The 55,637-nt window shown below is 69.9% G+C and carries 49 protein-coding genes (1 of these 49 running past the window's edge); 21 read left to right on the top strand and 28 right to left on the bottom strand.

Annotated elements, in window-relative coordinates:
- The 4 genes from aroE to H8N03_RS24010 form a co-directional block, all read right to left on the bottom strand.
- Window positions 1–542: the 5' portion of a shikimate dehydrogenase gene (gene aroE / locus H8N03_RS24025; protein ID WP_187078854.1), read on the bottom strand. 271 nt of this gene lie to the left of the window's left edge; only the first 542 of its 813 coding nucleotides appear in the window; it begins with the start codon at window positions 540–542; the stop codon falls past the left edge of the window.
- A 31-nt stretch (window positions 543–573) separates the two neighbouring features.
- A complete protein-coding gene (locus H8N03_RS24020; RefSeq protein ID WP_187078853.1) occupies window positions 574–1,422 on the bottom strand; it encodes an energy transducer TonB in 849 nt (282 codons plus the stop codon).
- An 8-nt stretch (window positions 1,423–1,430) separates the two neighbouring features.
- The gene (locus H8N03_RS24015) at window positions 1,431–3,491 is read right to left on the bottom strand and encodes a ribonuclease catalytic domain-containing protein (protein WP_187078774.1); all 2,061 of its coding nucleotides are present in this window, start codon (window positions 3,489–3,491) and stop codon (window positions 1,431–1,433) included.
- Window positions 3,492–3,639: 148 nt separating this feature from the next.
- The gene (locus H8N03_RS24010) at window positions 3,640–4,233 is read right to left on the bottom strand and encodes a YqiA/YcfP family alpha/beta fold hydrolase (RefSeq protein ID WP_187078773.1); all 594 of its coding nucleotides are present in this window, start codon (window positions 4,231–4,233) and stop codon (window positions 3,640–3,642) included.
- A gap of 79 nt (window positions 4,234–4,312) precedes the next feature.
- Here H8N03_RS24010 and H8N03_RS24005 point away from each other — a divergent pair, with 79 nt between their 5' ends.
- Entirely contained in the window at window positions 4,313–6,046 is a 1,734-nt protein-coding gene (locus H8N03_RS24005) for an ATP-binding response regulator (protein ID WP_187078772.1), read from the top strand.
- On the opposite strand, the gene H8N03_RS24000 is transcribed toward H8N03_RS24005, so the two are convergent.
- Entirely contained in the window at window positions 6,043–6,717 is a 675-nt protein-coding gene (locus H8N03_RS24000) for a response regulator (protein WP_187078771.1), read from the bottom strand. The two genes, H8N03_RS24005 and H8N03_RS24000, sit on opposite strands and share 4 nt — an antisense overlap.
- A 73-nt stretch (window positions 6,718–6,790) precedes the next feature.
- On the opposite strand from H8N03_RS24000, the gene rodA reads away from it, so the two are divergent.
- On the top strand, window positions 6,791–7,945 hold the full coding sequence (rodA, locus tag H8N03_RS23995) for a rod shape-determining protein RodA (RefSeq protein ID WP_187078770.1): 1,155 nt from the start codon (window positions 6,791–6,793) through the stop codon (window positions 7,943–7,945).
- 107 nt (window positions 7,946–8,052) lie between these two features.
- The gene (locus tag H8N03_RS23990) at window positions 8,053–8,673 is read left to right on the top strand and encodes a response regulator (RefSeq protein WP_187078769.1); all 621 of its coding nucleotides are present in this window, start codon (window positions 8,053–8,055) and stop codon (window positions 8,671–8,673) included.
- A 34-nt stretch (window positions 8,674–8,707) separates the two neighbouring features.
- On the opposite strand, the gene H8N03_RS23985 is transcribed toward H8N03_RS23990, so the two are convergent.
- Genes H8N03_RS23985 through H8N03_RS23975 form a run of 3 tightly spaced genes read right to left on the bottom strand, consistent with a single transcriptional unit; the run spans window position 8,708 to window position 15,861 of the window.
- Window positions 8,708–10,189 (bottom strand): alkaline phosphatase D family protein, encoded by a 1,482-nt coding sequence (locus tag H8N03_RS23985; RefSeq protein ID WP_187078768.1) that lies wholly within the window; start codon window positions 10,187–10,189, stop codon window positions 8,708–8,710.
- Window positions 10,190–10,196: 7 nt separating this feature from the next.
- A complete protein-coding gene (locus tag H8N03_RS23980; protein ID WP_187078767.1) occupies window positions 10,197–14,108 on the bottom strand; it encodes a GMC oxidoreductase in 3,912 nt (1,303 codons plus the stop codon).
- Window positions 14,086–15,861: an ATP-binding response regulator gene (locus tag H8N03_RS23975; protein ID WP_187078766.1), complete on the bottom strand. Its 1,776-nt coding sequence runs from the start codon at window positions 15,859–15,861 to the stop codon at window positions 14,086–14,088. The genes H8N03_RS23980 and H8N03_RS23975 overlap by 23 nt, the downstream gene beginning before the upstream one ends.
- A gap of 133 nt (window positions 15,862–15,994) precedes the next feature.
- On the opposite strand from H8N03_RS23975, the gene H8N03_RS23970 reads away from it, so the two are divergent.
- The 6 genes from H8N03_RS23970 (at window position 15,995) to H8N03_RS23945 (ending at window position 23,720) form a co-directional block, all read left to right on the top strand.
- Window positions 15,995–16,915: an NAD(P)-dependent oxidoreductase gene (locus H8N03_RS23970; RefSeq protein ID WP_187078765.1), complete on the top strand. Its 921-nt coding sequence runs from the start codon at window positions 15,995–15,997 to the stop codon at window positions 16,913–16,915.
- Entirely contained in the window at window positions 16,912–18,972 is a 2,061-nt protein-coding gene (locus tag H8N03_RS23965; protein ID WP_187078764.1) for a protein kinase domain-containing protein, read from the top strand. Before H8N03_RS23970 ends, H8N03_RS23965 begins: the two co-directional genes overlap by 4 nt.
- 45 nt (window positions 18,973–19,017) lie before the next feature.
- Window positions 19,018–20,478, top strand: a complete 1,461-nt coding sequence (tldD, locus tag H8N03_RS23960) for a metalloprotease TldD (protein ID WP_187078763.1) — start codon at window positions 19,018–19,020, stop codon at window positions 20,476–20,478.
- Between the two features lie 198 nt (window positions 20,479–20,676).
- Window positions 20,677–21,231, top strand: a complete 555-nt coding sequence (locus H8N03_RS23955) for a hypothetical protein (RefSeq protein WP_187078762.1) — start codon at window positions 20,677–20,679, stop codon at window positions 21,229–21,231.
- A gap of 236 nt (window positions 21,232–21,467) precedes the next feature.
- Window positions 21,468–22,592 carry a 3-deoxy-7-phosphoheptulonate synthase gene (locus H8N03_RS23950; RefSeq protein WP_187078761.1) on the top strand — a complete coding sequence of 375 codons (1,125 nt, stop codon included), beginning with the start codon at window positions 21,468–21,470 and terminating at the stop codon, window positions 22,590–22,592.
- A gap of 93 nt (window positions 22,593–22,685) precedes the next feature.
- Window positions 22,686–23,720 carry a hypothetical protein gene (locus tag H8N03_RS23945; protein ID WP_187078760.1) on the top strand — a complete coding sequence of 345 codons (1,035 nt, stop codon included), beginning with the start codon at window positions 22,686–22,688 and terminating at the stop codon, window positions 23,718–23,720.
- Between the two features lie 268 nt (window positions 23,721–23,988).
- Here H8N03_RS23945 and mpl read toward each other — a convergent pair whose 3' ends face one another.
- Together mpl and H8N03_RS23935 are read right to left on the bottom strand one after the other, a co-directional pair.
- Window positions 23,989–25,368 carry a UDP-N-acetylmuramate:L-alanyl-gamma-D-glutamyl-meso-diaminopimelate ligase gene (mpl, locus tag H8N03_RS23940; RefSeq protein ID WP_187078759.1) on the bottom strand — a complete coding sequence of 460 codons (1,380 nt, stop codon included), beginning with the start codon at window positions 25,366–25,368 and terminating at the stop codon, window positions 23,989–23,991.
- Between the two features lie 146 nt (window positions 25,369–25,514).
- A complete protein-coding gene (locus tag H8N03_RS23935; protein ID WP_187078758.1) occupies window positions 25,515–27,143 on the bottom strand; it encodes a long-chain fatty acid--CoA ligase in 1,629 nt (542 codons plus the stop codon).
- A gap of 72 nt (window positions 27,144–27,215) precedes the next feature.
- Between H8N03_RS23935 and H8N03_RS23930 the strand changes: the two genes are divergently transcribed.
- The 7 genes from H8N03_RS23930 (at window position 27,216) to H8N03_RS23900 (ending at window position 33,304) form a co-directional block, all read left to right on the top strand.
- Entirely contained in the window at window positions 27,216–27,812 is a 597-nt protein-coding gene (locus tag H8N03_RS23930; RefSeq protein ID WP_187078757.1) for a hypothetical protein, read from the top strand.
- Entirely contained in the window at window positions 27,805–28,365 is a 561-nt protein-coding gene (locus H8N03_RS23925; protein ID WP_187078756.1) for a TlpA family protein disulfide reductase, read from the top strand. Before H8N03_RS23930 ends, H8N03_RS23925 begins: the two co-directional genes overlap by 8 nt.
- 138 nt (window positions 28,366–28,503) lie before the next feature.
- On the top strand, window positions 28,504–28,968 hold the full coding sequence (gene accB / locus H8N03_RS23920; protein ID WP_187078755.1) for an acetyl-CoA carboxylase biotin carboxyl carrier protein: 465 nt from the start codon (window positions 28,504–28,506) through the stop codon (window positions 28,966–28,968).
- A gap of 3 nt (window positions 28,969–28,971) precedes the next feature.
- Window positions 28,972–30,321 (top strand): acetyl-CoA carboxylase biotin carboxylase subunit, encoded by a 1,350-nt coding sequence (accC, locus tag H8N03_RS23915; RefSeq protein ID WP_187078754.1) that lies wholly within the window; start codon window positions 28,972–28,974, stop codon window positions 30,319–30,321.
- A gap of 7 nt (window positions 30,322–30,328) precedes the next feature.
- Window positions 30,329–31,210, top strand: a complete 882-nt coding sequence (gene prmA, locus H8N03_RS23910) for a 50S ribosomal protein L11 methyltransferase (protein WP_187078753.1) — start codon at window positions 30,329–30,331, stop codon at window positions 31,208–31,210.
- 83 nt (window positions 31,211–31,293) lie between these two features.
- A complete protein-coding gene (locus tag H8N03_RS23905) occupies window positions 31,294–32,394 on the top strand; it encodes a DUF3426 domain-containing protein (protein ID WP_187078752.1) in 1,101 nt (366 codons plus the stop codon).
- Window positions 32,395–32,410: 16 nt separating this feature from the next.
- Complete coding sequence (locus tag H8N03_RS23900; protein ID WP_187078751.1) at window positions 32,411–33,304, top strand: carbohydrate kinase family protein; 894 nt, start codon at window positions 32,411–32,413, stop codon at window positions 33,302–33,304.
- Between the two features lie 97 nt (window positions 33,305–33,401).
- Here H8N03_RS23900 and H8N03_RS23895 read toward each other — a convergent pair whose 3' ends face one another.
- From H8N03_RS23895 to H8N03_RS23870, 6 genes are all read right to left on the bottom strand, one after another.
- The gene (locus H8N03_RS23895) at window positions 33,402–34,169 is read right to left on the bottom strand and encodes an SDR family oxidoreductase (RefSeq protein WP_187078750.1); all 768 of its coding nucleotides are present in this window, start codon (window positions 34,167–34,169) and stop codon (window positions 33,402–33,404) included.
- A 76-nt stretch (window positions 34,170–34,245) separates the two neighbouring features.
- Window positions 34,246–35,184 (bottom strand): branched-chain amino acid ABC transporter permease, encoded by a 939-nt coding sequence (locus H8N03_RS23890; RefSeq protein WP_255428381.1) that lies wholly within the window; start codon window positions 35,182–35,184, stop codon window positions 34,246–34,248.
- Between the two features lie 85 nt (window positions 35,185–35,269).
- Window positions 35,270–36,154, bottom strand: coding sequence for a branched-chain amino acid ABC transporter permease (locus H8N03_RS23885; RefSeq protein ID WP_187078748.1), 885 nt, complete (start codon window positions 36,152–36,154; stop codon window positions 35,270–35,272).
- 80 nt (window positions 36,155–36,234) lie between these two features.
- Entirely contained in the window at window positions 36,235–37,437 is a 1,203-nt protein-coding gene (locus H8N03_RS23880; protein WP_187078747.1) for an ABC transporter substrate-binding protein, read from the bottom strand.
- Window positions 37,438–37,469: 32 nt separating this feature from the next.
- Window positions 37,470–38,177 (bottom strand): ABC transporter ATP-binding protein, encoded by a 708-nt coding sequence (locus H8N03_RS23875; protein ID WP_187078746.1) that lies wholly within the window; start codon window positions 38,175–38,177, stop codon window positions 37,470–37,472.
- Window positions 38,178–38,179: 2 nt separating this feature from the next.
- Entirely contained in the window at window positions 38,180–38,953 is a 774-nt protein-coding gene (locus H8N03_RS23870; RefSeq protein WP_187078745.1) for an ABC transporter ATP-binding protein, read from the bottom strand.
- Between the two features lie 214 nt (window positions 38,954–39,167).
- Between H8N03_RS23870 and H8N03_RS23865 the strand changes: the two genes are divergently transcribed.
- Window positions 39,168–39,965 carry a crotonase/enoyl-CoA hydratase family protein gene (locus H8N03_RS23865; RefSeq protein ID WP_187078744.1) on the top strand — a complete coding sequence of 266 codons (798 nt, stop codon included), beginning with the start codon at window positions 39,168–39,170 and terminating at the stop codon, window positions 39,963–39,965.
- 168 nt (window positions 39,966–40,133) lie between these two features.
- Here the strand turns inward: H8N03_RS23865 and selD are convergent, their stop codons facing one another.
- Window positions 40,134–41,192, bottom strand: a complete 1,059-nt coding sequence (gene selD / locus H8N03_RS23860) for a selenide, water dikinase SelD (RefSeq protein ID WP_187078743.1) — start codon at window positions 41,190–41,192, stop codon at window positions 40,134–40,136.
- Window positions 41,189–42,187, bottom strand: coding sequence for a selenoneine biosynthesis selenosugar synthase SenB (gene senB / locus H8N03_RS23855; protein WP_187078742.1), 999 nt, complete (start codon window positions 42,185–42,187; stop codon window positions 41,189–41,191). The genes selD and senB overlap by 4 nt, the downstream gene beginning before the upstream one ends.
- Between senB and senA the strand changes: the two genes are divergently transcribed.
- Window positions 42,172–43,413: a selenoneine synthase SenA gene (gene senA, locus H8N03_RS23850; protein WP_187078741.1), complete on the top strand. Its 1,242-nt coding sequence runs from the start codon at window positions 42,172–42,174 to the stop codon at window positions 43,411–43,413. The genes senB and senA overlap by 16 nt on opposite strands.
- A 158-nt stretch (window positions 43,414–43,571) precedes the next feature.
- Here the strand turns inward: senA and H8N03_RS23845 are convergent, their stop codons facing one another.
- The 6 genes from H8N03_RS23845 to H8N03_RS23820 form a co-directional block, all read right to left on the bottom strand.
- On the bottom strand, window positions 43,572–44,780 hold the full coding sequence (locus tag H8N03_RS23845; RefSeq protein WP_187078740.1) for an ABC transporter substrate-binding protein: 1,209 nt from the start codon (window positions 44,778–44,780) through the stop codon (window positions 43,572–43,574).
- 34 nt (window positions 44,781–44,814) lie between these two features.
- On the bottom strand, window positions 44,815–45,864 hold the full coding sequence (locus H8N03_RS23840; protein ID WP_187078739.1) for a branched-chain amino acid ABC transporter permease: 1,050 nt from the start codon (window positions 45,862–45,864) through the stop codon (window positions 44,815–44,817).
- A gap of 2 nt (window positions 45,865–45,866) precedes the next feature.
- Window positions 45,867–46,739, bottom strand: coding sequence for a branched-chain amino acid ABC transporter permease (locus H8N03_RS23835; RefSeq protein ID WP_187078738.1), 873 nt, complete (start codon window positions 46,737–46,739; stop codon window positions 45,867–45,869).
- 4 nt (window positions 46,740–46,743) lie between these two features.
- Window positions 46,744–47,460 (bottom strand): ABC transporter ATP-binding protein, encoded by a 717-nt coding sequence (locus H8N03_RS23830; protein WP_187078737.1) that lies wholly within the window; start codon window positions 47,458–47,460, stop codon window positions 46,744–46,746.
- Window positions 47,460–48,242: an ABC transporter ATP-binding protein gene (locus H8N03_RS23825; RefSeq protein ID WP_187078736.1), complete on the bottom strand. Its 783-nt coding sequence runs from the start codon at window positions 48,240–48,242 to the stop codon at window positions 47,460–47,462. The genes H8N03_RS23830 and H8N03_RS23825 overlap by 1 nt, the downstream gene beginning before the upstream one ends.
- Window positions 48,243–48,422: 180 nt before the next feature.
- Window positions 48,423–49,610, bottom strand: coding sequence for a c-type cytochrome (locus tag H8N03_RS23820; RefSeq protein ID WP_222623138.1), 1,188 nt, complete (start codon window positions 49,608–49,610; stop codon window positions 48,423–48,425).
- 172 nt (window positions 49,611–49,782) lie between these two features.
- Between H8N03_RS23820 and H8N03_RS23815 the strand changes: the two genes are divergently transcribed.
- Window positions 49,783–50,175, top strand: coding sequence for a hypothetical protein (locus H8N03_RS23815; protein ID WP_187078734.1), 393 nt, complete (start codon window positions 49,783–49,785; stop codon window positions 50,173–50,175).
- An 87-nt stretch (window positions 50,176–50,262) separates the two neighbouring features.
- On the opposite strand, the gene flhD is transcribed toward H8N03_RS23815, so the two are convergent.
- The 4 genes from flhD to H8N03_RS23795 form a co-directional block, all read right to left on the bottom strand.
- Window positions 50,263–50,583, bottom strand: coding sequence for a flagellar transcriptional regulator FlhD (flhD, locus tag H8N03_RS23810; RefSeq protein WP_187078733.1), 321 nt, complete (start codon window positions 50,581–50,583; stop codon window positions 50,263–50,265).
- Between the two features lie 142 nt (window positions 50,584–50,725).
- Window positions 50,726–51,274 (bottom strand): flagellar transcriptional regulator FlhC, encoded by a 549-nt coding sequence (gene flhC / locus H8N03_RS23805; RefSeq protein ID WP_187078732.1) that lies wholly within the window; start codon window positions 51,272–51,274, stop codon window positions 50,726–50,728.
- An 87-nt stretch (window positions 51,275–51,361) separates the two neighbouring features.
- On the bottom strand, window positions 51,362–51,838 hold the full coding sequence (locus tag H8N03_RS23800) for a cache domain-containing protein (protein ID WP_187078731.1): 477 nt from the start codon (window positions 51,836–51,838) through the stop codon (window positions 51,362–51,364).
- A 125-nt stretch (window positions 51,839–51,963) separates the two neighbouring features.
- Complete coding sequence (locus tag H8N03_RS23795) at window positions 51,964–52,821, bottom strand: LysR substrate-binding domain-containing protein (protein WP_187078730.1); 858 nt, start codon at window positions 52,819–52,821, stop codon at window positions 51,964–51,966.
- Between the two features lie 106 nt (window positions 52,822–52,927).
- On the opposite strand from H8N03_RS23795, the gene H8N03_RS23790 reads away from it, so the two are divergent.
- Both H8N03_RS23790 and H8N03_RS23785 read left to right on the top strand, forming a co-directional pair.
- Entirely contained in the window at window positions 52,928–53,902 is a 975-nt protein-coding gene (locus H8N03_RS23790) for a Bug family tripartite tricarboxylate transporter substrate binding protein (RefSeq protein WP_187078729.1), read from the top strand.
- 10 nt (window positions 53,903–53,912) lie between these two features.
- Complete coding sequence (locus tag H8N03_RS23785; protein WP_187078728.1) at window positions 53,913–55,460, top strand: UxaA family hydrolase; 1,548 nt, start codon at window positions 53,913–53,915, stop codon at window positions 55,458–55,460.
- Window positions 55,461–55,637: the final 177 nt, after the last annotated feature.

Here is a 55,637-nt window from a genome sequence, read left to right as displayed (position 1 = left end):
TCGAAGGTGCCCGGCACGGCGTCGAGCCCGGCCGCCGAGAGCTCGACCCCCATGGACGCAGCGAGGGAGGCATGGCGCTCCACCAGCGCGCGCGCCTTGCCGAAGGTGCGGTTGGCCACCACCACGCGACGCGGCCGCGCTTCCAGCACCGGGCCCAGCACGCCGGCGGCGGCGCCGCCTGCCCCGAGCAGCAGCACGTCGCGGCCCGCGAGGGGCACGCCCGCATTGCGTTCCACGTCGGCCACGAAGCCGATGCCGTCGGTGTTGTCGCCCAGGATCCCGCCGTCGCGGAAGGTGAGGATGTTGCAGGCCTCGGCGAGTTCGGCGCGGGCGCTGCGCGCCGTCACCAGCGACGCCGCCTGGAACTTGAAGGGCACGGTGATGTTGCAGCCCTTGCCGCCTTCGGCGATGAAGGCGCGCACGGCCTGCGGGAATTCGTCCAGCCCGATCAGGCGCTTGCCGTACTCCACCGGCTCGCCGGTGAGCTGCGCGAAGCGCGCATGGATCCACGGCGACTTGCTGTGGTCCACGGGATTCCCCATGACGCAATAACGGTCCACGGCAGCGATTGTCTCAGCGGCTGGTGAGCGTGGTTTCCAGCACCTGCTCGCGCGTGAACTTGAAGCGCGAGACCACCACGATCTGGTCGGCGCGGCTGCGCATGGCGCTGTTGAAGCTGCCGAACGGCCCGGCCGAGCGCGCGATGCTCGCGGCGCGGCGGTCCAGCGTGCGGTTGCCCGAGGTTTCCACCACCTCGGTGTCCAGCACGCGGCCGTCGTGGTTCACGGTGACGATCATGGTCAGCTCGCCGTAGAGCTTCTTGCCGGCGAGCTCGGGGAAGTGCGTCGTGCCCCGGTCCTCGATCCTGCGCCGCAGCGAGTCGTAGTAGACGGCGTAGACCTCTTCGCGCGTCGACGGGCTGATGTAGCGCTTCTTGGGCCGCGCGTTTTCCTCGTTGATGCGCTTCTCGATCTCGGCGAGCAGCTTCATCAGGTGGCGGCGCTTCTCCTCGCGGGCCGCGGCCTCGGGGTTGGTGCGCGCCTCCTTCGGGTCCGAGGGCGGCATGGCGGCCAGCGTGCGCTTGATCGTCGCCAGCATCAGCATCTGCTGCTCCTGCATCGCGTCGATCTTCTTCTGCGCGTCCTCGGCGGCGTCGCCGAAGCTCGTGAGCGCCGAGGGCGGCAGGGGCGAGGTGGCGCGGCCCTTCTCGGCCTCGCCGCCGCCATTCAGGGACCGCTGGGCGATGGCCTGCGCCTTGTCGACCTTCTCGCTGCTGTGCGCGTTGACCAGCACCACCTCCAGCGGGGTGTCCTGGAAGACGCGGTTGAATCCCTCCGGGTCGACGATGCGCACGAAGAGGACGGCGGCATGCGCGGCAAGGGACAGGCCCAGCGCGATCTGCAGGGTACTCAGGGACTTCAGGTTCACGGTCAGGTATTCGCCGCCGCCGGTGCCGCTCCGGCCTCCTCTTCGGGAGTGTCGGTGACATCCACGGCGATCGCAATCGGGCCGGCGACGGTTTCCTCGTCGGTGTCGTCCTCCGCCGACACTGCGGCCTCCGCGGCGCTGTCCAGGCGCTCGGTGACGGTGCCGGTCACGTCCAGCGTGATCAGGTCGATCTCGCCCAGGCGCACGCGCACGCGCGCGCCGCGGGGCAGGTCCGCGCCCAGCACCGGCAGCACCAGCGGCACCGCGTCGGCACGCGCCAGGCCTTCCTTGAACACGGTCGCTTCCAGCTCGCGCACGCCCTGCTGCTGCAGGTACTTGAGCGTCCAGTAGCGCTCCATCGTCGCCTGGTGGCCGTTGTAGGCGGAATAGGCGGCGTCGAAGGCGGAAATGATCGAGAACAGCTCCGCGTCCTTCGGCTTGAACGGCGCCGCCAGCGCCGCGGTGCGCCCGTGGCGCGCGGCGGCGATGATCTGCCACTGGTTCACGAGGTCCGTGTAGCGGCGCAGGGGCGAGGTGCTCCAGGCGTAGCTCTTCACCCCGATGCCCGCGTGCGGCAGCGCCTTGGTCCCCATGCGCACCTTGACTCCGGGCGCGAGGCTGGCCTGGCTGCGGTAGATGGCGGGCACGCCGATCTCGGCGAGCCACTGGCCCCAGGTGCTGTTCGCCAGGATCATGGCCTCGGCCACCATCAGGTCCAGCGGCGCGCCGCGGCGGCGCACGGTGATCTCCACCGTCTCGTCGCCCTGCGGGCCGTCGTCGCCCGCGCCAGGCACGCGGAAGTTGTAGTCGGGGCGGTTGAAGGTCTCGGGCTTGCCGCGCACGATCTCGCGCTGCGCCTTGAGCTGCTTCGCGAGGCGGAACAGGAACGACAGCTCCGCGCGGAAGCGCTGCGCGGGCTCGGGCACGTCCGGGCCGGGGACGGTGGCGTCCTCCAGCCAGGCTTGCGGGAGGTGCGCATCGAGCTGGTCGTGCCGGAGGTTCACGGCGATCGGCACGCGCTCCAGGCGCGTCTCGCTCGCCTTCACCTCCAGCGAGGCTTCGTCGAGCTGCACGTACAGCGACACGGCGGGGCAGTCGCGGCCTTCCAGCAGCGTGTACGCCTGCACCACGTCGTCGGGCAGCATCGTGATCTTGTGTCCCGGCATGTAGACCGTGGACAGGCGCTGGCGGGCCACCTGGTCCAGCGGCGCGCCGGTCGCGATCGCCAGGCCGGGCGCGGCGATGTGGATGCCCACGGTGACCGTGCCGGTGCCGAGGCCTTGCACGGACAAGGCGTCGTCGATCTCGGTGGTGCTGGAGTCGTCCACCGAGAAGGCCTGCACGTTCGCGAGCGGCAGCTCCTCCTTGATCGGGGGCGCCGCCACCGGCGGGAAGCCCGTGCCCTTGGGGAAGTATTCGAGCAGGAAGCGCTTCCAGTGGAACTGGTAGGGCGAGGTGATGGCCCCGGCCTTCTGCAGCAGGGCGAGGGGCGCCTCGTGCGTGCTGCGGGAGGCTTCCACCACGGCCTTGTATTCGGGCGCGTTCTTGTCCGGCTTGAACAGGATGCGATAGAGCTGCTCGCGGATCGCCGGCGGGCAGCTGCCCGTGGCGAGTTCGGCGGCCCAGGCGCCGATCTGCGCCTGCACCTGCTTCTTCTTCTCGATGGCGGCCAGGGCCTGCTGCAGGATCTCGGCGGAGGCCTTGCGGAAGCGGCCCTTGCCGGCGCGGCGGAAGTAGTGCGGCGCCTCGAACAGGCGCAGCAGCGCGGCGGCCTGCTGGGCGACGGTGGCCTGCGCGCTGTAGTAGTCGCGGGCGAGGTCGGCGAAGCCGAATTCCTCCTCGGGCGCGAATTCCCAGGCCAGGTCCAGGTCGATGTCGGCGGCCAGGGCCTGCGCCTCGCGCAGCAGCTCCTGGGGTTGCGGCTTCTCGAACTTCAGCAGGATGTTGGCCCCCTTGGCCTTCACCCGCTTGCCGGAATCGAGCTCGACCTGGGCGGAACTGTCCGTCTCGGACAACACCCGGCCGGCCAGGAATTTCCCGGCATCTTCAAACAGAACGAACATGGGCCGATTGTCCCATGGGGGCGCAAGTCGGCCGCCGGGCGGAGGCGAGGCATTCTTGAACGCAGAGGTCGCAGAGGTTACGCAGAGGTCGCAGAGAAATTCCAGGTTTCCCTCTGCGACCTCTGCGCCTCCTCTGCGACCTCTGCGTTCATGGCTGTTTTGACAGCTCCAGAAACGCCAGCACCTCTTCCAGGTGCTCGTCGAAATCCGAGAGCGCGTGATCGCCGCCCTCCAGCAGCTTGGTGCGCACGCCCGGGTAGCGCCCGGTCATTTCCCGCCAGTCCAGCAGCTCGTCGCCTTTCGCGATCACCGCGAAATAGCGCTCCGGGTGGCGCACCGGGCCGCATTCCAGCGCCCGCAGTTCGTCCATGAACTCTGCCTTGACCTCGAAGCGTTCGTTCGGGTCGTGCCAGGCGCTCTGCTCGCCGATGTAGCCGTGCAGGTCGCGGGCGGGGTCCACGGCCGGGTTCAACAGCACGGCCCGGCAGCCGGTGCGCTCGGCGATCCAGGTCGCGTAGAAGCCGCCCAGCGAGGAGCCGGCCACCGCCATGCGGTCCTGCGGCCAGTGCCGGACGGTGTCCCAGACCATCGCCATGGCCTCGCGGGGGGAGGGCGGCAGCTGCGGGCACCACCAGGTGACCGCGGGGTACCGCTCCCGCACGGCCGCGGCCATGCGCTGGGCCTTGAAGGAGCGGGGCGAGGAACGGAAGCCGTGCAAATACAACAGGTGTGTCGCGTCCATCCGCCCGATGGTAGATGCGCGTTCGTTACGAATTGCAGAACCATCCGCGCTTAAGCCAAACTCTTACCCGGAGTGGAAGTTGGCCGCACAAGAAGAAACAGGGACGGACGGCGACACGTCGGCCGAGCTGGTCCGCACCAGCCTCGACGTGATCCTGGCCCAGACGCGGGCCGGGGGCTACAGCGCGCTCGCCATCGGCGTGATCCTCGGCTTCATGATCGTTCCCGCCGCGGGTTGGGCGGGCTACCTGGCGTGGTTCGCCGTGCTCCTGGCGGGCATGGTGCTGCGCCAGCCCTACTTCCACCGCGTGCTGCGGCGCGCCGGCCCGACCGAGGCGACCCTGCGGCACATCGCCATCGTCAGCGCGGCGACCGGCTGGGTGGGCAGCCTCTCCGTTCCCCTGTTCGCGCGCTTCATCGGCCAGCCCGACCTGAGCGTGCTCACGATCATCATCAGCGGCTGGCTCGCGGTGGCGGTCTCCATCCTCGCCGTGCAGCCGCGCGTGTACGCGGGCTACCTGGCGGCGAGCCTGGCGACGATGTTCGTGGGCTGGGTCGGCCAGGGAACGCCGCGGGAGCTGCTGCTGATCGGCGTGTCCATGCTGTTCGGCGCGCCCATGCTGGTGCGGCTGGCCTGGATCGTGCAGTCCCAGCTGCGGGACACCGTGCAGGCCGCCCAGCAGAACGCCGTGCTCGTGCGGCAGCTGCGCGAGGCGCTCGTGAGCCAGCAGGAGACGCAGCGTGCCCGTTCGCGCTTCCTCGGCGCGGCCAGCCATGACCTGCGCCAGCCGGTGCAGGCACTCCTGTTCCTGGCCGACATCTTCCGCCGCTCCACGGATCCCACCCGCCGCGACGCGATGGCGCAGCAGATCGTGCGCACCGGCGAGTCCATCGACGGCATGTTCCGGCACCTGGTCGACTTCGCGCAGATCGACGCCGGCACCATGCGCGCGGTCGTGCAGCCGGTGCAGCTCGAGCAGCTGCTCGCCGCGGCCGCGTCGGGCTTCGCGGAGAAATGCGCAGCACGTGGACTGCGCTTCCGCATGGAGGTGCCGGGCGCATGCACGGTGTCGGCCGACCCCGTGCTGCTGGAACGCATGCTGCGCAACTTCCTCGACAACGCCTACAAGTACTCGCTGCACGGCGAGATCGTGCTGAAGGTGGACGTGGAGGGCGACGAGGTGGTCGTGTGCGTCTCGGACGAGGGCGTCGGCATGGAGCCGGAAGACCTGGCGCAGGCCTGCAACGCCTTCTTCCGCGGGCGCTCGGCCAGCGTGGCGGAGGCCGAGGGCATCGGCCTGGGGCTGGCGATCTCGCGCCACATGGCCGACCTGATGGCGCTGCCGCTGAAGATCACGTCCGAGCCCCGCCGCGGCACCAAGGTGACGGTGCGGCTGCCGCTGGCGCACCCGGGACGACGCCAGGTGGCTGCCGGTCCGGACCATGGTTCCGCGCTGCTGCAAGGCCGCCTGGTCGCCGTGGTGGAGAACGACCGGCTCGCCCGCGAGGCGCTGTGCGCCTGGCTGCTGGACGCCGGCGCGCGCGTGGCGCAAGGCGGCTCCCTCGCGCAGCTGATGCAGGTGCTGGGCAACGCCGGGACGGCGCCCGACCTGATGCTGGCGGACTACCGGCTGTCCGAAGGCACGGGGGTGGATGCGGTGCAGGCCGTGCGCGCCGCCTACGGGCCGGTGCCGGCGTGGATCGTGTCGGGCGAGCCGGACATCGCCGACCGCGGGCTGGCCTTGCCGGTGCTGCAGAAGCCGATCACGCCCGAGCGCTTGCTGGCGGCGCTGCGCACGGCTTTCCCAGGCTAGAGGATGGAATCGCCGGCGGTCGCCTGCAGGTCGCGCAGGCTCACGCCGGCGCGGGCGAGCGCGTAGACCGCTTCGGTGCGGTTGGAGACGACCAGCGCATCGAGGATGTGCGCCACGTGCGACTTCACCGTGGTGTCGGACAGCCCCAGGTCGCGGGCGATCACCTTGTTGGGCTTGCCCTGCACGATGCCGAGCAGCACCTGGCGCTGGCGCTCCGTGAGGTGGGCGCCGAGGCGGCCCCACGCGTCCTGCTGCGCGCGCGTGGCGGGCGTGCCGACGCTCAGGCTGGTGGGCGGCAGGTAGACCCCGCCGGAGAGCACCAGCTGCAGCGCGGCATGGAACTGGTCGGCCGGCGCGGACTTGGGCACGAAGCCGAAGGCGCCGAGCTCGATGCATTCGTGCACGACGGCCGGGTCCTCGTTGCCGGAGAGCACCAGGACCGGCACCTCCGGGCGGCGGGAGCGCACCTCGCGCACCGAGTCCAGGCCCTGGTAGCCGGGCATCTGCAGGTCCAGGATCATCAGGTCGACCGCCAGGCCGTCGTCCATCCGCTGGAAGGCGGTGGCGAGCGCCGAGCACTCGATGACCTCCACCTCCAGGCCGGTGTTCTGCAGGGTGTAGACCACGCCGCTGCGGTACAGGGGATGATCGTCGACGACCAGGATCTTCATGGGCTGGCGGATCGTAACAGCCGCGCCAGCGCACACCACGGCCATTGGGAGGAGGGCCGGAGGATAATTCCGCATGGCCGCCGTATTTGAAAAACCGTCGTTTCGCCAGCGCCTGGCGCCCATGCTGCAGGGCTTCGACGGGCCCCTCGCCTTCGCCGTCTTCCTCCTGGCCTGCGCCGGCCTGCTGACCATGTACAGCTCGGGCTTCGACCACGGCACCCGCTTCCTCGACCATGGGCGCAACATGCTGCTGGCCGGGGCGATCATGTTCGTGATCGCGCAGATCCCGCCGCAGCGGCTGATGAGCTTCGCCGTCCCGGTGTACGTGCTCGGGGTGGCGCTGCTGATCGCGGTGGCGATCTTCGGCATCACCAAGAAGGGCGCCAAGCGCTGGGTGAACGTGGGGGTGGTCATCCAGCCCAGCGAGATCCTGAAGATCGCCATGCCGCTGATGCTGGCGTGGTGGTTCCAGAAGCGCGAAGGGCAGCTGCGGCCGCTGGACTTCATCGTCGCCGTGCTGCTGCTGGCGGTGCCCGTCGGGCTCATCATGAAGCAGCCGGACCTGGGCACGTCGCTGCTCGTGCTGGCCGCGGGGCTGTCGGTGATCTTCTTCGCCGGGCTGTCCTGGAAGCTGATCATTCCGCCGCTGGCGCTCGGCCTGGTGGGCATCACGCTGCTCGTCGTGTTCGGCGATCCGCTGTGCGCCGACGGCGTGCGCTGGCCCATCCTGCACGACTACCAGCAGCAGCGGGTCTGCACGCTGCTCGACCCCACTCGCGACCCGCTGGGCAAGGGCTTCCACATCATCCAGGGGATGATCGCCATCGGCTCCGGCGGCATCTTCGGCAAGGGCTTCATGCAGGGCACCCAGACGCACCTGGAGTTCATCCCGGAGCGGACCACCGACTTCATCTTCGCGGCCTATTCCGAGGAGTTCGGCCTGCTGGGCAACCTCTTCCTGATCGCCAGCTTCCTGTTCCTGGTGCTGCGCGGGCTGGCGATCGCGCTGGAGGCGCCCACCCTGTTCTCGCGGCTGCTGGCCGGCGCGGTGACGATGATCTTCTTCACCTATGCCTTCGTGAACATGGGCATGGTCAGCGGCATCCTGCCCGTGGTGGGCGTGCCGCTGCCCTTCATCAGCTACGGCGGCACGGCGATGGTGACGCTGGGGATGGGGCTCGGGATCCTGATGTCGATTTCCAAGGCGAAGCGGCTGGTGCAGACGTAGCCCGCTCGGGGGATGCATGCGGCGGCGGCCCGTCGCATGATCGCGCGGTATCGGATCGGTTCGGGTTTCCGCCGCTATCCTGCAGTACGGGCGAAAGGAGGCCTTTCATGCGAGTTCTGGTGTGCGATGACCATTCCCTGTTCCGGGAAGGCCTGCGGCTCCTGCTGGAGAAGCTGGACGCGAGCATGGAAGTCACCCTGACCGGCTCCGCCGAGGAGGCGGTGGCCGCCACGAAGGACGGCACCTTCGACCTGATCCTGATGGACTGGCACATGGAAGGCCTGGCCGGCACCCACGCGCTGGAGGCCCTGCGCGAGTCCGCGCCGCTGACGCGGGTGGTCGTGCTCTCTGGCGACCGCAATGCCGAACTGGTGCGCAGCGCCATCGACTTCGGCGCCGCCGGCTTCATCCCCAAGGATTCGCCTCCCGCGCAGCTCATGACGGCGGTGAAGACGATCGCCGACGGGGGCGTCTACCTGCCCACCGGCGCGCTGGCCCCCATCCAGACGCGCGACGTGCGCGATGCCTTCCCCACGCTCACCGAGCGCCAGGCGGACGTGCTGCGCGCCGCGCTGCGCGGCAACTCCAACAAGCTCATCGCCCGCCAGCTGGGGATCAGCGACGGCACGGTGAAGACGCACCTGCGCGCCATCTACCAGGAGCTGGGCACCCGCAACCGCACGGAAGCGGTCTACATGGCGGCGGAGCAGGGCGTCCGGATTTCGTAGGCTGGGTTGCGCGCATGCGCACCCCAGCCTTCCCTCAAAGCACCTCGTACGCCACGCACCAGCGCGCGCCGTGCCGGCTCGCGCGCAGCAGGCCGCAGCCGTTGGCGCCGTCGGCGAGCACCTGCGCCGAGACGGTGCAGTGGTAGGTGGCGCCGCCGTGCCCGAAAGCGAAGCTGTCCTGCAGCAGCAGGTTGGCTTCTTCCTCGTTGGCGAAAGGGTAGGGCGCGTACAGCGCCGGCGCGTGCAGCGAAGCGAAGCTCGCGTGCTTGCCGGTGCCCGGCCGCGTGACCTGCACGCGCGCGTCGCAGGCGATGTGCGCATCGCCGGAGAGGAACACCACGTTGTGCACCTCGTGCTCGCACAGCAGCGCGAGCAGGCCGTGCAGCGACGCCGGGTAGCCCTGCCAGGCATCGAGGTACAGCGGCGCGTCGAGGTTCATGCGCGTGCGCGGCAGCAGCATCGCGGCGCTGCTCACCACCTTCAGCCGGCCGTCGTCGGGCGCGCGCAGCCAGTCGTGCAGCGCATCGGTCTGGTGGCGGCCGAGGATGAGGGCCTCGTGCAGCGTGTCCTCGTCGCGCGGCGAGCGCTGCGTGCGGGAGTCCGTGACGAACAGCCGCCAGCCCGGTCCCTCTTCGGTGAGCCACACCTGCCGGGCCGCGGGCGCGCGGCGCTGGTACTTCCAGAAAGCTTCCAGTGCCGCGTCGCGCACGGGGTCGGCGCCGGGCGTCGGCTCCCAGTTGTCGCGGATCTCGTGGTCGTCCGGCGTCATGCGCCGCAGCGCGAGGAGGGTCTGCGGCAGGGACGCGAAGGGCCCGTTCTCGCGATCGGCGAAGTCTTCGTAGGGGATGCGGTAGCGGTCGTCGATGCGCGCGGGGTCCACCAGGCCATAGGTGGCATCGGTGTACACCTGGTCGCCGAGGAGCAGCAGGCGTTCGGGCATCGCGGCGCCTTCCGGCTGCAGCGAGGCGGCGAGGCGCTGGTACGAACGGTGCGCGACGGGGCGGTCCAGGAGACCGGCCGGGTACTGGCAGCTCGCAAAGGCGAAGCTCACCGCGTCGGCGCTGCCGCGCAGGATCGCGGCGGGCTGTGCCGCGGCGGGCACGAGGTAGAGCTCGAAGCGTTCGCGCAGGTGCTCGCGCACGCGCTCCAGGCCGCGGCGCAGTTCCGAACCCGCGACGACGGGGCCGCGCGCCTGCCTCGGGCCGTGCGTCCCCGGCACCTGCAGGCGGAACCAGGTGCTCGAAGGATGGTCGGCCGGATGGTCGTAGCGCAGGATGCACAGGTAGTGCGTCGCGCGCTCCACGACGGGCAGGCGCACCGGCGTCCAGCCGCGGTCGTCCACGCCGGTGAGGGCGAGCACGTCGTCGTCGGCCATGGCGAGCCGCCATTCGCCGTCCCTGTACAGCGGCGCGAAGACGGCAAGCGCCTCGCCGAAGCCTTCCTCCGACTGCACGGCCCAGCCGCCGTCCGCGGTGGGGCTCAGTTCGTAGGGCGGCAGCTTCCAGAGCGGTTCCATGCGCGCCTCAGAGGTTGGCCGCGATGTGCGGAAACACGTCGCGCGCCGCGTCGCGGCCGATCAGGCAGTCCTGGTGGCCGTAGCCGGGGATCTCGATCGCCCGGTACGGAATGCCGGCGAACGCCATCTGCGAACGCATGGCGTCCACCGTCTTCACGTCGACGAGCCCGTTTTCGCGCCCGTGGATGCTCACCGTGCCCCGCATCGGCCACCGGGCGCGCAGCACGCTCGCGCTCGTCACGAACGGCCGGCCCGAACTGTCGGTGATGGTGTTGCGCCGCGCGAAGTGGATCGCCTGCGCCACGGTGTCGAGGTTGAGGGGGCCGAACAGGTCGGCGATCGCGTCCAGCGTGCGGTCCTCGATGTTGGCCAGCGTGAAGTCGCGCGCGTAGAGGGCGTCCATGCGGTGGCGGAAGCCGGCCCAGGGCGCGCGCTTCCAGGGCAGCACCGGGTTCTCGCGCGCGAACTCCCCGGGCGGGTAGGGCAGCGTGGCGAGCAGGCGGTCCATGAGGCCGCCGGCCAGCGTGGGCTGCTGCGCGACCTCGAACTGGTAGTCGTCGGGGAACACCAGCTTGCGCAGCACGCGCATGAAGTAGGCGCGCAGCACGTTGTCGTCGCAGTAGACCAGCATGGGGCCCTTCTGCGACAGCACGATGCGGTCGACGTCGTCCTTCAGCCGGCGCAGCTCCGCGGCGTAGCGGCGGGGCGTGGGCGCATCGCCGGGGCCGTTGTCATAGAGGTGCAGTTCGTCGGGATCGACGAGCAGCGCCATCGACAGCATCACGGCGCCGATGCAGTGGGCGAACACGCTCACGCGCTGGCCGGTGGCGGCCGCGATGTGGCGGATCGCGCGCGGCAGGTCGGCGAACGCGGCATCCTCGAAGTGCCAGGGCTTCAGCGCGGTGGGCATGCCGGCGCTGGTGCGCAGGTCGAGCACCCACACGTCCCGCCCGCCGTTCCACAGGTGGCGCGCGAGCGGCTCGGGGATCGCTTCGTGCGTGAAGGTGTTGCCGCTGGCGCTGTAGCCGTGGATCAGGGCGACCGGCGGGCAGCCCGGGCGCGGATAGCGCGTGAGCCGCACGCCGGCGGGCACGGGCGAGTGGCCGTCTTCCAGCGGCAGCTCGGTGACGACGGGCGAAGGCACGCCGGTGATCGCCCCCGGCAGCAGCTGCCGGGGCCGCACGGGCGCGCGATCCGGTGCGCGGAAGGACCACAGGTGGATGCTCGCGAGCATGCGCACCCAGCACAGCGCGAAGGAGGCGACCTCCGCCAGCGCCACGACGTGGTTCTCCTGGTCGGTGATGCGCAGCAGCGGCACGCCCTTCTTCGCGAGGAAGCGCCCGTCCAGGCGCAGCACGGGGGCGGCGGGGCCGATCGGGAACCCGTCCAGCCGCAGCTCGGTGAGCTGCCGCCACGGATTGCTGCGCAGCCCGTAGGTGAGGCATTTGCTGCCGCGGATGCGCGTGCCCGCGCGCAGCAGCGGCTGCGGGCCGGCGGCGTCCTGCACCGTGAGGGCATAGCGGAAGACGCGCCGCTCGCCCGCCCGCCCGGCGGAGCCGATGAAGGCGCCGAGGTCGAATCCGGCCGCCTGCTTGCCGGCGACCCAGTCCCAGAGTTCGCGCGTTCCGCGGTTCACGAACCAGGCGCCGGCGGCGAGCGCCGCATACCAGGGTTCGGCCAGGCCCGCGAACGGCTCCGCGATGGTCAGCGTCCCCGCCACGCGGCCCGCGAACAGCGCCTGCGCCACGCGGTCCGGTTCGCTGAGGGTGAGGAGCCGCCGCCGCGCGTCGTCGCGGTTGTCGTAGATGCGGATCCAGGAGTCCTGCGGATCGAGCTGCACGTTGCGCGCGGCGTGCCCGGTGAGGTCGTGGAGGGACTTGCGCCCGTACGACAGCGTGAGTTCGACCCAGTATTCGCCCTGCGCGCCCGCTGCGCCGCAGAGGCGCTCGACCAGTTCCACCTGCGTGGGACGCGGCTGCCGGGGCGTGCAGGCCTCGGGCGGCCGGTACTCGGGGCGCGTGCGCGCCGCGGGCCAGCGCGTCGGCGCGAGCTGCAGGGGTGCGGCGGCGAGCGGGGCTTCGCGCACGAGGCGCGCGAGGAGCTGCGGGTCCGCCGCCTGCGTGCCGGCCGCTTGCCAGCCCCAGCGCCGTGCGAGCGTGCGCGCGGCGCGCAGCGAGATCGCCGAGATCGTCAGTGCGGGGTTCGCGCCCACGGAGCAGGGCAGGATGGACCCGTCCAGCACCACCAGGTCGTCGTAGACGGCGGCGGCGTCGCCATCGACGCGGAACACCTGCCCGAACTCGTTGACGACGCCATCGACGTGCGAAGCACCCATGGGGCAGCCCCCGAGCGGATGCACCGTCAGCACGGGCCCGCGCTCCTTCACGAGGGAAGCCATGCGCGCCGGCAGCGGCTGCCAGGCGGGGTTGGGCAGGATGTCCGCGCCGGGCGGCGCGGCGCGCTCAAGCGCTTCGCGGGCGCGCTCGTAGCCGCGCTCGAGCATGGGCGAGTTGCGCACTTCGGACCACTCGATGCCGGCGCTGCCTTCGGCCGATGCGCCATCGGGCAGCACGATGCGGCCCTGCGCTTCGTCGTGGCCGATGACGCCGACCAGCAGCGTGCGCTGCATAGCTTCCGGATCGACGGCCATGCTGTCCAGGCGCTGCCGCCGCTGGCTTGTCGTGCGGAACGGCCACCGGGGCAGGCGCTGCAGCAGGCGCGCGGTGGTGACGGTCTCGTCGAACAGGCGCTTGAGCGGCGCGGGGACGGAGAACTCCTCCAGCAGGGGCCCGTTCGGGATCTCCACCACGCCGGTGATCGTCGGCCCCACCTGGCGCCGGGCGAGCGGCTCCCACTCGTCGGTGGTCGTGTGCACGGGATGGCGCGCGCCTTGCACCGCCACGAGGTTGTCGCCGTTGCAGGAGAACCCCGAGCCGAGGCGGCGCGACAGCGAGAGCGCTCCGGCGGAGTGCATCAGGATCTCCGTGCTGCCCAGCGTGCCGGCCGCGAGCACCACCTTGCGGGCGCGCACCGGCTGCGCCTGGTGCCGCTCGCGCAGCGACCGGTCCGTGTAGACCGTGTGCAGCACCCAGCCGCCGTCGGCATGCGGCTCCACCTTCAGCACCGTGCCGCCGGTGTACAGCTCCACCCCTGCGGCGTGCGCGCGAGCGAGCACCGTGGTGTCCAGCGAGCGCTTCGCGCCCACGTTGCACCCCGTCATGCAGTCGCCGCACAGCGTGCAGGCCGGCACGTCGGGGTCGCCGGGGCGCGTCTGCACGGTGATCTCCGCGTCGCGGAAGCGCAGCCCCGAATTGCGCGCCACCTTGCGCAGCGCCTGCGCCTTGGGCAGGCGCTCGCCGTGCAGCCGGGGATGGTCGTCGGCCAGCGTGCCGCTCGCGTGCAGGGCCTGCTTCACTTCGCGCAGGAAGTCTTCGTCCGCGAGGTCGCGCCGCAAGGCTTCCGGCACGGGCTGGCCGTCCAGCCAGCGCGGCTTCTCCATCACGCCCGCGTTGATCAGCGACGTGCCGCCCAGGCCGTTGCCCACCAGCGTGCACACGTGCGGGCCGACGCGCAGGTCGAGCAGGGCGTCGGCGCGGCCCATCGCCTGGGCGCGGCCGCGGCGGTGCACGCGCACGTGCGGCGGCAGTTCCTGCAGGCTGGAAGCGAACATGCCCGGTGCGTATTCCTTGCCGCGTTCGAGCACGCAGATGCGCAGCGCACGGCCTTGCGCATCGCGCAGGCCGGCGAAGGCGGACGCCGCCATGGCCCCGCCATAGCCGCTGCCGACGATCACCGCGTCGTAGACGGTGCCGCCGCGCGCCTCCTGGCGCAGCGCGCCGTAGTCGCGGGAAATCCAGCGCAGGCCCTGCGGGGCGGGAGGCGCGGCCGCGGGGGCTTCAGGAGCGGGCGGCGGGCTCATGGCGCGGTCCCTTCTCGTTCAGGATGCGCCCCAGTTCCGCCTGCAGGATGGGCAGGCTGACGGGCTTGTGCAGCAGCTTGATGCCGGCGCGGTTGGCTTCCTGCAGCCGGTCCGCCGCGGTGTCGCCGCTGATCAGGACCGCGGGCGTGCTCCCCACCGCCGCCACGATGCTGTGGATGGCCGCGATGCCCGTGTCGCCGTTGCGCAGGCGCATGTCGGCCAGGATCACGTCCGGCCGGGTGCGCGTCGCCTCGCGCGTGGCTTCCTCGATGGTGCAGGCCTCGATGAAGCGGCAACCCAGCTCCTCCAGCAGGACGCGCATGCCCATGCGCACGGAACGCTCGTCGTCGATCACCAGCACCGTCAGGCCCGCGAAGTCCTGCTTGCCGGCGCCTTGTGCGGGCACGGGTGCCAGCGCGCCCAGCGTTTCCAGCGGAACCTTCAGCACCATGGACGTGCCCTGTCCTTCCACCGAGCGCAGCTCCAGCGCGATGCCGAGCAGCGTGCACAGGCGCCGCACGATGGACAGGCCGAGGCCCAGGCCCTTGGCGCGATCGCGCTCCGGGTTGTCGACCTGGTAGAACTCCTCGAAGACCATCACCTGTTCTTCCGGCGGGATGCCGCGGCCGGTGTCCTCCACGGTGACGACGCCCACGCCGTCCTCGATGCGCAGGCGCAGCGCGATGTGGCCCTCCTGCGTGAACTTGATGGCGTTCTCGGTCAGGTTGCGCAGCACGCGCAGCACGAGGGCCGGGTCGGTCCAGCAGCGCACGCCGGTGGGCGCATCGAGCACGGCGCGCAGGCCTTTCTCCTCGATCGCCGCGCGCATCTCGGCGTGGTGCATGCGCAGCATCTCGCCGAGGTCGACGATCTTCCTGTCCGGCTCCACCACGCCGGCGTCGAGCTTGGAGATGTCCAGCAGCTGGTCGAGCTGTTCGGACAGGGCGACCGTCACCTGGCTGAGGAGGTCCACCACCTCGCGGTCACGGCCTTCGATGGGCCGCAGCGAGAGGGCGGCCACGAGCAGGCCGATGGTGTGCAGCGGCTGCCGCAGGTCGTGGCTCGCCGCGGCCAGGAAGCGCGTCTTGGCCTGGTTGGCCTGCTGCGCCTGGGCGAGGGCCTCGCGCAGCTGCACGGCCATCTCGCGGTCCTGGAACCGGATCTGCACCGACTCGCTGAAGTTGCGCCATGCGTTGTCGGCCACGCCGACCAGCAGCCACAGGTACAGCGCGCTCAGGACGGACAGCGACAGCTCCGTCCAGCCCGCGGTCGGACCCCCGGGATTGATCAGCCACCAGATGGGCAGCGAGCCTGCCGCCGGCAGCAGGTACGCGAGGTAGATGCGCCGGTGCCCCGCGGTGGTCCCCACGGCACCCGTGCACAGGCCGAGCACCAGCAGCGTGACGAAGGAGCGCTCCGCATCGGGCAGGACGGGAAAGGCCGCGAGCATCAGCCCGTGCACGCAGCCGTTGGTGAAGCTCAGCGCGATGGCGGTGCGGACACGGTCGCGCGTGGGGACCTCCACCTGGGACGGCAGCTTGCCCAGCCAGTCGCGCCGCACCAGCAGCACCGCGATCGCCGCCACCAGCCAGATGGAAGGGATCCACGCCGGCATGCGCTGGCCCGCCATGAGCGCGACGACCACCAGCAGGCAGCCCACCGCGATCGGCACGCGCCGGCTCTGTTCGGCCAGCAGTTCCAGCAGCCGCTGCTGGACTTCTTCCCGGGGCGGCTTCACCCCGCCGGTCTGCATCACGTCTCCCCCTCTCGTGTGCCAGGTCACTCTGTTCCCGGCCTGAAGTATGGATGGTCGTTTCGCACACTCCGTCTGCTCAATGGGGGATGCCCGGGTGCAGCCCGGCCGGAGGCCACCATAATCGCGGCCGATGGATGGTGGACTCGGAAGGGCCGCGCCGCAAGGGGCGGACACAAGCATCGTCGGGACGGCAGGCATCGTCGGCGTCGGCAACATGGGCGGCGGCATGGCCCGCCGCCTGCTTGCGCGCGGCTGGCGCGTGCAGGCCTGCGACCTCGTTCCTTCCCGCGTCGAAGCCCTCGTGCAGCTCGGCGCCTCCGCCGCGCCGCATCCCGCGGCGGCCGCTGCCGGTGCCGACGTGCTGGTCGTGTGCGTGGTGGATGCCGCCGAGTCGGAGCAGGTGCTGTTCGGGCCCGATGGCGCGGCGGCTTCGCTCGCGCCCGGACGCGCCGTGCTGCTGTGCCCCACCCTGGGCCCGGGCGACGTCGAGCAACTGGCCGCCCGCCTGCAGGCCGGCGGGCTGGCGCCCATCGACGCGCCGATGTCGGGTGGCCCGGAACGCGCGCGCGAAGGCACCATGAGCCTCATGGTGGCCTGCGAGGACGCGGTGTTCGACGCGCACCTCCCGCTGCTGCGGGACCTGAGCAGCAAGCTGTTCCGGGTGGGGATGCGTCCCGGCGACGGCGCGCGGACCAAGCTGGTCAACAACCTGCTCGCGGCGATCAACCTCGCCGGTGCCGCGGAAGCCGTCGCCCTGGCGGAGCGCCTCGGCCTGGACGCGGCGCGCACGCTGGACGTCATCGAGCAGTCCAGCGGCCAGAGCTGGATCGGTTCCGACCGCATGCGGCGCGCGCTGGCCGGCGACTATGCGCCGCGAGCCCACGTCACGCTGCTGCACAAGGACACGCGGCTCGCGCTGGAGGCGGCGCGCGCGGCCGGTTTCGATGCCGCGCTCGGCGCGCTGGCCCACCAGGCCTTCGCCCGCGCGGTGGCCGAAGGGCGCGCCGGCCTCGACGACGCCGTGCTGCTGGAACTCGCGAGGACATCATGACCACCGTCCTGGTCGTCGAGGACGACGCCGCCATCCGCAACAACCTCGCCCGCCTGCTGAAGCTGGAGGGTTACGCCGTCTCCGTCGCCGTGAACGGGAGCGAGGGGCTGGCCGCCGCGCGCAGCCTGCGCCCGGACGTCGTGATCAGCGACATCAACATGCCCGGCCTCGACGGCTTCGCGCTCGTCGAGGCCCTGCGGACCGACCCCGCGCTCGCCACCACGGTGGTGCTGATGCTGACTGCGCTGGACGACCGCGCCAGCATGCGGCGCGGCATGAAGTCCGGCGCCGACGACTACCTCGCCAAGCCCTTCACGCGGGACGAGCTGCTGGAAGCGCTCGGGGCGCTGCTGAAGAAGCGCGGGCGCATCGAGGACAGCATCCGCTCCGCCGTGCAGGCGCGGGAGGAGGACCTGCGCCACGCCTTCCTGGCGAGCCTGGGCGGCCGCCCGCAGGACGTGCCGCTGCTCGCGCAGCCGCCCGCGGGCGCGCAGCCGCAGCAGGACGTCGAGGCCACCGTGCTCTTCTCCGACATCCGCGGCTTCACCTCGATCGCCGAGAAGCTCGACTCGAACGAGGTCGCGCAGCTGCTCACGCAGTACTTCGAGCGCACCTCCGTGCCCGTGCTGCGCCAGGGCGGGCAGCACCTGAAGTTCATGGGCGACGGCCTCATGGCGGTCTTCACCGACGAGGGCGGCGCGGGCGTCGGCGCGCGGCGTGCCGTGGCGGCGGCCCTGGCGCTCGCCGTGGCGGCGCACGATTTCCGCGGCTGGCTGCAGCAGCGCTTCGCCGACCGCGGACTGCCGGAGTTCGCCATCGGCGTGAGCCTGCATGCCGGCGGCGTCACCGTGTGCCAGCTCGGCACGGGGCCGGCGAAAGAGACGACGCCGATCGGCGACACCGTGAACACGGCGGCGCGCCTGCAGGGCGCGAGCAAGGAGCTCGGTTGGACCGTGGTCGCCAGCGACGCGGTGCTGGCGCGTGCCGGCAGCGGCGTGGAGACCGGCGGCAGGACCTCGGTGGAAGTGCGCGGCCGCCATGCGTGGCTGGACATCGCCGAAGTCTTGGGGCTGGAAGCGGGCGGCGTGCCGGAAGCCGACGGCCTGGCCGTGAGCGCCGAGGACGTGCGCCAAGCGGTGGAGGTCAACTCCGAGATCACCGCCCGCGCGGTGAAGGGGGCGCTGCGCAACAAGCTCTCCACGATGAAGGACCACCAGTTCGGCCCCGGCGAGGAGCCGCCGCGGCTGAAGGGTTTCCGCCTCGTGCGCAAGATCGCGTCCGGCCACACCACCGAGGTGTTCCTCGCCGAGCGCGAGGCGGACCGCCTGCCGGTGGTGCTGAAGGTGCTGCAGGCCTCGGCGACCACCGAGGGCGCGAGCCTCGCGCGCTTCATCCAGGAATACGCGCTGCTGTCGCGCCTGCAGGTGCCGCACGTCACGCGCATCTACGACCAGGGCTTCTCCGACGACCACGCGTACATCGCGATGGAGTACTTCGAGCGCGGCGACCTGCGCGGCGAGCTGCGCGCGGGCATGATGACGGAGCGTGTCGTCGACGTCGTGCGCCAGGTGGCCGAGGCGCTGCAGGTGGTGCATGCGCAGGGGATCATCCATCGCGACCTGAAGCCGGAGAACGTGATGCTGCGCCGGGACGGGACCGTGGCCCTGGCGGACTTCGGCGTCGCCAAGGCGCTGCACCAGGACACGTCGCTGGGCCTCGCCGAGACGCGCCACGGCGAAGTGGTGGGCACGCCCTACTACCTGAGCCCGGAACAGGCGCGCGGGGGCGCGGTGACGCCCGCGAGCGACCTGTACAGCCTGGGCGTGATGTTCCACGAGATGCTGACGGGCCAGCGTCCCTTCACGGGCGAGACCCTGGACCTGCTGCTGGCGCGCCACCTCACGGCGCCGCCGCCGCCGCTGCCGCCGGACCTCGGGGCGCTGCAGCCCATCATGGACCGCCTGCTCGCCAAGGCCCCGGGGGATCGCTATCGCGACGCGCAGGCGCTGCTGGACGACCTGGGCCGGCCCGAACTGCTGAGGACCTTCTCCGGCTGATCCTGTCGTGCCACGGGGGCAAGACCCGGCCCCTACAATGGGCCGATGATCTCCCGCGAACCCACGATCGAACGCCTCGCGACCGCCAAGGCGCTGCTGCTCGAGCCTTTCGGGCTGGACGAAACCCACCTGGCGCGCGCGCTGGCGGAAATCCGGGCGCACCGCGTCGACGACGCCGACCTCTACTTCCAGTACACGCGCAGCGAAGGCTGGAGCCTGGAAGAAGGCATCGTCAAGACGGGCAGCTTCAGCATCGACCAGGGCGTGGGCGTGCGCGCGGTCAGCGGCGAGAAGACCGCCTTCGCCTATTCCGACGACATCTCCGAAGCCTCGCTGCTCGACGCGGCGCGCACCGTGCGCTCCATCGCCGCAGCCGCGAAGAACGCCCGCGCCAAGGTGCCCGCGCAGCAGGTCGCGGGCAGCCGCTCGCTGTACGGCGGGCTGGATCCCATCGCCACCCTCGACAGCACGGCCAAGGTCAAGCTGCTGGAGCGCGTGGAACAGATGGCCCGCGCCAAGGACCCGCGCGTGGCGCAGGTGATGGCGGGGCTCGCCAGCGAATACGACGTGGTGCTGGTGGCGCGTGCCGACGGCACGATCGCGGCCGACGTGCGTCCGCTCGTGCGCCTGTCCGTGACGGTGATCGCGGAGCAGAACGGCCGGCGCGAGATGGGCTCCGGCGGTGGCGGCGGCCGCTTCGGCCTCGCCTACTTCACCGACGCGCAGCTGCAGTCCTACGTGGACGACGCGGTGAAGTCCGCGATGACCAACCTCGAATCCCGCCCGGCGCCCGCCGGCGAGATGACCGTCGTCCTCGGCCCCGGCTGGCCCGGCATCCTGCTGCACGAGGCGGTGGGCCACGGCCTGGAAGGCGACTTCAACCGCAAGGGCTCGAGCGCGTTCTCGGGCCGCATCGGCCAGCGCGTCGCCGCGCCCGGCGTGACCGTGCTGGACGACGGCACCATCGCCGACCGCCGCGGCTCGCTCAACGTCGACGACGAGGGCAACCCGAGCCAGCGCAACGTGCTGATCGAGGACGGCATCCTCCGTGGCTACATCCAGGACTCGCTGAACGCCCGCCTGATGGGCGTGGCGCCCACCGGCAACGGCCGGCGCGAGAGCTATGCGCACATCCCGATGCCGCGCATGACGAACACCTACATGCTGGGGGGCGACCGCCCGGCCGAGGAAATCGTGGCCAGCATCGACAAGGGCCTGTACGCCACCAACTTCGGCGGCGGCCAGGTGGACATCACCTCCGGCAAGTTCGTGTTCTCCGCCAGCGAGGCCTACTGGGTGGAGAAGGGCAAGATCCTGTACCCGGTGAAGGGCGCGACCATCGTCGGCAACGGCCCCGACGCGCTCACGCGCGTCACCATGATCGGCAACGACATGAAGCTGGACACGGGCGTGGGCACCTGCGGCAAGGAGGGCCAGAGCGTGCCGGTCGGCGTGGGCCAGCCGACGCTGCGCATCGACGGACTCACCGTCGGCGGCACCGCCTGACGGTGACGGCGACCTTGCTGCGACTTCGGCGGTACGGCCTGACGCCCAGCGCGTGAGGAAGTAGGCGGCGGCTGCCGCCTGCGCCCTGCCAGGCGCCGCAGGGCGGACGCACGGACGCGTCCTACATGAACGTAGGACCAATCCCATTGCAGCGTTTCGCGGGTGCGGGATACTCCAGCCCCTTAAGCCCATTTCCGTATGGAAACCCTGCCGCCCACATCGCGCCTCTCCGCCCATGTCCCGAGCCTGTCGTTCGGCGAACTGAGCAACCTGCTGCGCAGCGAGCTGGCGGACGAGGACAGCCGGCAGCTTTCGGAGGACATGCAGCATCTCGCGTTGCAGGCCGAAGGCGTCGCGGCGGGGCTGCGGCTGGACCGCCGACGCGAGTACGCCGCCCCGCTGCTCATGGACATGCTCAACGTCCTGCGCGACCACCGCACGCTGGTGGTGAACCTCGGCCTGGACTGGCGCGGCCTCTACGAATACGCGGGCTACCTGCAGGCGCTGAACAACTTCCGCGTGCTGATCGGCCAGTGGCTGCTGGACGTGGACCCCTGGGGCAGCGGCGAACTGCACGTGACGCCGGAGGAATTCACCCTCGTCGCCTGGCGCACGCTGGGCGAGGGCACGCTGCTGGTGGACGTCCACGAGCAGTGGCTCGCGCGCGAGGAAGCCGCCGGCTCCGACTTCGGCGCGCTCACCGAGCCGCAGAAGGAGCGCGCGCTCCAGTGGTGGCAGAAGCTGCGGCGCTGAAGCCACGCGCCGAAGGCCCCGTTGCGGGCCGTGTCAGCAGCTTGTGCTACATTGAATCCATGCGTCCCGTTCGCGGTTTCTTTTTTGGCTACTTTTGGTTCTCCAGCGCCCCCGGCGGAAGAGAGATCCGAGCGTACCCGTAAGAACGAAGACGCAAAGAACCTCGAACAAACCGCCGGCACCCCCGGCGGTTTTTTCTTGGGCCCGCGAAAAACCACCCTCCCCGAAAGCACGTCATGAGCCCGAAAGCCACCGCCGCCACCGACGCCTGGTATGCGCATCCCGTCGACAAGACCAGCCAGACCGACGACCAGCGCATCAAGGACATCACCGTGCTTCCTCCCCCCGAACACCTGATCCGGTTCTTCCCGATCCGCGGCACGCCGGTCGAAGCCCTGATCAGCGGCACCCGCCGCCGGATCCACGACATCATGGCCGGCACGGACGACCGGCTGGTGGTGGTGATGGGGCCGTGCTCGATCCACGACCCGGGGGCGGCACTGGACTACGCGCGCAAGCTGAAGGAGGCGCGCACGCGGTACGCGGACACGCTGGAGGTGGTGATGCGCGTCTACTTCGAGAAGCCGCGCACCACCGTGGGCTGGAAGGGGCTGATCAACGATCCCTACCTCGACGAGAGCTACCGCATCGACGAGGGCCTGCGCATCGCGCGCCAGCTCCTCATCGAGATCAACCGCCTGGGCCTGCCCGCCGGCAGCGAGTTCCTCGACGTGATCTCGCCGCAGTACATCGGCGACCTGATCTCCTGGGGCGCGATCGGTGCGCGCACGACGGAGAGCCAGGTGCACCGCGAGCTGGCCTCGGGCCTGTCGGCGCCCATCGGCTTCAAGAACGGCACCGACGGCAACATCAAGATCGCGACCGACGCCATCCAGGCCGCGGCGCGCGGCCACCACTTCCTCTCGGTGCACAAGAACGGCCAGGTGGCGATCGTGCAAACGAACGGCAACCGCGACTGCCACGTGATCCTGCGCGGCGGCAAGGCGCCGAACTACGACGCGGCCAGCGTCACCGCTGCGTGCCGCGAACTGGAAGCGGCGAAGCTGCCCCCGGTGCTGATGGTGGACTGCAGCCACGCCAACAGCAGCAAGCAGCACGAGCGCCAGTTGACCGTCGCGAAGGACATCGCAGCACAGATCGCGTCCGGTTCGCGCAACATCTTCGGCGTGATGATCGAAAGCCACTTGAGCGGCGGTGCGCAGAAGTTCACGCCGGGCAAGGACGATCCGCAGGCGCTGGAGTACGGTAAAAGCATTACGGACGCGTGCATCGGCTGGGGCGAATCGCTCGAAGTGCTCGACGTGCTATCACGCGCCGTGCAGCAGCGGCGAGGGCGCTAAGTCCTTTCGTTCTCGCGGAGTATTTACATCCCGTAACACGGTCTGTATATTCGTTTCGACTCGGGGCACAAGGGGAGCCCGAGGAGGGAACACATGACCATCGAGGTCCCCGTGCTCCGCCTGGGACTGGCGGGGTATACGGAGGCACAACACAAGACGGCAGCCGACGCGGCCGCAGCCGCCAGTTCGCCCAGGGCGAGCTGGGAGCTGGGCGCGTTCGCCGACGCCGATGCCTGGTGGCTCGAAGGCAGCCGGACGCTGCTGATGGCCAACGAGCACCTGCGCGTGCAGCCCGCCGTGCCGTCCGGGCGCTCGGTGCAGCTCGCGCTGGCCGACGTCGACCGGCCCGTGGCTTTCTCCCAGCCGATCACCGCGCCGGGCTTCAAGCCGGCCGTGACCTTCAACCTCGCCGACAAGGCGGGCTGCATCCAGGTGCTGAACCAGTTCTCGGGCTGGCTGCAGACCACGCTGGCGCAGTTCGCGCTGGCCTCCAGCATCGCGGACCAGCAACCCAGCCTGAACTCCGGCTCGTGGGAAGTGCTGCACGACCGCCAGTTGCTCGCCGTCGTGGACCTGAAGCTCGGGGCCGCCGTCATGCCGGGCGTGGCCGCGAAGGATTTCGCGGATGCGAGCTGGTGCATCCGCGACCACGGCGCCGTGTCCATCCCGCCCAACTACCCGCGCGCGAGCGTCTCGCAGGTGATGTGGCAATTCGCACAGCGCACGCAGCGCGACCTGCTGCCGCCGCACTACCGCAACCAGCCGCTCTTCTTCCGCCGCCCGCCGCGCCTGCCGCAGCGGCAGCTGAAGGACGCCCACCTGCTCGTGATGCGCGAACTGGTGAGCCGTCCGGGCATGAACTTCAACGGCCTGCAGCAGTCCACGGGCATGGGCGACGAGCAGCTCGCGCGCGTGCTGTCCGCGCTGTACGTGGTGGGCTCGATCACGTCGAACCCCAAGCGCGCGCTGGCCAGTGCGGCGCGCGCACCGGCGGCACGCGACTCCGTCCTGCCGGAGCAGAGCGTGTACTTCTCCGTGATGGACTCGTCGCCGCGCCCGTCGAACCTGCCCGGCGCGGCGCCCAACGACCTGACGGCGCCGCTGCCGCTGATGCCGGACCGGGGCTAGGAGCCTGCGCGGCAGAGAAACGGGCCTGCGTTGGGCCGAGAAGGGGGCGGATGCTAGGCGCGAAAGTGGGTCAAGCCTGGACGGCTTGACCCGCTTTCGCAACGACGCAGGCGCCCCCTTCTCGGCCCAACCCTTCGGGCCGGTGCCTGGAAGCGTGCCATGCGTTGTTGCGACCTCCTTGTGTAGATGAACTACACGGCGTCGGCCGCGCCTAGCCTGGCACGCTTCCAGGCACCGGCGCAGGCCCGTTTCTCTGCCGCGCAGGCTCCTAGCCGGCGAGGCTCTCCAGCAGCTTCGCGTGGATGCCGCCGAAGCCGCCATTGCTCATGCACAGGATGTGGTCGCCGGGGCGCGCTACCGCCTTCAGCTGTTCGACGGCTTCCGGGATCGACTGCACCACGCGCGCCTTGTCGCCCATCGGCTCCAGCGCTTCGGCCGGGTCCCAGCCGAGCCCGCCGGCGTGGCAGAAGGACAGGTCGGCCTGCTCCAGGCTCCAGGGCAGCTGCGCCTTCATCGTGCCGAGCTTCATCGTGTTGCTGCGGGGCTCGAACACCGCCAGGATGCGAGCGGACCCGACCTGCCGGCGCAGGCCGTCGATGGTGGTGCGGATGGCCGTCGGGTGGTGCGCGAAGTCGTCGTAGACGGTGATGCCGTTGGCGACGCCGCGCACTTCCATGCGCCGCTTGACGTTGCGGAACTCGCGCAGGGCGGCCGCGGCGGTCGCGGGCGTCACGCCCACGTGCTGCGCGGCGGCGATGGCGGCCAGCGCATTAAGCTGGTTGTGCACGCCGGCAACGTCCCAATGCACCTGGGCGACGCGGTGGCCTTGCTCCAGCACGTCGAACTTCACCGGCTCGCCCTCGGCGCGGAAGTCGCTCACCGCGCTGCCGAAGCTGCGCATCTCGCTCCAGCAGCCCTGGTGCAGCACGCGCGCGAGGCTTTCCTCCAGGCCGTTGGTCACGACGCGACCCGTCGAGGGGATGGTGCGCACGAGGTGGTGGAACTGGCGCTCGATCGCGGCGAGGTCGTCGAAGATGTCCGCGTGGTCGAACTCCAGGTTGTTCAGGATGGCGGTGCGCGGGCGGTAGTGGACGAATTTGCTGCGCTTGTCGAAGAAGGCCGTGTCGTATTCGTCGGCCTCGATCACGAAGGGCGTGAAGGGACGCGCCAGGTTGCCCAGGCGCGCGGAGACGCCGAAGTTGAGCGGCACGCCGCCGACCAGGAAGCCCGGCTGCAGCCCCGCGTGCTCGAGGATCCACGCCAGCATCGAGGTGGTCGTCGTCTTGCCGTGGGTTCCCGCGACGGCCAGCACGTGGCGGCCTTGCAGCACGTGCTCGGCCAGCCACTGCGGGCCGCTGGTGTAGCGCAGGCCCTGGTCGAGGATCGCTTCCATCAGCGGGTACCGGGGCGTGCCGTCGGCCTGGCGCGCGCGCGAAACGACGTTGCCCACGACCCAGACGTCGGGCTTCAGGGCGAGCTGCTCGGTGCCGAAACCCTCGATCAGGTCGATGCCCAGGGCGCGCAGCTGGTCGCTCATGGGCGGATAGACGCCGGCGTCGCAGCCCGTGACCTGGTGGCCCGCCTCGCGGGCGAGCGCGGCCAGTCCCCCCATGAACGTGCCGCAGATGCCGAGGATGTGGATGTGCATGGGGGGCGATTATCCGGGCAGCAGAAAGCGGACATCCGAACGCAAAGGACGCAAAGAACCCGCAAAGGACGCAAAAGAATTCAACAAGGATATTTTTCGCGCCCTTTGCGAAACCTTTGCGCCCTTTGCGTTCGGATGTCCGTCTTCTACTTCGGGAACCGCTCCCGCAGCTTCAGCTTCCAGAACTTGCCCGTGGACGTGCGCGGCACCGCTTCGATGAACTCGTAGCGTTCGGGCAGCTGCCACTTCGCGAAGCCGTGCTGCAGCAGGTGGGCGTTGAGGTCGCCGGGGTGGGCGTCGGCGTCTTTCTTCAGCGCGACGCAGGCCAGCGGGCGCTCGCTCCACTTCTCGTCGGGGATGGCGATCACGGCCGCCTCGGCCACCGCGGGGTGGGCCATGAGCGCGTTCTCCAGGTCCACGGAGGAGATCCACTCGCCGCCGGACTTGATCAGGTCCTTGGTGCGGTCCGTGATGCGCACGAAGCCGAGTTCGTCGACGCTCGCCACGTCCCCGGTGCGCAGCCACCCATCGGCCGTGAACTTCTCGGGGCTCACCGGCACCTCGTGGTAGCTGCCCGTGATGAAGGGGCCGCGCACCTGGATCTCGCCCACGCTCCTGCCGTCCCACGGCTGCTCGCCCTGGTCGCCGATCACGCGCAGGTCCACCAGCGGCACGGGCACGCCGGCCATGGCGGCGCGGCGGTACTTCTCGTCCTCGCTCGCCCCCTGCAGCTCGGCGCGCGGATAGGAGATGGTGCACACGGGCGAAGTCTCGGTCATGCCCCAGCCTTGCTCGATCCAGATGCCGTGCCGGTCGAAGGCGCGGATCAGCGATTCCGGCACGGCGGCCCCGCCCACGAGCGAGCGCATGCCGCGCGGGAGCTTCCAGCGCCCGTGATGCGGCGACTCCTTCGCCTGCGACGCGTCGTAGGTCTGGATGAGGCTCATCCAGATCGTGGGCACGCCCAGCGACAGCGTCGGCGGCTCGACCTGCATCAGGTCCAGCAGGTCCTCCGGGTGCAGGTGCGGTCCCGGGAAGACCAGCTTCACGCCCATCATCACCGCGCCGTACGGCATGCCCCAGCTGTTCGCATGGAACATGGGCGTCACCGGCATGACGACGTCCGTGCCCCGCAGGCCCCAGAAGTCGCCGAGGCTCGCCACCAGCGTGTGCAGGATCGTGGAGCGGTGGGAATACGCGACGCCCTTCGGCCGGCCCGTCGTGCCGGACGTGTAGCACATCGCCACCGGGTCGTCCTCCCCGTGCGCGGCGTAGCGGAAGCCCTCGGGGTCCGCGTCGGCCAGCAGCTGCTCGTAGTCCGTGAATCCCTCCGGGACGGCCGCGCCCGAGAACGGGAACACGATCACCTTCTCGAACCGGTGCAGCCCGGCGAACTGCTTGTAGAGAGGCAGCAGCACGTCGTCGACGACCAGGAAGCGGTCCTTCGCGTCGCCTGCGATCCAGCCGATCTCATCGGGGGAGAGGCGCAGGTTGAGGGTGTGCATCACGCCGCCGGCCGCCGGGATGCCGAAGTAGCACTCCAGGTGCGCGTGGTGGTTCCAGCAGAGCGTGGCGACGCGCTCGCCCTTCTGCAGCCCCAGCTTCTGCAGGGCGGAAGCCAGCGACCGGGTGCGGCGGTAGAACTCGCCATACGCATGCCGGCGCAGGGACTTGTCCGGCAGGCGCGAAACGATCTCGTTGCGGTGGAACAGCTGGCCCGCGCGCTCCAGCAGGTGGTTCAGCGACAGCGGCGTGGCCATCATCGTGCTTTGCATGCCCGGCTCCGGAAGGGGGAACGAAAGCACTCTAGGGGCCCGGGGCTGCCGCGTCCATGCAGAATGCACCCGATGGACACCCTGCAGGCCGAAATCGCCGCCACCGCCGCCCGGCTGGTCGTGGAAGAGGGGCTGGAATACGGGCCGGCCAAGCGCCGCGCCGTCAAGCAGCTGGGACTGCCCGCGCGCGCGGCCCTTCCGGACAACGACACGGTGGAAGACGCGGTGCGGGAATACATTTCCGTCTTCTGCGGCGACACGCAGCCGGCCGAACTCGCGGCCTTGCGCCGGCTGGCGCTGACCTGGATGGAACGTCTCGCCGAATTCCGCCCGTACCTGGGCGGCGCGGTCTGGCATGGAACGGCGACGCGCCTGTCCGACATCTACGTCCAGCTCTTTTGCGACGACCCGAAATCGGCGGAGATCAAGCTGATCGAACACAACGTGGACTACACCCCCCGCACCGTCACCGGCTTCAACGGCGATTCCGTCGAGGCCCTGAGCCTTTCCAGCATGAGCCGCGAACTCGGTGAACCGATCGGCGTGCACCTGCTGGTCTACGACCACGACGACCTGCGCGGCGCGCTCAAGCCGGATAGCAAGGGCCGCACGCCGCGCGGAGACCTGGACGCCGTGCGCGCCCTGGTGGAGGCTTCCGGCGATGACTGAGTCCGTGACCGCTCCCGCGCCCGCGCCCGCCCCGAACCGCCGCAAGCTTCTCGTGGGCGGCGTCGCCGTCGCGGCCGCCGCCGCCGGTGCCGGCCTGGCCTGGTGGCGGACCCGCGAAGACGAAGGCGACCCCGCCGCGGCCGCGCGCCTGTGGACGCTTTCCTTCGACACGCCGCAAGGCACGCAACTGCCCATGGCCTCCATCCAGGGCAAGCCGCTGCTCCTGAACTTCTGGGCGACCTGGTGCGCGCCCTGCATCGAGGAGATGCCTTTGCTCGACGCGTTCTACCGCCAACGTGCGGCGAACGGCTGGCAAGTGGTCGGCCTGGCCATCGACCAACCGTCCGCGGTGCGCAAGTTCCTGCAACGCACGCCGGTGTCCTTCCCCATCGGCCTGGCCGGCCTGGAAGGCACGGAGCTGACCCGAAGCCTGGGCAACCAGGCCGGCGGCCTGCCGTTTTCCGTCGTTTTCGCGGCGGATGGACGCGTGCGCCAGCGTAGAATGGGCCGGGTCAGCGAGGCGGACCTGCAAGCCTGGTCCGCCGCCGCCTGAGGCGCGCCGCGCCGTCCCCCGCGTCGTTCGCAAATTCAGAACGATGGTGAAAATCTAACGCTCGATCCTGCAAAAAGAGCGAAGAAGGCGGAATTTGCTGTAAATTCGCCTCTCTTTCAATGAGGCAGGAGAACCTCCATGGACTTGCGCAAGCTCAAGACGCTGATCGACCTGGTGTCGGAATCCAATGTGTCCGAACTGGAGATCACCGAAGCGGAGGGCAAGGTCCGCATCGTCAAGGGCAGCCCGGCCGGCCAGGTCGCCGCGCCGATGGTGATGCCGCAGGCGACCAGCGTCGCTGCTCCCGCGCCCGCCCTCGCACCCGCTGCTGCCGCCCCGGCGCCCGCCGCGGCCCCGGAGGCCCCGAAGGGCCACACCGTGAAGTCGCCGATGGTCGGCACCTTCTACCGTGCCTCCGCACCGGGCGCCAAGGCGTTCGTGGAAGTGGGCAGCCAGGTCAAGGAAGGCGAGACGGTCTGCATCATCGAGGCGATGAAGATCCTCAACGAGATCGAGGCGGACAAGGGCGGCACGATCACCCAGATCCTCTGCGAGAACGGCCAGGCGGTCGAATACGGCCAGCCGCTGTTCGTCATCGAATAACAAATGTTCAAGAAAATCCTTGTCGCGAACCGCGGGGAGATCGCCCTTCGCATTCAGCGGGCTTGCAACGAGCTGGGGGTGAAGGCCGTCATGGTCTATTCCGAGGCCGACCGCGAAGCCAAGTACGTGAAGCTCGCGGAGGAGGCGGTGTGCATCGGCCCGCCGCCTTCGCCCCAGAGCTACCTGAACATGCCGGCCATCATCGCCGCGGCGGAAGTGACCGACGCGGAGGCGATCCACCCGGGCTACGGCTTCCTCTCCGAGAACGCGGACTTCGCCGAGCGCGTGGAGAAGAGCGGCTTCCAGTTCATCGGCCCGACGCCGGACAACATCCGGACCATGGGCGACAAGGTCTCGGCCAAGCAGGCCATGATCAAGGCCGGCGTGCCCTGCGTGCCCGGCTCCGAAGGCGAACTCCCGGACAGCCCGGCGGAGATCCGCCGCATCGCCAAGTCCGTCGGCTACCCCGTCATCATCAAGGCGGCGGGCGGCGGCGGTGGGCGCGGCATGCGCGTGGTGCACACCGAGGCGGCGCTGGTCAACTCCGTGCAGATGACGAAGGCCGAGGCCCAGGCCGCCTTCGGCAATCCGGCGGTGTACATGGAGAAGTTCCTCCAGAACCCCCGGCACATCGAGATCCAGGTCCTCGCGGACAAGCACAAGAACGCGGTCTACCTGGGCGAGCGCGACTGCTCCATGCAGCGCCGCCACCAGAAGATCATCGAGGAAGCGCCGGCGCCGGGCATCCCGCGCAAGCTGATCGAGAAGATCGGCGAACGCTGCGCCGCGGCCTGCAAGAAGATCGGCTACCGCGGCGCGGGCACCTTCGAGTTCCTGTACGAGAACGGCGAGTTCTACTTCATCGAGATGAACACGCGGGTGCAGGTGGAGCACCCGGTGACCGAGCTGATCTCGGGCATCGACATCGTGAGGACGCAGATCCAGGTGGCCGCCGGCGAGAAGCTGCCCTTCAAGCAGGGCGACATCGTGCTGCGCGGCCACGCGATCGAGTGCCGCGTGAACGCCGAGGACCCGTACAACTTCGTGCCCTCGCCGGGACGCATCACGCTGTGGCACCAGCCCGGCGGCCCCGGCGTGCGGGTGGACTCGCACGTCTACAACAACTACTTCGTGCCGCCCAACTACGACTCGATGATCGGCAAGATCATCGTGCACGGCGACACCCGCGACCAGGCGCTGGCCCGCATGCGCGGCGCGCTGGGCGAGACGGTGGTGGAAGGCATCAAGACCAACATCCCGCTGCACCGCGAGCTGATGGTCGATGCCAAGTTCATGAGCGGCGGGACCAACATCCACTACCTGGAAGAGTGGCTGAAGCACCATAAACGGTAGGGCCTCCATGTTCGAACTGCGGCTGCTCTGCCCCGAAGAGCGCGTCGAGCCCGTGAGCGATGCGCTCGAGGCGCTCGACGCCCTGAGCGTGTCGGTGGAAGACGCCGACGCGCAGACCCCGGCGGAGCAGGCCCTGTTCGGCGAGCCGGGCATGCCGCCGCCCAGGGAAGGGTGGCAGCGCTCGGTCGTCGTCGCGCTCTTCTCCGGGGAAGCGCAGGCGCAGGAAGCCGCGCAGCTGCTCGCCCCGCAGGACTTCTTCGCGGACTGCAGGGTGCTGGGCATCCAGGCCGTGCCGGACCAGGACTGGGTGCGCCTCACGCAGTCGCAGTTCGAGCCGGTGGAGATCACGCCCAGCTTCTGGATCGTGCCCACGTGGCACGAACCGCCGGCGCAGGCGCGCGAGGTGATCCGGCTGGACCCGGGGCTCGCCTTCGGCACCGGCACGCATCCCACCACGCGCATGTGCCTGCGCTGGATCGCGAACCACGCGCCGCGCGGCCAGCGCGTGCTGGACTACGGCTGCGGCTCGGGCATCCTCGCCATCGGTGCGGCGAAGTTCGGTGCCGCCTCGGTGGATGCCGTCGACATCGACGAAGCCGCCGTGCGCTCCACCGAGGACAACGCGCGCGCCAACGGCGTGACCGTGGCTGCGGGCCTGCCGGACATGGCCAGCGGCCAGTACGAAACGGTGCTGGCCAACATCCTCGCGACGCCGCTGAAGGTGCTCGCGCCGCTGCTGCGCGGCCACGTGCAGGCGGGCGGCCACCTCGTGCTGGCCGGCATCCTGTCGCGCCAGGCCGACGAACTGAAGGCCGCCTACGCCCCGTATTGCCAGTTGCAGGTGAGCGACGAGGAGGACGGCTGGATCCTCATGACGGCCGCCGTCTGACCCTGCTTCGGCGCCTCGCGGCCCTGTAGGCTGGGTTGCGCGAAGCGCACCCCAGCAAGCTGCCCCCCTACAATCCCGGGCTCATGAGCCTGATCACCAGCTGTCCCGCCTGCGGCACGATGTTCCGTGTCGTCCCGGACCAGCTGAAGATCTCCGAGGGCTGGGTGCGTTGCGGCCACTGCAGCGAAGTGTTCGACGCCACCGCGCACCTCACGGACGAATCCGTCCTCGGCGCCCTCCCGGAGGCGCAGGCCACGCGCTCGGCGGGCCTGCAGGACACCCCGGTCGCGCCGCCGGACCCTGCGCCGCAGCGCGCCGTTCCCCCGCAACCCGCTACCGTCCCCGCCGAACTGCAGACACGGCCCGCGGAGCTCTATGCCCGCGCACCCGCACCCGCACCTGCGCCGGACGCCGTCCCCGCCAGCGCGGACCAGCCCGCGCCCGCCACCAGCGACCGGTCCGACGATCCCTCCAGCTTCTTCGACGACGAGGGCGCGGCCGAGGCGCTGAAGCCCTCGCCGCTGGACGCGCCCTTCATCTTCCGCCGGCCGGAAATCTCGCTGAAGGACCTCGGCGAGCAGCCGGAGCCCGGTACCGAGAGCCAGATCCTGCCCGAGGACCTGATGCCGCCTTCCTTGCTGGAGCTGGAAGAGGAGGAGGTCCCGGACGTTTCCTTCGTGCGCAAGGCGCGCCGCCGCTCCTTCTGGCGCCGGCCCTTCGTGCGCATGGTGCTGGCGCTGCTCGTTCTGCTGCTCGGCGCGTTGCTCGCGCTGCAGGTCGGCTACCAGGACCGCGACCGGCTCGCCCTCGCGCAGCCCGCGCTCAAGCCGGTGCTGGAACGCATGTGCGGCCTGATGGACTGCACGCTCTCCGCGCCGCGGCAGATCGAGGCGATCGTGATCGACAGCTCCGGCTTCAACCGGCTGCGCGGCGACACGTATCGCCTCGCCTTCACGCTGCGCAACACGGCGCCCGTCGAAGTCGCCGTGCCGGCGATGGAACTCACCGTCACCGACGCGCAGGACCAGACCCTCGCGCGCCGCGTGCTCACCCCGGCCGAACTCGGCGCGGCGCAGGGTGCGATCCCCGCCGCGGGCGAGTGGTCGCGCACGGTGGGCGTCGCGCTGGACACCGGCGGCTCCGCCCGCGTCGCGGGCTACCGCCTGCTTGCCTTCTATCCCTGAAACCAGAAAGAGAACCATGGCCGCCGTCATCTGCGGATCCCTCGCCTTCGACACCATCATGTCCTTCGAGGGCCGCTTCGCCGAGCAGATCCTGCCGGACCAGCTGCACATCCTGAACGTGTCCTTCCTGGTCCCCAGCCTGCGCCGCGACTTCGGCGGCTGCGCCGGCAACATCGCGTACAGCCTGAAGCTCCTGGGCGGCACGCCGCTGCCCATGGGCGCGGTCGGCAGCGACGGCGGCGACTACCTGCAGCGGCTGGACAGCCTGGGCATCAGCAGCGAGTTCGTGCTGCGCGCCGACGACACCTACACGGCGCAGGCGATGATCATGACGGACCGAGACAACAACCAGATCACCGCGTTCCACCCGGGCGCGATGATGCAGGCGCACAAGGTGCAGGTGCAGGCGCGCCCCGACATCAAGCTGGGCATGATCTCGCCCGACGGCCGCGACGCCATGCTGCAGCACGCGCAGCAGTTCAAGGCGGCCGGCATCCCCTTCGTGTTCGACCCGGGCCAGGGCCTGCCCATGTTCGACGGCAAGGAGCTCGCCAACTTCATCGACCTGGCGACGTGGGTCACGGTCAACGACTACGAAGGCAAGATGCTGTCGGACCGCACGGGGTGGAGCAGCGCGGAGATCTCGAAGCGCGTGAACGGCCTGGTCGTCACGCTGGGCGGCGACGGCTGCGAGGTGTGGGTGAACGGCGAAGTGACGCTGGTGCCGCCCGAGCGCCCGAAGGCCATCGTCGACCCCACCGGCTGCGGCGATGCCTGGCGCGGCGCGCTGCTGCACGGGCTGGAGCAGGGCTGGTCGCTGGCCCGTTGCGCGCAGCTGGGCAACAAGGTGGGCGCGATCAAGATCGCGAGCCGCGGGCCGCAGAACTACACGCTGGAAGGCGTCAGGTAAGCGGCTGAGATGTCATCCCGGGCTTGACCCGGGATCCATGAGGCGTCGCGTGCGGGCGCCCCATGGATTGCGGGTCAAGTCCGCAATGACAAGACTCCTACCCCCGCGCGATCGTCACGCCCCCGTCGACGACGATCGTCTCGCCCACGACGTAATCCCCCGCCCGAGACGCGAGATAGATCGCCGCGCCGGCCATGTCCTCGGTGTTGCCGATGCGCTTCGCCGGCACGCGGTCGGCGACCTCGTCGCCGTGGTCGCGCGCCTGCTTGTTCATGTCGGAGGGGAAGGGGCCGGGCGCGATGCCGCTCACGACGATGTTGTCCTGCGCGAGGCGCAGCGCCATGCGCTTCGTCAGGTGGATCAGCCCCGCCTTGCTCGCGGTGTACGAGTAGGTCTCCCAGGCATTCACGGAGATGCCGTCGATCGACGCGATGTTGATCACCTTCGCCGGCCGCTCCCGCGCCCCCGCCTTCAGCGCGGCATGGAGCGCCTGCGTGAGGAAGAAGGGCGTCTTCATGTTCAGGTCGACGACCTTGTCCCAGCCGGTTTCGGGGAAGCTGTCGAAGTCCTCGCCCCAGGCGGCGCCGGCGTTGTTCACCAGGATGTGCAGCGCCGGCTCGCGCTGCTGCACCTCGGCGGCGAGGGCGCGCGCGCCTTCCACCGTGGAGACGTCGATCGGCAGCGAGATGCACGGCCCGATCTCCGACAGCTCGCGCGCGGTGGCATCGCAGGCCGCGGCCTTGCGCGCCGTGATGTAGACCTTCGCGCCCTGGTGCAGGAGGCCGGTGGCGATCATGCGGCCGATGCCGCGCGAGCCGCCGGTGACCAGGGCCACGCGGCCCTGCAGGGAAAAGAGGTCCTTCATGCGCGTCTCCTCGGGTGGGAGACGCAGGTTACGCCGCGTGCGCGGCGCTGCCAATCACCTGCAGGACAGCCCGGGCTCAGCGCTTCGCGTTGCGCCGCTCGCGCCAGGCCATCAATTCGCCGACGATGCCCTTGCGGAAGGCCAGCACGCACAGCACGAAGATGACGCCGATGATCACCGTCACCCATTCGCCCACCTTGTCCGCCAGCATGTTCTGCAGGCCGATCACGATGCCGGCACCCAGCACGGGGCCGAAGAAGGTGCCGACGCCGCCCAGCAGCGACATCAGGATCACCTCGCCCGACATGGACCAGTGCACGTCCGAGAGCGTCGCGAACTTCATCACCAGCGTCTTCAGCGAGCCGGCGAGGCCCGCCAGGGAGGCGGACAGCACGAAGGCGAGCAGCTTGTAGCGGTCCACCTCGTAGCCCAGCGAGATGGCGCGGGGCTCGTTCTCGCGGATCATCTTCAGCACCTGGCCGAAGGGCGAAGTGACGATGCGCAGGATGCCCAGGAAGCAGGCGATGAACACCGCGAGCACGACGTAGTACATGACGCGGTCGTCCACCAGGGGCAGCACGCCGAAGAGCTTGCCGCGGGGAACGCCCTGCAGGCCGTCCTCGCCGCCGGTGAATGGCGCCTGCAGGCAGAGGAAGAACACCATCTGCGACAGCGCCAGCGTGATCATGGCGAAGTAGATGCCCTGGCGGCGGATCGCGACGACGCCGAACACGATCCCGAGCAGCGCCGCGCTGACGACGCCCGCCAGCACGCCCAGTTCCGGCGTCCAGCCCTGCGCCTTCACGAACCAGCCGGTCACGTAGGCGGCGAAGCCGAAGAAGGCCGCGTGGCCGAAGGACAGCAGGCCGGTGAACCCGAGCAGCAGGTTGAACGCGCAGGCGAACAGCGCGAAGCACAGCAGCTTCATCACGAACACCGGGTACAGCCCGATCAGGGGCGCGACCAGCGCGAGCACCAGCAGCCCCAGGTAGGTGAAGCGCACGGCCTTGTTCATGCCCTGGCCGTGGCGCGCGACCGCGGCGTTGGGTGTTTCGACCGGCAGTTCTTCGACGGCGACGGTGGAGGAGGGAGTCGACATATCAGGCTTCCTTCCCGAACAGGCCGGCCGGGCGGACCATGAGCACGATCGCCATGATCACGAACACCACGATGTTGGAGGCCTCCGGGTAGAACACGCGGGTGAGGCCTTCCACGATGCCCAGCAGCAGGCCGGTGATCACCGAGCCGAGGATGGAGCCCATGCCCCCGATCACGACCACGGCGAACACGACGATGATCAGGTTGGAGCCCATGAGCGGCGTCACCTGGATCACGGGGGCGGCGAGCACGCCGGCCAGGCCGGCCAGCGCCGCGCCGGCGCCATAGGTGAGCGTGACCATCAGCGGCACGTTGACGCCGAACGCCTGCACCAGCTTCGCGTTCTCCGTGCCCGCCCGCAGGTAGGCGCCGAGGCGCGTGCGCTCGATCAGGAACCAGGTGGCCAGGCACACGGTGATCGAGGCCACCACCACCCAGGCGCGGTAGTTCGGCAGGATCATGAAGCCGAGGTTCGTGGCGCCGGACAGCAGGTCGGGCACCGAATAGGACTGGCCGGAGACGCCGTACTCCCTGCGGAAGGCGCCTTCGAGGATGAGGGAGAGGCCGAAGGTGAGCAGCAATCCGTAGAGCGGATCGAGCCCGTACAGCCTCTTGAGGAACAGGCGTTCGATGACGACGCCGATCGCCCCGACGATCAGCGGCGCGAGGACCAGCGCCCACCAGTAGCTCACGCCCCACTTGTCCAGCATGATCCACGCGGCGAACGCGCCGACCATGTAGAGCGCGCCGTGGGCGAAGTTCACGATGTCCAGCAGGCCGAAGATGACCGCCAGCCCGAGGCTGAGCATCGCGTAGAACGCGCCGTTGACCAGCCCCAGCATCAGCTGGCCGAGGAAGGCCTGGTGGGGAATGCCGAAGATTTCCATATGTCTCTGCTCCCTCTCCCCTCTGGGGAGAGGGCTGGGGTGAGGGGCACGCCTGGCGTGCCCCCTGTCTCTCTACGTCCTTACTTCTTCAGCAGCGAGCACTTCGACTCGGCCACCGTCGTGAACGCCTGCTCGCCGGGCACCTTCGCCACGAGCTTGTAGTAGTCCCAGGGCGTGGTGGACTCCTTGGCGCTCTTCACCTGGAACAGGTACATGTCGTGCATCATCCGGCCGTCGGCGCGGACGCTGGCGTTCTTGTGATAGAAGTCGTTGTACTTCATCGACTTCAGCTCGGCCATCACCTTGTCGGCGTCGGTCGTGCCGACCTTCTGCACCGCCTTCAGGTAGTTCATGGTGGCGGAGTAGTCGGCGGCCTGCAGCGAAGACGGCATGCGCTTGTACTTGTCGAAGAAGCGCTTGGCGAACTTGCGCGACTCGTCGTCCTGGTTCCAGTACCAGCTGTCGGCCACCTGCAGGCCCTCGGCGTTGGAGACGCCGACGGAGTGCACGTCGTTGATGAACACCAGCAGGCCGGCGACCTTCATCGACTTGGTGATGCCGAATTCCTTGGCCGCCTTCATCGCGTTGACGAAGTCGCCGCCGGCGTTGGCCATGGCCAGGATGTCGGCCTTGGAGCCTTGCGCCTGCAGCAGGAAGGACGAGAAGTCGGAGGCGTTCAGCGGGTGCTTCACCGAGCCGACCACCGTGCCGCCGTTGGCCTTCACCACCGTGGTGGCATCCGCTTCGAGCGAATGGCCGAAGGCGTAGTCGGCGGTCAGGAAGTACCACTTCTTCGCGCCGGCCTTGACCAGGGCGCTGCCGCCCACCTTGGCCAGCGCAACGGTGTCGTAGGCGTAGTGGATGGTGTAGGGCGTGCAGTCCTCGTTGCTCAGGCGGGCCGAACCGGCGCCGATGGAGATGAAGGGGCGCTTCTTCTCCTTGGCGATGCCGGCCATGGCCAGGTTGGTGCCGGAGCTGGTGCCGCCGACGAGCATGGCCAGGTTCTGGCTGTCGATCCACTCGCGCGCCTTGGAGGCTGCGACGTCGGCCTTGTTCTGGTGGTCGGCGGTGAGCACCTCGATCGGGCGGTTCAGCACCTTGCCGCCGAAGTCCTGCACGGCCAGCTTGATCATCTCGGCGCCGGCGGGGCCGTCGATGTCCGCGTAGAGGCTGGACATGTCGGTGATGAAACCGATGCGCACGGGGCCGGTCTGGGCCTGGGCGAAGGCGCCGGTGGCCGCGAAGCCGAGGGCCAGGGCGGCCGCGAGGGTCTTCATTTTCATAGCAGGGTCTCCTTGTTGAAAACGGATGTTGTTCAGACGCCCAGGTATTCCTGGAGCATTCCCATGTTCTCTTGCAGCTGCGACTGCGCGAAATCGCGAACGATCTTGCCGTGCTCCATCACGTAGAAGCGGTCCGCCAGCGGCGCGGCGAAGCGGAAGTTCTGTTCCACCAGCACGATGGTGTAGCCCTTGGCCTTGAGCGTGCGGATGGTCTCGGCGAGCTTCTGCACGATCACCGGCGCCAGGCCTTCGGAGATCTCGTCCAGCAGCAGCAGGCGCGCGCCGGTGCGCAGGATGCGCGCCACCGCCAGCATCTGCTGCTCGCCGCCGGACAGGCGCGTGCCCGGGCTCGCGGCGCGCTCCTGGAGGTTGGGGAACATGGCGTAGATCTCGTCCACGCTCATGCCGCCCTGCGCGATCGTCGGGGGCAGCAGCAGGTTCTCCTCCGCCGAGAGGCTGGCGAAGATGCCGCGTTCCTCGGGGCAGTAGCCGACGCCCAGCTTCGCGACGCGGTGCGGCGCGAGGCCGATCGCCTCCTGCCCGCGGATGCGGATGGAGCCGGTGCGCCGGCCCGTCAGGCCGACGATGGCGCGCATGGTCGTCGTGCGGCCGGCGCCGTTGCGCCCCAGCAGCGAGACGACCTCGCCCTCGTTGACGCGCATGTTCACGCCGTGGAGCACGTGCGACTCGCCGTACCAGGCGTGCAGGTTCTCGATGCGGAGAAGTTCGTTGGCAGCCATGCTCAGTGCGCGCCTTGCAGTTCGTTCTCGGTCGAGCCCATGTAGGCTTCGATCACCTGCGGGTTCTTCGACACCTCCGCGTACGGGCCGTCGGCGATCACCGCGCCGCGCTGCAGCACCGTGATGCGGTCCGCGATGGAGGAGACGACGTTCATGTTGTGCTCCACCATCAGGATGGTGCGTCCCTGCGACACTTTCTTGATCAGCTGCGTCACGCGGTGCACGTCCTCGTGGCCCATGCCTTGCGTGGGTTCGTCCAGCAGCATCAGCTCCGGCTCCAGCGCCATCGTCGTGGCGAGCTCCAGCGCGCGCTTGCGGCCGTAAGGCAGGTTCACCGTGAGCTCGTTCGCGAAGTCCTGCAGGTCCACCGCATGCAGCAGTTCCAGCGCGCGGCCGTGCAGGTGGTGCAGCGAGCGCTCGGGCTTCCAGAAGTGGAAGGAGGTGCCCAGGTTGCGCTGCAGCGCGGCGCGCACGTTCTCCAGCGCGGTGAGGTGCGGGAACACGGCCGAGATCTGGAACGAGCGCACGATGCCGCGGCGGGCCGTCTGGGCCGGCCGTTCGTGCGTGATGTCCGTGCCGTTGTACGTGATGCGGCCGCGGGTGGGCGGCAGGAACTTCGTCAGCAGGTTGAAGAAGGTCGTCTTGCCCGCACCGTTGGGGCCGATCAGCGCATGGATGTCGCCGCGCCTGACCTTCAGGTCGACGTTGTTCACGGCCACGAAGCCCTTGAACTCCTTCGTCAGGCCCTGCGTTTCGAGGATGGTCTCAGCGGACAAGTTGGCGGTCTCCGGCATGGCTTGGCGGGGGCCGCGTCGGCGGTCCCGTCGAAGGCGCAATGGTGGTGGCCGTGCTGCACCGCAGAAAGGGGGGAAAGCCCTAGGTAGTTTTGCGTGGTCCGTTGCGCGCGAGGAGGCGTTCGCTCGCGGCCGGGCAGGCTGTCAGAAGCCTGACCTCGCGCAGAATGCAGGCTTGCCGCCACAGGAGCAGACGATGAGCGAACCGAGGGTGAAGGTCAGCGTGGACGAGCAGGGCGTCGCCGAGGTGGCGATGGTCCGCGCCGACAAGATGAATGCGCTGGACCACGCCATGTTCGAGGCGTTGATCGCCGCGATCGCGCAGGTGCGGGGGAATGCGTCCGTGCGTGCCGTGGTGCTGCACGGCGAAGGCCGCGCCTTCTGCGCGGGGCTCGACAAGGCCAGCCTGGAGGGCATCGCGGGCGGCGGCGAGGGCATCGGCGACCTCGTGCCGCGCACGCACGGCCTCGCGAACTTCTGGCAGCAGGTGGCGTGGGGCTGGCGCGAGCTGCCCGTGCCGGTGATCGCCGCCGTGCAGGGCGTGGCCTTCGGCGGCGGGCTGCAGGTCGCGCTCGGCGCGGACGTGCGCATCGTGCATCCGGACGCGCAGCTCTCCGTCATGGAGATCAAGTGGGGCCTGGTGCCCGACATGGCCGGCTGCGTGCTGCTGACCGAGCTGGTGCGCGGGGACGTGGCGCGCGAGCTGACTTATACGGGGCGGGTCGTCGGTGCGGCGGAAGCGGTGGCGCTGGGGTTGGCGACGCGCGCGAGCCCCGAGCCGCTGGAAGAAGCGCGCCGCATGGCGCGGCAGATCGCCAACAGCAACCCGGACGCGGTGCGCGCGGCCAAGCGCTTGTTCGCGACGGCGTCGCCGGTGGATGCGGCGCGGGTGCTGGTGGCCGAAGCGTTCGAGCAGCAGCGGCTGATCGGGAGCGCGAACCAGCGGGAGGCGGTGATGGCGGCGGTGGAGAAGAGGGCGGCGCGGTTTCGGTGAGGGTTCATCGGTGGGGTTCGCGTTCGCTCACCTTCCGACGCTGTCGCGTCGCCACCCTACAGGCAGCGCATCGCGCCGCGATGCGGTTGGGGTGGCCTTGCGGCTGTAGGGTGGGGCGGCGAATGCCGCCGACGGTGAGCGAACGCGAACCCCACCGGCGCGAAGCGCTCAGCGCACCGTCAACCGCGCCTTCCCTCCGGCGCTCGCCTCCCCGATCACCGCCGCCTGCCCGAACCCATGCCGCCGGAACACGTCCAGCACCTGGCCCACGCTGTCGGGCGTGCACGACACCAGCAGCCCCCCGCTGGTCTGCGGATCGGTGAGCAGCGCCTTGTCGGCGTCGGCGAATCCCGAGGGCAGCGCCACGTCTTCGCCATACCCCGCCCAGTTGCGGCCCGACGCGCCGGTGACGAAGCCGGACGACGCCAGCTCGCGCACGCCCTCCAGCACCGGCACCATCTTCCAGTCGATCGCGAGCGACAGCTTCGCGCCGCGCGCCAGTTCCAGCGCGTGGCCGGCGAGGCCGAAGCCGGTGACGTCCGTCAGCGCGTGCACGCCGGGCAGTGCGGCCAGCTCGGGGCCGGGCGTGTTCAGGCGCGTCGTCGTCGCGATCATGCGTTCGTAGCCGGCCGCGTCGAGCTTCTCCTTCTTCAGCGCCGCGGAGAGCACGCCGACGCCGAGCGGCTTGCCCAGCACCAGCACGTCGCCCGCGCGGGCGTCGGCGTTGCGCTTCACGCGCTGCGGATGCACCAGGCCCAGCGCCACGAGGCCGTAGATCGGCTCGACGGAATCGATCGTGTGGCCGCCGGCGATGGGGATGCCCGCCGCCTTGCAGACGGACTCGCCGCCTTCGAGGATGCGGCCGATCGTGGTGGTACTCAGCACGTTGATCGGCATGCCGACCAGCGCGAGCGCCATGATGGGCTTGCCGCCCATCGCGTACACGTCGGAGATCGCGTTGGTCGCGGCGATGCGGCCGAAGTCGTACGGATCGTCCACGATGGGCATGAAGAAGTCCGTCGTCGCGATCAGCGCCTGGTCTTCGTTGAGCTTGTAGACGGCCGCGTCGTCGGCCGTCTCGATGCCCACCAGCAGTTCCGGCGGCACCGGCAGGCGGGCGGTCCCCTTGAGGATCTCGGACAGCACGCCGGGAGCGATCTTGCAGCCGCAGCCGCCGCCATGCGACAGCGAGGTGAGGCGGGGTTCGGCGGCGGAGGTGGTGTTCATGCGGGGACTTCCAGTTCGTGCAGCAGGGACAGGAGCGCGGCGCGCTCGGCGCCCGCATCGAAGAGCGGGGCGCGCAGGGCGCATTGTGCGGCGAGCCGGGCCAGCAGCCCGTCCGCGGGGTTATCGGCCGCCTGGCCGGCCCGGGAGGCGAGCAGCCGTTGCGCGAGCGCGGCGCCGTCGCCCGCGGGGAAATAGCCGGCGTAGTCGCCGCCCAGCATGCCGACGTTGCCCGGCACCCGGCTCGCCAGCACCGGCGTGCCGCAGCGCACCGCTTCCAGGACGACGTGGGCGCCGCCTTCCATGGCGCTCGTGTGCACCAGCACGTGGGCGGCGCGGATGCGCTGCAGGGTTTCCTCGTGCGGCAGCGGGCCGAGCCAGCGGTAGCCGGTGCAGGCCGCGGCGGTGTCGCGGGCCTGCTGCGCCAGGTCCGGTTCCGCGCTGCCGTCCCCGATGTGGGCGATGCGGATGTCCTCGCGCCCGGCGAGCGCGCGCGCTGCGGCCCAGAGCACCTCCGGCGCCTTGGCCGCCCGCAGGTGCCCCACCATGACGGCCTGCAGCCGGTCCGCGGGCTTGGGCAAGAGTGCATGCGCCGGCGTCGACTGGTAGATCACGCGCGCCTTGGGTCGGTGCTCCGGCGGCAGGGCCCCGGGTGCGCATTCCTGCAGCACCACGAGGCGCTGCGCGAGCTGCAGCGAGCGCTGCGCGGCCGCGTCCACGGCGATGTCCTGGTAGAGGTCCGTCCCGGTGAGGACCACCGCGAGACCCCGGCCCGGATGCGCGCCCGCCCACGCCGCGATGGGGCCGGCCGAGCGGCGCGCGTGCAGCGCCAGCATCACGCCGTCGCCGTCCGCGTCGGCGTCCGGCCACGCCTGCGTGATGCGCACCCTGCGCTCGCCGGCCAGCAGTTCCTGCCAGCGGCGCGCCGTGCGCCAGTTGCCGTTGTTGGCGTCGGCGAGGGCGGGGCTTACGATCACCACCGATGAGGAACGGGACATCGCCTGTTTATAGCGCGCCCGGCGCGCCGGAAGCCATCGCCCTGCGCGAAGGCCCTGCGGCTGCCGTGCGCGCGGCCCTGGTCGCGGCGCGCGAGCGCACGCAGCGCCTGGCTGCGGACTTCCGTGCCGCGCTGGGGCCGCGTCCCCACGTGCCTTACGCGCAGGAACTCAATCCCCCGCTGTGGGAGCTTGGGCACGTCGCCTGGTTCCAGGAATGGTGGGTGCTGCGCAACCCGCAGCGCGCGCTCGGGGCGCGTGCCGATCCGGGGGTGGCGCGGACGGCGTCGTTGCTGCCCTCCGCCGACGCCTGGTACGACTCCGGCAAGGTGGCGCACCGCACGCGCTGGGACCTGCCGCTGCCCGACGCGGATGCCACGGCGGATTACCTGCAGCGCACGCTGGTTGCCTCGCTGCGCGAGCTCGATGCGTTGCCGCCGGGCGCGGACGCCGATGCGCTCTATTTCTTCCGCCTGGCCGCCCTGCACGAGCAGATGCACGCCGAGGCCGCCGCGTACATGGGCCGTGCGCTGGGCATCCCGCTGGGCGAGGAGGAGCGTGCGCCGACGGTGGCCCATACCGGGGAGCTGAAGGTCCCCGGCGGAGCCTTCACCCTCGGAAGCGCGGGCGCGGGTTTCGCGTTCGACAACGAGTTGACCGCGCACGCCGTGGAGGTGGGCCCCTTCGCGATCGATGCGGAGCCCGTGAGCTGGGGTGCCTTCCTGCCGTTCGTGGAGGAGGGGGGCTACGACGACGCACAGTGGTGGACGGATTCCGGTCGCGCGTGGCTCGCGTCGCTGCACCAGCGCCGTCCCGCCGGGCTGCGCCGCAGCGCCGCGGGTTGGGAGCTGTTCCGCCAGGGCGGGTGGCAGGCGCTGGACGACAACGAAGTCGCCGTCCACGTGAGCGCGCACGAGGCGGAAGCCTGGTGCCGCTGGGCGGGACGGCGCCTGCCGACGGAAGCGGAGTGGGAGTGCGCGGCGTTCACCGTGCCCGGCTTCCGCTGGGGGCAGGCGTGGGAGTGGACGGCGAGCGTGTTCGAGCCGTACCCGGGGTTCGCGCCGCACCCGTACGTGGATTACTCGCGGCCGTGGTTCGGCACGCGGCGCGTGCTGCGCGGCGCGTCGCCGGCGACGGCGCCGGCGCTCGCGCATGCGCGCTACCGGAATTTCTTCGAGCCGCAGCGAAGGGATGTGTTTGCCGGGTTCCGGAGCGTGCGGGTGGATTAGCGCCGGTCGGTGGGGTTCACTTCGTTCACCGTCGGCGGCTGGCGCCGCCCCACCCTACACGGAAACGGCCACCGCATTCATCCGCGGCGCGCCGCGGATCGTAGGGTGGGGCGGCGCAGCCGCCGCAGGTGAGCGCCAGCGAACCCCACCGTTCGAAATCACTTCACCGCCACCGGCTCCCCGAACCCCTGCCACGTCTTCCCGTCGAACTTCACCAGCTGCATCGTCTGGAAGGGCGCGAAGTCGCCCGCGTTGGTCTGGGCCACGACGCCCGGCAGTGCCATCGGGATCTGGTAGTTCAGGCTGGCAGCCTGCTTCATCACGTTCTCGCGCGTGAGGTTGTTGCCGCACTGCTTCAGCAGCTGCACCGTGAGCTGCGCGACCGCCATGCCGTAGGTGGCGCTGCCGTCCATGGGGTCTTCGCCCGGCAGGTACTTCTTCATGAACGCGAAGTAGTCCTTCATGGCCGCGTCGCTGGCCCACTTGGGATCGGTCGGGTCCTTGATGTACTGCATGGAGATCAGGCCCACGGACTTGTCGAGGCCGGCCGGCTTGAGCACCGAGCCCACGCTCGCGGACACCTGGTTCAGGTAGTGCACGGGCTTCCAGCCCACGTCCGCCACCTTGCGGATCGCCTGCGCGGCGAACTTCGGCGTGGTGATGTTGAAGAACACGTCGGCGCCCGAACCCTGCAGCGTGACGATCTGCGAGTCGACCGTCGGGTCGGTCACCTCGTAGGTCACGGCCTTGACGATCATGGTCTTGGCCTTGTCGCCCAGGCCCTCGGTGAAGCCCTTGAGGTAGTCCTTGCCGTAGTCGTCGTTCTGGTACAGCACGGCGATCTTCGCGTTCGGGTGGTTGCGCAGGATGTCCTGCGCATAGAGGCGGCCTTCGCTCTGGTAGTTGGGATTGAAGCCCATGGTCCACGGGAAGTCCTTCGCGTCGTTCCACTTCGACGCGCCCGTCGCCACGAAGAGGTGCGGCACCTTCTTCTGGTTCATGTACTTGTGGATCGCGGAGTTCGACGGCGTGCCCAGCGTGCTGATCGTGAACAGCACCTCGTCCTGCTCGACCAGCTTGCGGATCATCTCCACCGTCTTGGGCGGGCTGTAGCCGTCGTCGATGCTGATGTAGTTGATCTTGCGGCCGTTCACGCCGCCCGACTCGTTGAGCATCTTGAAGTACGCGGCCTCCACCTTGCCGATGATCCCGTACGCCGAAGCCGGCCCGGAGTACGGGATGGTGTTGCCGATCTTGATCTCGCTGTCGCTCGCGCCGGGGCCGTACTGCTTCTGCTGCGCGAAGCCTGGCGCGGCCGCGAGCGCCAGTCCCAGCGCGGCCCAGGCGATGCGGTTCTTGATGGCCATGGTTGTCGTCCTTTCAGGGAGGGAGTACGGCGAATCACCCCGCCGCGGAGTCCCGGCGCGGCTTGCGCTTCACGCGCAGCCAGGCCAGGCGCAAGGCACCCGCGATGCCGGTGGGCATCACGTACATGAAGAGGATCATCAGCGCGCCGTAGATCGCCCACGGCGCCGCCTTGGACACCTGGTCCGCCAGGTTGGGAACGAACTGGATGAAGATCGCGCCCCAGATCGCGCCCGTGATCGAGGCGAGCCCACCCACCACCATGCCGACCAGCAGCGAGATGGACAGGAAGATCGTGAAGCTGTCCGGCGCCACGAAAGCCACGGCGACCGCGCCCAGCCCGCCGGCCACGCCGGTGAACATCGCGCTCACCCCGAAGGCGAGCGACTTGTACAGACTGTTGTCGATGCCCATGGTGGCGGCGGCGATGGGCTGGTCGCGGATGGCGATCAGCGCCCGCCCGACGCGGCCGCGCAGCAGGTTCCAGCCGATGACGAACATCACCACGCCGACGGCGAGCGTGAAGAGGAACAGCCAGCGGTCGGCATTGAGCTGCAGCCCGAACAGGCTGGCGACCGGCGGCTCCGGCTTGGTGAGGATGATGCCCTGCACGCCACCGGTCCATTCCTCCAGGTGCTTGTACTTCAGCAGCTGCGGCAGCGCGACGCCGAGCGCGAAGGTGGCGAGCGCGAGGTACACGCCTTCCAGCCGCAGCGCGGGCAGGCCGAACAGGAACCCCGCGAGCAGGCACACGGCGCCGGCGACCGGAATGCACAACCAGTAAGGCACGCCGAACTTGTCCATGAGGATCGCCGTGGCGTACGCGCCGATCGCATAGAACGCGCCGTGCCCCAGCGAGATCTGCCCGCTGTAGCCGGTGAGGATGTTCAGGCCCAGCAGCGCGATCGCGTAGATCAGCACCATCGTGTACTGGAACACGCGGTAGTTGCTGGAGACGAAGGGAAGCACGCAGGCCGCGAGCACCAGCAGCACGAAGGCCAGCACCCAGCCGCGCGACCATCCGCGCACGCCGCCGGAAGCCTGCGCCGGCGCGACGGGGGCGAGATCGGTGGCGGCTGCTTCCATGTTCAGACCCGTTGCACGATGACGCGGCCGAACAGGCCTGCGGGCTTGACCACCAGCACGCCCACGATCAGTACGAGGGCCACCGTGAGCTTCAGCTCGGTGCCGATCAGGTAGGCGCCCACGATGTTCTCCAGCACGCCGACGATGAAGCCGCCCACCACCGCGCCGCCGGGGCTGTCGATGCCGCCCAGGAGCGCCGCGGCGAAGGCGTACAGCAGCACGCCCGTCATCATGTTCGGCTCGAGGAAGACGATGGGCGCCACCATCATCCCGGCGGTCGCGCCGATCGCCGCGGCGAGCCCCCAGCCGAGCGCCAGCATCCAGCCCACGCGAATGCCGACGAGTCGGCTCGAATCCGGGTTCTGCGCGGCGGCCCGCATGGCGAGGCCGAGCGGCGTGAACCGGAAGAAGAGGAACACGAGCAGCAGCACCAGCAGCGTCACGCTGATCGCGCCCAGCTCGTGCGAGGACACGATGTGCAGCCCGAAGGGCGGGCCGCTCGGAAAGGGGCTGGGGAAGGACTTGATCGTGTAGCTGAAGATCCAGCCCGCCACGCTGTTGAGGATCAGCAGCAGCCCGATGAAGACGACCACCGTCGTGAGCACCGGCGCGCGCTCCACGGGGCGGATGACGATGCGTTCGATCGCGATGCCGAGCACGAAGGACAGCACGATGGTCGCGGCGAAGGCGATCCAGTACGGCCAGCCCGCCTGGATCATCGTCCAGCACAGGTAGGTGGCGAACATCGCCATCTCCCCCTGCGCGAAGTTCACCAGCCGCGTGGCGTTGTGGATCATGACGAGCGCGAGCGCCAGGCTGGCGTAGATGCCGCCGGTGGCGAGGCCCGCGATCACCTGGTGCAGGAAGGCGTCCATGCGTTCAGTACCCCAGGTAGGCGCGGCGCACCGCGTCGTCGTTCATCAGTTCCGCACCGGCGCCGGAACGCACGATGCGGCCCGTCTCCAGCAGGTGCGCCTGGTCCGCGAGCTTCAGCGCCATCGCCGCGTTCTGCTCCACGAGCAGGATGGTCATCTTCTGGCTGCGGTTGATCTCGCGCATGACCTCGAAGATCTCCTTGACCACCATGGGCGCGAGGCCGAAGGAAGGCTCGTCCAGCAGCAGCAGCCGCGGGCGGAGCATGAGGGCGCGCGCCACCGCGAGCATCTGCTGCTGTCCGCCGGAAAGCGTGCCGGCCTGCTGGTGGCGGCGTTCGGCGAGGATGGGGAAGAGCCGGTACATGCGCCCGTAGTCCTCCGCCAGCGCGCCGTGCTCGCGGCGCGCGTAGGCCCCGAGGCGCAGGTTCTCTTCCGTCGTGAGGTCGGTGAAGGTGCCGCGGCCGTCCGGCACGTGCGCGACGCCGAGGCGCACGATGTCCTCCGTGGACTTGCCGGAGATGCGCTGGCCGGCGAAGGACACCTCGCCGCTCGTGCGCACCATCCCGCAGATCGCGCGCAAGGTCGTGGTCTTGCCCGCGCCGTTGGCCCCGAGCAGCGCGGTGATGCTGCCTTCGGGGATGGCGAAGTCCAGGCCGTGCAGCACCTCCGTCGGCCCGTAGCCCGCGCGGAGGTTGCGAACTTCGAGCAGCGGGGCGGCCATCAGCTGTCGGTCCCCAGGTAGGCCTGGATCACCCCCGCGTCCTGGCGGACCTCCGCGGGGCTGCCCTCGGCGATCTTGCGGCCGAAGTTGAGCGCGACGACGCGGTCCGACACGCTCATCACCAGCCCCATGTGGTGCTCCACCAGCAGCACGGTCAGGCGGAACTGGTCGCGGATGGCGCGGATGAGGCTGCCGAGCGCACCGACCTCCTCGTGGTTGAGGCCGGCAGCGGGTTCGTCGAGCAGCAGCAGCTTGGGTTCGCTCGCGAGGGCGCGCCCGAGCTCGACGCGCTTGCGCGTGCCGAAGGGCAGCTCCGACACGCGCTTGTCCGCGACCGGGTCGAGGCCGAGGAAGCGCACCAGTTCCTCGGCGCGCCGCGTGCTGTCGTGTTCTTCCACGCCCACGCCCGGCAGCCGCAGGGCGTTCGCGAGGAATCCCTTGCGCGTGCGCGCATGCCGGCCCACCTTGATGTTGTCCAGCACCGTCATGCTGGAGAACAGCGCGAGGTTCTGGAAGGTGCGGCCGATGCCCAGCCCCGCGATGCGGTGCGCGGGCGCGTCTTCCAGCGCGCGCCCGTCGAAGCGGATCGAGCCTTCCGCATACCCGTACAGGCGCGAGAGGCAGTTGAAGAGGGTGGTCTTGCCCGCGCCGTTGGGGCCGATGAGGCCCGCGATGTGCCCGCGGTGCACGTCGAAGGACACGCCGTCGAGGGCCGTGATGCCGCGGAAGCGCACGCACAGGTCGCGCACCGACAGCAGCGCACTGTCGGGGGCGGGAGTCATCGTCGTGCGCGCTTCCGGGGAGACCTGCACTTGCTGACCTCGGCCTTGCGAAGGAGGTGTGCATGCTTCCACGCATCGCCCGGCGGGCCGCATGGTGTTTTCCCGCACGGGTGTCGCGCAGGCGCACGGCCGCGCAAGCGCGCCGCGCGGCATGTTGCGGCGCAGCGCGCCCGTCGCCGGCTAGAGGGAACGCAGGTACTGCGCCACGTCGCGGACTTCCTGCTCGGTCAGGCCCATGGCGCGCCTGCGGTTGTAGGTTTCGACGACCGCTTCGGGCGTGGCCGCGGAGCCGTCATGGAAGTAGGGCGCGTGCTGCCACACGCCGCGCAAGGGGCTCGTGCGGTACATCTTCGTCGCCGAGCGCGCGGCATAGCTTGGTTGCTCGGGTTCGGCCATCGAATCCGCGCCCGGGTGCAGGCGCTGGTTGGCGTCCGTGAACGTGGCGCCCGAGTGGCAGGTCGCGCAGCTGTTCGCGCGCTGGAAGACCAGGCGACCGCGTTCGGCGGCGACGGCGTCGAAGGAGCCGGCGGGCGGCCGCGGCGCCGCGATCGACATCTGGTAGGCCTGCAGCGCCGGCAGCTTGGAACTCACCAGATCCTGCGTGCCGTGCGTGACGGACACGCCGGTGCGCGGATCGTGGAAGCTGCCCTGCGCGCCCATCTGGGTCACGGACACGTAGCGGTTCCAGTAGGCGATGTCGTCGCCATCGCCCGTGAAGGTGATCTTCTCGACGCCGGCCAGCCCGTACGCGGGCGGGATCACCACCGGCTTGCTCAGGCCGTCCTGGTTGAAGCGCGGGTCGTACATGCCCTTGCCCCAGCTGTTGTAGACCGCCTTCTTCTGCGCGTCGAGCGCCGGCGACAGCGCGATGATCGCGCCCGGGTTCAGGTCGCGGTTGGGCCAGCCGTCCAGCCGCTTGCCAATGCCGGGCGCGAAGCTGTTGTCGACGGTGGAGTGGCACAGGGCGCACGTGATGCCGACGCGGGCCAGCCGGTCGACGCCGGCCACCGTCTCGACCACGCCTTTCACGCCGACTACGGCGTCGAGCTTGAGCAGGGCGACGGTCGTTGCGGGATCGTCGAGGTTCACCTTGCCGCTGCGGATGCCTTCGACCACCGAGGCAGGCAGCGCCTCGGCATCGACCTTCAGTCCGACTTCCAGCGCCTTGCGCGGGCTCACCGCGGTGCCGATCGGCTCGTGCATCCGCAACTGGTCGGTCCAGAAAGCCTCGTCGCCGAAGGTGTCGTGGCGGAAGATCTGGCGCCCCGACGCGACGAGGTCCGCCGGCAGGAGGTCGATCGAGGAATTGCTCCCGCCGCAGCCGGCCAGCAGCAGCGCCGGGGCGAGGACGAGGAAACGCGCGCGCATGGAAGGGCTCCCTCCCGCCACCGCGGCGGGATGCGCGGATAGACGCCGCGAGCCGCGCGCGCGTGACGACGACCCTGGACAAAGGAGGGGGAAATCCACCTTTGTTCGACCCATTGCCTCCGGGGCTTCGCTCCTACGATCCCTGCACTCCAACAAGGAAGAGAGGGTCGTCATGGGGAAGAGGATTTCGATGCTGGTGGCCGGCGCGCTGGCCGCGGCCGCCGCGCACGCGGCACCCGCCACGACGGTGCTGCAGGACCTGGACTGCCGCCTGGTGAAGGCGGACGACATTGCCGGGATCGTGGCCAAGGTCGGCAAGGACACGGGACTGCGCCTGCCCAAGGACATGGCGGTGCGCGCCGAGGTGCACTGCACGCCCGACGGCAACGGCAAGCGCCACGTCTACACGATCCGCACGACGATCGAGAAGCTGGTCACCGACGGCGAGCAGCAACGCTGGGCCATGGTGGCGCACAACACGAGCTACGGCACCACCAGCGGCAGCGCCGCGCTGCTGAAGGAAGTGCGCTTCGCCGTGCGCGACGTGATCCGCCAGGAACCCTGAGCGGAAGGTCCGGGAAGGAGCCCCGCGCGGGGCGATCCGGGAAAGAGCCCCTCGCGGGGCGATCCAGGAAAGAGCCCCTCGCGGGGCTCAGGCCGCGCGCGCCTGCGGGCGCGCCCCGGCGAGCAGGATCGAGAGGTGGGCCTGCTGCAACGCGGGCGCGCGCTCGGCCTGCGTCACGCTCTTGACCACCGACGCTTCGTCCAGGCGGAATGCGCAGAGCATGAAGTTGGTGCTCGCGATGCGGATCGTCTCCGCCAGCGACATGCCGGCCAGCAGGTCCGCGAGTTCGTTGCCGATGCCGAGGCGCACCATCGCGGCAGCCTTGTCCTCGCGCAGCAGCTTCTGCGCGAGAAGCATGTACGTGAGATTCAGGTCGGCGATTTCCTTGCTGGTGTCGGTGTTGGCCATGCCGGTGCTCCGCAACGTTCTTTGTGACATTGTGTTACGCGCCGGGACGCACGTCACCCCCTTCGCGCGCCGGGCGTGAGGAATCTCCGCAAAGCCGTGGTTCCAAAGGACGGACGGTGCCCGCCCGGGTACGAACGGCGCGCTACGCCGCTTCGCCGGGCTCGGGTTCGCCGGCGCCGCGCTTCTTCTTGCCCGCGCGCGAAGGCGGCCGGCACAGCACGCAGACGTACCCGGAACGGTTCTCGTGCGCATGCGTGACGAAGCGGCCGGTGCAGCGCGTGCACGTCGCGAGATCGAGCATGCCGCCGCCGAAGAACTTCACCAGGGTCGCGGCGCGCGTGAAGTCCAGGACCGGGTCGTCGCCCTGCAGGCGGGCCTGGTCCTGGTAGAGGCGGAAGGCCTTGATCAAGGCTTCCAGCCGGTCCTCGCCGGCGTGCTCCAGCATCTGCAGGTAGATGTTGTAGAACATGGACGCGTGGATGTTGGCCATCCAGGTCATGTACCAGTCCACGGAAAAGGGCAGCAGGCCCTTCGGGGGCGAGCTGCCCTTCACTTCCTTGTACAGGCGCAGCAGCCGCTCGCGGCTGAGGCTCACTTCCGCCTCGATGAACTGCAGGCGCGCCCCGAGCTCGATCAGCTCGATGGCGCGCTGCACATCGCGTGCTTCCTGCAGGACACTCTTGCCGGCCATGACCCCTTCCGTGACGGAAGGGATTGTGTCAGCAAGGACTGCGCGCGGCCATCCGCCGGCCGGCGGTCCCGCCAGGCGGGCAAGAACTTATTTCTTGTAGATGCCGCCGCAGACCACGTAGTCCTCGCCGGGCAGGCGCTCGCAGTACGCGGTCTTGGGCTCGATCTTCTTGGTGACGGGGTTGTTGAACTTGTAGTCCGTCCAGAAGGTGCTCTTGGTCTTCGCCAGTTCGACGCGCTCCTTGATGTACTCCTTGCCGTCGATGTCCTTCATTTCCATGAAGTTCTTGCCGACCATCTTCTCGTTGGTGCCGTGCGCCACGGCGGTGCCATCGAGCTTGTGCACGGCCAGGTACAGGTCGCGGTCGTGGAATTCCTTGCTGTCGCGGTTCGTGATCTCGGCGAAGCCCTTGTCCTTGCCGTTCGCCTTGATGTAGGCGACGCCCTTCTTCACCATCGCGATCGCTTCGGGAGCGGTGGCGGCTTCGTTGCTGGCCCAGGTGGCGCCGGCAACGGCCGCGGCGGCGAGCGCCAGGACCAGGCGGATGGATTGCTTGCGGTTCATTCCCTCTTCCTCTCGATTGTTCGTGGCCACGTGCGGCCGGGTGAGCCCCGATTGTCGCCGGGCCCGCGCCGGCCAAAGGGCGGAACAGAGGGTGAATTCCCCGCCATCTCCCCGAGGTGTTGGTTTCAGGCCTGCGCTTGCGCGAGCAATGCACGCGCGAGCGCCGCCTTCGGGCCCTCGGTCCAGACGAGGCCCATGCGCCGCACCGGCACCGGGGGCGGCAGCGGGATGCGCGCCACCTGCAGGCCTTCGGGCCAGGGCGGCGTCCAGTCCGGGACCAGCGCGACGCCCAGGCCCTGGTCCACGAACACGGCGATGGCATTGAGGGCATCGATCTCGATGCGCTCCTGCGGCTGGATCTGGTGCTCGCGCAGCCACGCGTCGGCCATGCGGCCGCCCCACATGCTGCGGTCGTAGCGGATGAAGGGCTCGCTCGCGAGCAGGTCCAGCGGGTCGCGGCCCGCCAGCGAGCGCGGCGCCAGCAGGCAAAGCGGTTCCTCGGCCAGCGCCTGCCAGCCGCAGGACTTGGGCAGCGTGAACTGGGGCTCGACGATGATGGCCGCGTCCAGCATGCCGCCCGTGACGCGCTGGTACAGCTGGCCCGAGTTGCCCGGCTCCATGTAGACGGCGAGCTTGGGATGCTTGCGGTACAGGCCGCGCAGCAGCGGCGGCAGCAGGCCGGTGAGCGCGGACGCCGAGACGCCCAGCCGCCATTCGCCCAGCGGCGCGTCGTCGTTCGCGAGCGCCTGCAGGTTGCGCACGTCGCGCAGCACGGCCCGGGCGTGCGTCAGGATGCGCAGGCCGGCCTCGGTGGCCTTCACGGTCCGGCCGGCGCGGCGCACGAGGGCCGTCCCCATCGCTTCCTCCAGCGACTTCACGCGGGCGGCCACCGCCGCGGGGGTGAGGTCGAGGCGGCGTGCGGCCTCGGCCATCGAGCCGCAGTCGACCACCATCACGAAGCTTTGCAGGAACTGCGTGTCCATCCGGAACAAAACTTCATTATCGATTGAATGTGGCGCCGCCCCGTGGTTCGCGCCGGCGCGGCGGTCCAAGATGCGGGCGCATTCCAGAACAGGACACGGAGACCCCATGACGATTTCCCGCCGCACTGCCCTCGGTGCCGCCGCTGCCGCCCTCGCCACTGCCACGCTGCCCGTGCGCGCCGCCGGCTTCCCCGACAAGCCCGTGAAGGTGGCGGTCGGCTTCGCCGCCGGTGGCGGCGCGGACATCATCGCCCGCCTCGTGGGCACCCAGATGGGCGTGCAGACGGGCCAGTCCTTCGTCGTCGAGAACAAGCCCGGCGCGACGGGCACCATCGCCGCCACGTTCGTGGCCAGGGCGCCGGCCGACGGCTACACCCTGTTCCTCGGCTCCCAGTCCACCATGCTGGTGGCGCCCGCCATCTACGCCAAGCTGCCGTTCGACCCGCTGAAGGACTTCACGCCCGTCTCGATGCTGGTGTCCATGCCCATGATCCTGGCCGTGCACACCAGCGTGCCGGCGAAGAACATGCAGGAACTGATCGCGCTGGCGAAGAAGGGCGGCCTCTCGTACGCCTCCGCCGGGGCCGGCGGCCCCCAGCACGTGGCCGGCGAGCTGTTCAAGACGGGGCTGGGCCTCGACATCACGCACATCCCGTACAAGGGCGAAGCGCCGGCGCTGACCGACGCGGTCGGCGGCCAGGTGCCCGTGCTGTTCTCCAACGTGCCGGCCGTGACGCAGTACATCCAGTCCGGCAAGCTGCGCGCGATCGCGGTCACGAGCCTGAAGCGCCATCCCGCGTTCCCCGACGTCCCCACCATCGCCGAGTCGGCCAGGCTGGCCGACTTCGAGGTGCTGACCTGGTACGGCCTGTTCGCGCCCGCCGGCACGCCCGCCGACGTCGTGAAGAAGCTCGAGTCCGAGGCCGTCGCGGCCTTGAAGTCGAAGGAGCTTTCCGGCAAGGTGACGGACCAGGGCTTCACCATCGTGGCCAGCAGCAGCCAGCAATTCACCGACCTGATGAAGGCGCAGGTCCCGCGCATGGCCAGGCTGATCCAGGCCGCGCACATCCGCGCCGATTGACACCGACACCATGATCGAACTCTCCGCCAAGAAGGTCCACGGACCCATCATCCGCCTGCACCCCAACGACAACGTCGTGGTGGCCCGCACGGAAGTGGGCATCGGCACGCCCGTGCCCAGCGAAGGCTTCACCAGCCGCAGCCAGGTGCCCGCGGGGCACAAGATCGCCGCGCGCCCGATCCAGGCGGGCGAGGCGATCCTGAAGTACAACGTCTGCATCGGCTTCGCCGCGGTGGACATCGCGCCGGGCACCTACGTGCACTCGCACAACGTGAGCTTCCGCGAGTTCGACCGCGACTACGCGTACGGCCGCGACTACGTGGAGACGCCGGTGCTGCCCGAGAAGGAGCAGGCCACCTTCCTGGGCTACGTGCGCCCGGACGGCCAGGTCGGCACCCGCAACTACATCGGCATCCTCTCCACCGTGAACTGCTCGGCGACCGTCGTGCACAAGGTGGCGGAGTGGTTCACCGAGGAGCGCCTCGCGGCCTTCGGCAACATCGACGGCGTGGTGGGCCTCACCCACGGCCTGGGCTGTGGCATGGAGATGAGCGGCGAGCCGATGGACCTGCTGCGGCGGACCATCGGCGGCTATGCGAAGCACCCGAACTTCGCCGCGGTGCTGATCATCGGCCTCGGCTGCGAGCGCAACCAGCTCTCCGGGCTGCTGGCGCAGGAGAAGCTGGAAGCGAATCCGCGCCTCGCGACTTTCGTCATGCAGGAAAGCGGCGGCACGCGCAAGACGATCGAAGCCGCCGTGGAAGCCGTGAAGAAGATGCTGCCGCGCGCGAACGACGTCGTGCGCGTCCCGGTGTCGGCGAAGCACCTGAAGATCGGCCTGCAGTGCGGCGGCTCCGACGGCTTTTCCTCCATCACCGCGAACCCGGCGCTCGGTGCCGCGATGGACATCCTCGTGCGGCACGGCGGCACGGCCATCCTGTCGGAGACGCCGGAGATCTACGGCGTGGAGCACACGCTGACGCGCCGCGCCGTGAACGAGGCCGTCGGCAGGAAGCTGATCGAGCGCATCCGCTGGTGGAAGGAGGAGTACTCCCCGGGCCGCGACGTGCAGATCAACGGCGCGGTGAGCCCCGGCAACAACATGGGCGGCCTGGCCAACATCTTCGAGAAGTCGCTGGGCTCCTCGATGAAGGGCGGCACCACGGGCCTCATGGAGGTGTACCGCTACGCGGAGCCGGTGCGGCAGAACGGCTTCGTGTTCATGGACACGCCCGGCTTCGACCCGTGCTCCGCCACGGGGCAGATCGCCGGCGGCGCGAACATGATCCTGTTCACGACGGGGCGGGGCTCCATGTTCGGCGCGAAGCCCGTGCCCTCGATCAAGCTCGCGACGAACACGCCCATGTACTCGCGGCTGACCGAAGACATGGACTACAACTGCGGCGAGATCCTCGACGGCACGAAGACGATGGCCGAGACGGCGGAAGAGATCTTCCGGCTCACGTTGAAGATCGCTTCGGGCGAGCGCAGCAAGAGCGAACTGCTGGGCCTGGGTGACCACGAGTTCGTTCCGTGGAACATCGGGGTGGTGAGCTGAGCGGATTGCTGGGGTGCCCTTCGGGCAACCCAGCCTACCGGGGAGCGCGTCACACGTAGATACTGTTATCCAGGTCAAGCGGCGTGAAGCGCCGGGTTGAAGGGTTGGCCCGACTTCAGGACGCCGTATGCGATGGCGACGAGCTTGCGCATCACGGCGCCGATCACAAGCATCGGC

Origin of the sequence: Ramlibacter cellulosilyticus, from assembly GCF_014297465.1 — a bacterium.
GTDB lineage: Bacteria > Pseudomonadota > Gammaproteobacteria > Burkholderiales > Burkholderiaceae_C > Ramlibacter > Ramlibacter cellulosilyticus.
The sequence above is the reverse complement of the archived record's forward strand: the minus strand, read 5'-3'. Positions and strand labels throughout refer to the sequence as shown.

Bases quoted from the DNA above. Each gene is read 5' to 3' on its own strand.
- selD (WP_187078743.1), bottom strand. From the start codon at position 41,192: ATGAACACCACCTCCGCCGCCGAACCCCGCCTCACCTCGCTGTCGCAT.
- mpl (WP_187078759.1), bottom strand. From the start codon at position 25,368: ATGCACATCCACATCCTCGGCATCTGCGGCACGTTCATGGGGGGACTG.
- H8N03_RS24015 (WP_187078774.1), bottom strand. From the start codon at position 3,491: ATGTTCGTTCTGTTTGAAGATGCCGGGAAATTCCTGGCCGGCCGGGTG.
- H8N03_RS23785 (WP_187078728.1), top strand. From the start codon at position 53,913: ATGATCGAACTCTCCGCCAAGAAGGTCCACGGACCCATCATCCGCCTG.
- prmA (WP_187078753.1), top strand. From the start codon at position 30,329: ATGTTCGAACTGCGGCTGCTCTGCCCCGAAGAGCGCGTCGAGCCCGTG.
- senB (WP_187078742.1), bottom strand. From the start codon at position 42,187: ATGTCCCGTTCCTCATCGGTGGTGATCGTAAGCCCCGCCCTCGCCGAC.
- H8N03_RS23985 (WP_187078768.1), bottom strand. From the start codon at position 10,189: ATGGAACCGCTCTGGAAGCTGCCGCCCTACGAACTGAGCCCCACCGCG.
- H8N03_RS23965 (WP_187078764.1), top strand. From the start codon at position 16,912: ATGACCACCGTCCTGGTCGTCGAGGACGACGCCGCCATCCGCAACAAC.
- H8N03_RS23905 (WP_187078752.1), top strand. From the start codon at position 31,294: ATGAGCCTGATCACCAGCTGTCCCGCCTGCGGCACGATGTTCCGTGTC.
- tldD (WP_187078763.1), top strand. From the start codon at position 19,018: ATGATCTCCCGCGAACCCACGATCGAACGCCTCGCGACCGCCAAGGCG.
- H8N03_RS23890 (WP_255428381.1), bottom strand. From the start codon at position 35,184: ATGAACAAGGCCGTGCGCTTCACCTACCTGGGGCTGCTGGTGCTCGCG.
- accC (WP_187078754.1), top strand. From the start codon at position 28,972: ATGTTCAAGAAAATCCTTGTCGCGAACCGCGGGGAGATCGCCCTTCGC.
- H8N03_RS24010 (WP_187078773.1), bottom strand. From the start codon at position 4,233: ATGGACGCGACACACCTGTTGTATTTGCACGGCTTCCGTTCCTCGCCC.
- H8N03_RS23875 (WP_187078746.1), bottom strand. From the start codon at position 38,177: ATGGCTGCCAACGAACTTCTCCGCATCGAGAACCTGCACGCCTGGTAC.
- flhC (WP_187078732.1), bottom strand. From the start codon at position 51,274: ATGGCCGGCAAGAGTGTCCTGCAGGAAGCACGCGATGTGCAGCGCGCC.
- H8N03_RS23825 (WP_187078736.1), bottom strand. From the start codon at position 48,242: ATGACTCCCGCCCCCGACAGTGCGCTGCTGTCGGTGCGCGACCTGTGC.
- H8N03_RS23800 (WP_187078731.1), bottom strand. From the start codon at position 51,838: ATGAACCGCAAGCAATCCATCCGCCTGGTCCTGGCGCTCGCCGCCGCG.
- H8N03_RS23885 (WP_187078748.1), bottom strand. From the start codon at position 36,154: ATGGAAATCTTCGGCATTCCCCACCAGGCCTTCCTCGGCCAGCTGATG.
- H8N03_RS23945 (WP_187078760.1), top strand. From the start codon at position 22,686: ATGACCATCGAGGTCCCCGTGCTCCGCCTGGGACTGGCGGGGTATACG.
- H8N03_RS23820 (WP_222623138.1), bottom strand. From the start codon at position 49,610: ATGCGCGCGCGTTTCCTCGTCCTCGCCCCGGCGCTGCTGCTGGCCGGC.
- H8N03_RS23975 (WP_187078766.1), bottom strand. From the start codon at position 15,861: ATGCAGACCGGCGGGGTGAAGCCGCCCCGGGAAGAAGTCCAGCAGCGG.
- H8N03_RS23865 (WP_187078744.1), top strand. From the start codon at position 39,168: ATGAGCGAACCGAGGGTGAAGGTCAGCGTGGACGAGCAGGGCGTCGCC.
- H8N03_RS23900 (WP_187078751.1), top strand. From the start codon at position 32,411: ATGGCCGCCGTCATCTGCGGATCCCTCGCCTTCGACACCATCATGTCC.
- H8N03_RS23880 (WP_187078747.1), bottom strand. From the start codon at position 37,437: ATGAAAATGAAGACCCTCGCGGCCGCCCTGGCCCTCGGCTTCGCGGCC.
- H8N03_RS23835 (WP_187078738.1), bottom strand. From the start codon at position 46,739: ATGGACGCCTTCCTGCACCAGGTGATCGCGGGCCTCGCCACCGGCGGC.
- H8N03_RS23790 (WP_187078729.1), top strand. From the start codon at position 52,928: ATGACGATTTCCCGCCGCACTGCCCTCGGTGCCGCCGCTGCCGCCCTC.
- flhD (WP_187078733.1), bottom strand. From the start codon at position 50,583: ATGGCCAACACCGACACCAGCAAGGAAATCGCCGACCTGAATCTCACG.
- H8N03_RS23895 (WP_187078750.1), bottom strand. From the start codon at position 34,169: ATGAAGGACCTCTTTTCCCTGCAGGGCCGCGTGGCCCTGGTCACCGGC.
- H8N03_RS23845 (WP_187078740.1), bottom strand. From the start codon at position 44,780: ATGGCCATCAAGAACCGCATCGCCTGGGCCGCGCTGGGACTGGCGCTC.
- H8N03_RS23980 (WP_187078767.1), bottom strand. From the start codon at position 14,108: ATGAGCCCGCCGCCCGCTCCTGAAGCCCCCGCGGCCGCGCCTCCCGCC.
- H8N03_RS23815 (WP_187078734.1), top strand. From the start codon at position 49,783: ATGGGGAAGAGGATTTCGATGCTGGTGGCCGGCGCGCTGGCCGCGGCC.
- H8N03_RS23925 (WP_187078756.1), top strand. From the start codon at position 27,805: ATGACTGAGTCCGTGACCGCTCCCGCGCCCGCGCCCGCCCCGAACCGC.
- H8N03_RS23930 (WP_187078757.1), top strand. From the start codon at position 27,216: ATGGACACCCTGCAGGCCGAAATCGCCGCCACCGCCGCCCGGCTGGTC.
- H8N03_RS23950 (WP_187078761.1), top strand. From the start codon at position 21,468: ATGAGCCCGAAAGCCACCGCCGCCACCGACGCCTGGTATGCGCATCCC.
- accB (WP_187078755.1), top strand. From the start codon at position 28,504: ATGGACTTGCGCAAGCTCAAGACGCTGATCGACCTGGTGTCGGAATCC.
- H8N03_RS23840 (WP_187078739.1), bottom strand. From the start codon at position 45,864: ATGGAAGCAGCCGCCACCGATCTCGCCCCCGTCGCGCCGGCGCAGGCT.
- H8N03_RS24000 (WP_187078771.1), bottom strand. From the start codon at position 6,717: ATGAAGATCCTGGTCGTCGACGATCATCCCCTGTACCGCAGCGGCGTG.
- H8N03_RS23990 (WP_187078769.1), top strand. From the start codon at position 8,053: ATGCGAGTTCTGGTGTGCGATGACCATTCCCTGTTCCGGGAAGGCCTG.
- H8N03_RS23830 (WP_187078737.1), bottom strand. From the start codon at position 47,460: ATGGCCGCCCCGCTGCTCGAAGTTCGCAACCTCCGCGCGGGCTACGGG.
- H8N03_RS23970 (WP_187078765.1), top strand. From the start codon at position 15,995: ATGGATGGTGGACTCGGAAGGGCCGCGCCGCAAGGGGCGGACACAAGC.
- H8N03_RS23935 (WP_187078758.1), bottom strand. From the start codon at position 27,143: ATGCAAAGCACGATGATGGCCACGCCGCTGTCGCTGAACCACCTGCTG.
- rodA (WP_187078770.1), top strand. From the start codon at position 6,791: ATGGCCGCCGTATTTGAAAAACCGTCGTTTCGCCAGCGCCTGGCGCCC.
- H8N03_RS23795 (WP_187078730.1), bottom strand. From the start codon at position 52,821: ATGGACACGCAGTTCCTGCAAAGCTTCGTGATGGTGGTCGACTGCGGC.
- H8N03_RS23955 (WP_187078762.1), top strand. From the start codon at position 20,677: ATGGAAACCCTGCCGCCCACATCGCGCCTCTCCGCCCATGTCCCGAGC.
- senA (WP_187078741.1), top strand. From the start codon at position 42,172: ATGAGGAACGGGACATCGCCTGTTTATAGCGCGCCCGGCGCGCCGGAA.